This window comes from Pseudomonas sivasensis (genome assembly GCF_013778505.1).
GTDB classification, from domain to species: Bacteria; Pseudomonadota; Gammaproteobacteria; order Pseudomonadales; family Pseudomonadaceae; genus Aquipseudomonas; species Aquipseudomonas sivasensis.
The window spans coordinates 166,666-222,524 of the sequence record NZ_JAAOWU010000009.1 but is presented as its reverse complement, the minus strand read 5'-3'; the positions used below and the strand labels follow the sequence as shown (position 1 = coordinate 222,524).

At 57.1% G+C, this 55,859-nt stretch carries 62 protein-coding genes (1 of these 62 running past the window's edge); 50 read left to right on the top strand and 12 right to left on the bottom strand.

Annotation, left to right across the window (positions count from 1 at the left end):
- The first annotated feature begins 22 nt into the window (after positions 1-22).
- From rplL to bfr, 37 genes are all read left to right on the top strand, one after another.
- Positions 23-388 carry a 50S ribosomal protein L7/L12 gene (gene rplL / locus G9Q84_RS17235; protein WP_003176432.1) on the top strand — a complete coding sequence of 122 codons (366 nt, stop codon included), beginning with the start codon at positions 23-25 and terminating at the stop codon, positions 386-388.
- Positions 389-607: 219 nt separating this feature from the next.
- The gene (rpoB, locus tag G9Q84_RS17230; protein WP_032884533.1) at positions 608-4,681 is read left to right on the top strand and encodes a DNA-directed RNA polymerase subunit beta; all 4,074 of its coding nucleotides are present in this window, start codon (positions 608-610) and stop codon (positions 4,679-4,681) included.
- A gap of 64 nt (positions 4,682-4,745) precedes the next feature.
- Positions 4,746-8,945 carry a DNA-directed RNA polymerase subunit beta' gene (gene rpoC / locus G9Q84_RS17225; RefSeq protein WP_032884534.1) on the top strand — a complete coding sequence of 1,400 codons (4,200 nt, stop codon included), beginning with the start codon at positions 4,746-4,748 and terminating at the stop codon, positions 8,943-8,945.
- 217 nt (positions 8,946-9,162) lie between these two features.
- Positions 9,163-9,534 (top strand): 30S ribosomal protein S12, encoded by a 372-nt coding sequence (rpsL, locus tag G9Q84_RS17220; RefSeq protein ID WP_002555494.1) that lies wholly within the window; start codon positions 9,163-9,165, stop codon positions 9,532-9,534.
- A gap of 118 nt (positions 9,535-9,652) precedes the next feature.
- Positions 9,653-10,123 (top strand): 30S ribosomal protein S7, encoded by a 471-nt coding sequence (rpsG, locus tag G9Q84_RS17215; protein ID WP_002555493.1) that lies wholly within the window; start codon positions 9,653-9,655, stop codon positions 10,121-10,123.
- A 30-nt stretch (positions 10,124-10,153) separates the two neighbouring features.
- On the top strand, positions 10,154-12,259 hold the full coding sequence (gene fusA, locus G9Q84_RS17210; RefSeq protein ID WP_010206921.1) for an elongation factor G: 2,106 nt from the start codon (positions 10,154-10,156) through the stop codon (positions 12,257-12,259).
- A 30-nt stretch (positions 12,260-12,289) separates the two neighbouring features.
- Complete coding sequence (tuf, locus tag G9Q84_RS17205) at positions 12,290-13,483, top strand: elongation factor Tu (protein ID WP_003176426.1); 1,194 nt, start codon at positions 12,290-12,292, stop codon at positions 13,481-13,483.
- A 159-nt stretch (positions 13,484-13,642) separates the two neighbouring features.
- Complete coding sequence (gene rpsJ, locus G9Q84_RS17200) at positions 13,643-13,954, top strand: 30S ribosomal protein S10 (RefSeq protein WP_003186070.1); 312 nt, start codon at positions 13,643-13,645, stop codon at positions 13,952-13,954.
- An 81-nt stretch (positions 13,955-14,035) separates the two neighbouring features.
- Entirely contained in the window at positions 14,036-14,671 is a 636-nt protein-coding gene (rplC, locus tag G9Q84_RS17195) for a 50S ribosomal protein L3 (RefSeq protein WP_003194649.1), read from the top strand.
- A 12-nt stretch (positions 14,672-14,683) separates the two neighbouring features.
- Complete coding sequence (gene rplD / locus G9Q84_RS17190) at positions 14,684-15,286, top strand: 50S ribosomal protein L4 (protein ID WP_017135963.1); 603 nt, start codon at positions 14,684-14,686, stop codon at positions 15,284-15,286.
- A complete protein-coding gene (gene rplW / locus G9Q84_RS17185) occupies positions 15,283-15,582 on the top strand; it encodes a 50S ribosomal protein L23 (protein WP_002555488.1) in 300 nt (99 codons plus the stop codon). Before rplD ends, rplW begins: the two co-directional genes overlap by 4 nt.
- Before the next feature lie 14 nt (positions 15,583-15,596).
- Positions 15,597-16,421, top strand: coding sequence for a 50S ribosomal protein L2 (gene rplB / locus G9Q84_RS17180; protein WP_032884535.1), 825 nt, complete (start codon positions 15,597-15,599; stop codon positions 16,419-16,421).
- 16 nt (positions 16,422-16,437) lie between these two features.
- The gene (gene rpsS, locus G9Q84_RS17175; protein WP_003232420.1) at positions 16,438-16,713 is read left to right on the top strand and encodes a 30S ribosomal protein S19; all 276 of its coding nucleotides are present in this window, start codon (positions 16,438-16,440) and stop codon (positions 16,711-16,713) included.
- Positions 16,714-16,724: 11 nt separating this feature from the next.
- Positions 16,725-17,057 carry a 50S ribosomal protein L22 gene (gene rplV / locus G9Q84_RS17170; RefSeq protein ID WP_003103908.1) on the top strand — a complete coding sequence of 111 codons (333 nt, stop codon included), beginning with the start codon at positions 16,725-16,727 and terminating at the stop codon, positions 17,055-17,057.
- A 13-nt stretch (positions 17,058-17,070) separates the two neighbouring features.
- Positions 17,071-17,757 carry a 30S ribosomal protein S3 gene (gene rpsC, locus G9Q84_RS17165; RefSeq protein ID WP_003176422.1) on the top strand — a complete coding sequence of 229 codons (687 nt, stop codon included), beginning with the start codon at positions 17,071-17,073 and terminating at the stop codon, positions 17,755-17,757.
- A gap of 12 nt (positions 17,758-17,769) precedes the next feature.
- Entirely contained in the window at positions 17,770-18,183 is a 414-nt protein-coding gene (gene rplP / locus G9Q84_RS17160; protein ID WP_003232424.1) for a 50S ribosomal protein L16, read from the top strand.
- On the top strand, positions 18,183-18,374 hold the full coding sequence (rpmC, locus tag G9Q84_RS17155; RefSeq protein WP_002555481.1) for a 50S ribosomal protein L29: 192 nt from the start codon (positions 18,183-18,185) through the stop codon (positions 18,372-18,374). The genes rplP and rpmC overlap by 1 nt, the downstream gene beginning before the upstream one ends.
- Positions 18,375-18,376: 2 nt before the next feature.
- The gene (gene rpsQ, locus G9Q84_RS17150) at positions 18,377-18,643 is read left to right on the top strand and encodes a 30S ribosomal protein S17 (protein ID WP_003176419.1); all 267 of its coding nucleotides are present in this window, start codon (positions 18,377-18,379) and stop codon (positions 18,641-18,643) included.
- A gap of 23 nt (positions 18,644-18,666) precedes the next feature.
- A complete protein-coding gene (gene rplN / locus G9Q84_RS17145) occupies positions 18,667-19,035 on the top strand; it encodes a 50S ribosomal protein L14 (RefSeq protein WP_002555479.1) in 369 nt (122 codons plus the stop codon).
- An 11-nt stretch (positions 19,036-19,046) separates the two neighbouring features.
- On the top strand, positions 19,047-19,361 hold the full coding sequence (gene rplX, locus G9Q84_RS17140) for a 50S ribosomal protein L24 (RefSeq protein WP_003176416.1): 315 nt from the start codon (positions 19,047-19,049) through the stop codon (positions 19,359-19,361).
- 20 nt (positions 19,362-19,381) lie between these two features.
- Complete coding sequence (gene rplE, locus G9Q84_RS17135; RefSeq protein ID WP_003176415.1) at positions 19,382-19,921, top strand: 50S ribosomal protein L5; 540 nt, start codon at positions 19,382-19,384, stop codon at positions 19,919-19,921.
- A 13-nt stretch (positions 19,922-19,934) separates the two neighbouring features.
- Positions 19,935-20,240 (top strand): 30S ribosomal protein S14, encoded by a 306-nt coding sequence (rpsN, locus tag G9Q84_RS17130; RefSeq protein WP_003176414.1) that lies wholly within the window; start codon positions 19,935-19,937, stop codon positions 20,238-20,240.
- A gap of 208 nt (positions 20,241-20,448) precedes the next feature.
- Entirely contained in the window at positions 20,449-20,841 is a 393-nt protein-coding gene (rpsH, locus tag G9Q84_RS17125; RefSeq protein ID WP_010566853.1) for a 30S ribosomal protein S8, read from the top strand.
- Between the two features lie 12 nt (positions 20,842-20,853).
- A complete protein-coding gene (gene rplF / locus G9Q84_RS17120) occupies positions 20,854-21,387 on the top strand; it encodes a 50S ribosomal protein L6 (protein ID WP_003176412.1) in 534 nt (177 codons plus the stop codon).
- 10 nt (positions 21,388-21,397) lie between these two features.
- Positions 21,398-21,748, top strand: coding sequence for a 50S ribosomal protein L18 (rplR, locus tag G9Q84_RS17115; RefSeq protein ID WP_003176410.1), 351 nt, complete (start codon positions 21,398-21,400; stop codon positions 21,746-21,748).
- 3 nt (positions 21,749-21,751) lie between these two features.
- A complete protein-coding gene (gene rpsE / locus G9Q84_RS17110) occupies positions 21,752-22,252 on the top strand; it encodes a 30S ribosomal protein S5 (protein WP_003176409.1) in 501 nt (166 codons plus the stop codon).
- A 2-nt stretch (positions 22,253-22,254) separates the two neighbouring features.
- The gene (rpmD, locus tag G9Q84_RS17105) at positions 22,255-22,431 is read left to right on the top strand and encodes a 50S ribosomal protein L30 (RefSeq protein WP_003176408.1); all 177 of its coding nucleotides are present in this window, start codon (positions 22,255-22,257) and stop codon (positions 22,429-22,431) included.
- 3 nt (positions 22,432-22,434) lie between these two features.
- Positions 22,435-22,872 carry a 50S ribosomal protein L15 gene (gene rplO, locus G9Q84_RS17100; protein ID WP_003176407.1) on the top strand — a complete coding sequence of 146 codons (438 nt, stop codon included), beginning with the start codon at positions 22,435-22,437 and terminating at the stop codon, positions 22,870-22,872.
- Positions 22,873-24,201 carry a preprotein translocase subunit SecY gene (secY, locus tag G9Q84_RS17095; protein WP_017736663.1) on the top strand — a complete coding sequence of 443 codons (1,329 nt, stop codon included), beginning with the start codon at positions 22,873-22,875 and terminating at the stop codon, positions 24,199-24,201.
- A gap of 27 nt (positions 24,202-24,228) precedes the next feature.
- Entirely contained in the window at positions 24,229-24,345 is a 117-nt protein-coding gene (gene rpmJ / locus G9Q84_RS17090) for a 50S ribosomal protein L36 (protein WP_002555468.1), read from the top strand.
- A 129-nt stretch (positions 24,346-24,474) separates the two neighbouring features.
- Positions 24,475-24,831, top strand: a complete 357-nt coding sequence (gene rpsM / locus G9Q84_RS17085; RefSeq protein ID WP_003210063.1) for a 30S ribosomal protein S13 — start codon at positions 24,475-24,477, stop codon at positions 24,829-24,831.
- 30 nt (positions 24,832-24,861) lie between these two features.
- The gene (gene rpsK, locus G9Q84_RS17080) at positions 24,862-25,251 is read left to right on the top strand and encodes a 30S ribosomal protein S11 (protein WP_002555466.1); all 390 of its coding nucleotides are present in this window, start codon (positions 24,862-24,864) and stop codon (positions 25,249-25,251) included.
- Between the two features lie 18 nt (positions 25,252-25,269).
- Positions 25,270-25,890, top strand: coding sequence for a 30S ribosomal protein S4 (gene rpsD / locus G9Q84_RS17075; RefSeq protein ID WP_003176404.1), 621 nt, complete (start codon positions 25,270-25,272; stop codon positions 25,888-25,890).
- 22 nt (positions 25,891-25,912) lie between these two features.
- The gene (locus G9Q84_RS17070; protein ID WP_003176403.1) at positions 25,913-26,914 is read left to right on the top strand and encodes a DNA-directed RNA polymerase subunit alpha; all 1,002 of its coding nucleotides are present in this window, start codon (positions 25,913-25,915) and stop codon (positions 26,912-26,914) included.
- Positions 26,915-26,955: 41 nt separating this feature from the next.
- Complete coding sequence (rplQ, locus tag G9Q84_RS17065) at positions 26,956-27,342, top strand: 50S ribosomal protein L17 (RefSeq protein WP_003176402.1); 387 nt, start codon at positions 26,956-26,958, stop codon at positions 27,340-27,342.
- A 237-nt stretch (positions 27,343-27,579) separates the two neighbouring features.
- Positions 27,580-29,028, top strand: coding sequence for a catalase (locus G9Q84_RS17060; protein WP_181643756.1), 1,449 nt, complete (start codon positions 27,580-27,582; stop codon positions 29,026-29,028).
- 155 nt (positions 29,029-29,183) lie between these two features.
- Positions 29,184-29,648, top strand: a complete 465-nt coding sequence (gene bfr, locus G9Q84_RS17055) for a bacterioferritin (protein ID WP_032884537.1) — start codon at positions 29,184-29,186, stop codon at positions 29,646-29,648.
- Positions 29,649-29,711: 63 nt separating this feature from the next.
- Here bfr and uvrA read toward each other — a convergent pair whose 3' ends face one another.
- Positions 29,712-32,546: an excinuclease ABC subunit UvrA gene (gene uvrA, locus G9Q84_RS17050; protein WP_032884538.1), complete on the bottom strand. Its 2,835-nt coding sequence runs from the start codon at positions 32,544-32,546 to the stop codon at positions 29,712-29,714.
- A gap of 178 nt (positions 32,547-32,724) precedes the next feature.
- On the opposite strand from uvrA, the gene G9Q84_RS17045 reads away from it, so the two are divergent.
- The 4 genes from G9Q84_RS17045 (at position 32,725) to tam (ending at position 36,424) form a co-directional block, all read left to right on the top strand.
- Entirely contained in the window at positions 32,725-34,119 is a 1,395-nt protein-coding gene (locus tag G9Q84_RS17045) for an MFS transporter (protein ID WP_181643755.1), read from the top strand.
- A 9-nt stretch (positions 34,120-34,128) separates the two neighbouring features.
- Positions 34,129-34,644 carry a single-stranded DNA-binding protein gene (locus G9Q84_RS17040; RefSeq protein ID WP_003232445.1) on the top strand — a complete coding sequence of 172 codons (516 nt, stop codon included), beginning with the start codon at positions 34,129-34,131 and terminating at the stop codon, positions 34,642-34,644.
- 122 nt (positions 34,645-34,766) lie between these two features.
- A complete protein-coding gene (locus G9Q84_RS17035) occupies positions 34,767-35,573 on the top strand; it encodes a hypothetical protein (protein ID WP_181643754.1) in 807 nt (268 codons plus the stop codon).
- 89 nt (positions 35,574-35,662) lie between these two features.
- Positions 35,663-36,424 carry a trans-aconitate 2-methyltransferase gene (tam, locus tag G9Q84_RS17030; protein WP_095186178.1) on the top strand — a complete coding sequence of 254 codons (762 nt, stop codon included), beginning with the start codon at positions 35,663-35,665 and terminating at the stop codon, positions 36,422-36,424.
- Positions 36,425-36,444: 20 nt separating this feature from the next.
- Here the strand turns inward: tam and G9Q84_RS17025 are convergent, their stop codons facing one another.
- Positions 36,445-37,008: a cysteine hydrolase family protein gene (locus G9Q84_RS17025; protein ID WP_032884542.1), complete on the bottom strand. Its 564-nt coding sequence runs from the start codon at positions 37,006-37,008 to the stop codon at positions 36,445-36,447.
- Positions 37,009-37,104: 96 nt separating this feature from the next.
- On the opposite strand from G9Q84_RS17025, the gene G9Q84_RS17020 reads away from it, so the two are divergent.
- The 3 genes from G9Q84_RS17020 to G9Q84_RS17010 all read left to right on the top strand — a co-directional run bounded on the left by G9Q84_RS17020 (position 37,105) and on the right by G9Q84_RS17010 (position 40,090).
- Positions 37,105-38,064 (top strand): GlxA family transcriptional regulator, encoded by a 960-nt coding sequence (locus G9Q84_RS17020; RefSeq protein ID WP_095186179.1) that lies wholly within the window; start codon positions 37,105-37,107, stop codon positions 38,062-38,064.
- Between the two features lie 171 nt (positions 38,065-38,235).
- On the top strand, positions 38,236-39,345 hold the full coding sequence (locus G9Q84_RS17015; RefSeq protein ID WP_181643753.1) for a DUF3182 family protein: 1,110 nt from the start codon (positions 38,236-38,238) through the stop codon (positions 39,343-39,345).
- A complete protein-coding gene (locus G9Q84_RS17010) occupies positions 39,335-40,090 on the top strand; it encodes an alpha/beta hydrolase family protein (RefSeq protein WP_181643752.1) in 756 nt (251 codons plus the stop codon). The genes G9Q84_RS17015 and G9Q84_RS17010 overlap by 11 nt, the downstream gene beginning before the upstream one ends.
- A 5-nt stretch (positions 40,091-40,095) precedes the next feature.
- Here G9Q84_RS17010 and G9Q84_RS17005 read toward each other — a convergent pair whose 3' ends face one another.
- Genes G9Q84_RS17005 through G9Q84_RS16995 form a run of 3 tightly spaced genes read right to left on the bottom strand, consistent with a single transcriptional unit; the run spans position 40,096 to position 43,074 of the window.
- Positions 40,096-41,040: a lysylphosphatidylglycerol synthase domain-containing protein gene (locus tag G9Q84_RS17005; protein ID WP_099603296.1), complete on the bottom strand. Its 945-nt coding sequence runs from the start codon at positions 41,038-41,040 to the stop codon at positions 40,096-40,098.
- On the bottom strand, positions 41,030-42,298 hold the full coding sequence (gene clsB / locus G9Q84_RS17000; RefSeq protein ID WP_095186183.1) for a cardiolipin synthase ClsB: 1,269 nt from the start codon (positions 42,296-42,298) through the stop codon (positions 41,030-41,032). The genes G9Q84_RS17005 and clsB overlap by 11 nt, the downstream gene beginning before the upstream one ends.
- Positions 42,295-43,074 carry an endonuclease/exonuclease/phosphatase family protein gene (locus tag G9Q84_RS16995; protein WP_032884548.1) on the bottom strand — a complete coding sequence of 260 codons (780 nt, stop codon included), beginning with the start codon at positions 43,072-43,074 and terminating at the stop codon, positions 42,295-42,297. The genes clsB and G9Q84_RS16995 overlap by 4 nt, the downstream gene beginning before the upstream one ends.
- A gap of 266 nt (positions 43,075-43,340) precedes the next feature.
- Between G9Q84_RS16995 and G9Q84_RS16990 the strand changes: the two genes are divergently transcribed.
- The 5 genes from G9Q84_RS16990 (at position 43,341) to G9Q84_RS16970 (ending at position 50,368) form a co-directional block, all read left to right on the top strand.
- Entirely contained in the window at positions 43,341-44,783 is a 1,443-nt protein-coding gene (locus G9Q84_RS16990) for an OmpA family protein (RefSeq protein WP_032884764.1), read from the top strand.
- An 18-nt stretch (positions 44,784-44,801) separates the two neighbouring features.
- Positions 44,802-46,397, top strand: coding sequence for a hypothetical protein (locus G9Q84_RS16985; protein WP_181643751.1), 1,596 nt, complete (start codon positions 44,802-44,804; stop codon positions 46,395-46,397).
- Positions 46,398-47,228 carry a hypothetical protein gene (locus G9Q84_RS16980; protein WP_122753004.1) on the top strand — a complete coding sequence of 277 codons (831 nt, stop codon included), beginning with the start codon at positions 46,398-46,400 and terminating at the stop codon, positions 47,226-47,228.
- A gap of 58 nt (positions 47,229-47,286) precedes the next feature.
- Entirely contained in the window at positions 47,287-49,371 is a 2,085-nt protein-coding gene (locus G9Q84_RS16975) for a mechanosensitive ion channel family protein (RefSeq protein WP_122756015.1), read from the top strand.
- A 112-nt stretch (positions 49,372-49,483) separates the two neighbouring features.
- Positions 49,484-50,368 (top strand): sugar nucleotide-binding protein, encoded by an 885-nt coding sequence (locus G9Q84_RS16970; RefSeq protein ID WP_032884551.1) that lies wholly within the window; start codon positions 49,484-49,486, stop codon positions 50,366-50,368.
- A gap of 126 nt (positions 50,369-50,494) precedes the next feature.
- Here the strand turns inward: G9Q84_RS16970 and G9Q84_RS16965 are convergent, their stop codons facing one another.
- From G9Q84_RS16965 to G9Q84_RS16945, 5 genes are all read right to left on the bottom strand, one after another.
- Positions 50,495-51,193 (bottom strand): OmpW/AlkL family protein, encoded by a 699-nt coding sequence (locus G9Q84_RS16965; RefSeq protein WP_095186186.1) that lies wholly within the window; start codon positions 51,191-51,193, stop codon positions 50,495-50,497.
- 94 nt (positions 51,194-51,287) lie between these two features.
- On the bottom strand, positions 51,288-51,809 hold the full coding sequence (locus G9Q84_RS16960) for a DUF3299 domain-containing protein (protein ID WP_032884553.1): 522 nt from the start codon (positions 51,807-51,809) through the stop codon (positions 51,288-51,290).
- Positions 51,810-51,820: 11 nt separating this feature from the next.
- Positions 51,821-53,086 carry an ABC transporter permease gene (locus G9Q84_RS16955; protein ID WP_027605183.1) on the bottom strand — a complete coding sequence of 422 codons (1,266 nt, stop codon included), beginning with the start codon at positions 53,084-53,086 and terminating at the stop codon, positions 51,821-51,823.
- Between the two features lies 1 nt (position 53,087).
- Positions 53,088-53,798, bottom strand: coding sequence for an ABC transporter ATP-binding protein (locus G9Q84_RS16950; RefSeq protein ID WP_122681791.1), 711 nt, complete (start codon positions 53,796-53,798; stop codon positions 53,088-53,090).
- 6 nt (positions 53,799-53,804) lie between these two features.
- On the bottom strand, positions 53,805-54,404 hold the full coding sequence (locus G9Q84_RS16945) for a DUF2796 domain-containing protein (RefSeq protein ID WP_122756014.1): 600 nt from the start codon (positions 54,402-54,404) through the stop codon (positions 53,805-53,807).
- 132 nt (positions 54,405-54,536) lie between these two features.
- Here G9Q84_RS16945 and G9Q84_RS16940 point away from each other — a divergent pair, with 132 nt between their 5' ends.
- Positions 54,537-54,881 (top strand): hypothetical protein, encoded by a 345-nt coding sequence (locus G9Q84_RS16940; RefSeq protein ID WP_122681789.1) that lies wholly within the window; start codon positions 54,537-54,539, stop codon positions 54,879-54,881.
- On the opposite strand, the gene trxA is transcribed toward G9Q84_RS16940, so the two are convergent.
- Together trxA and G9Q84_RS16930 are read right to left on the bottom strand one after the other, a co-directional pair.
- The gene (gene trxA, locus G9Q84_RS16935) at positions 54,878-55,750 is read right to left on the bottom strand and encodes a thioredoxin (RefSeq protein ID WP_032884557.1); all 873 of its coding nucleotides are present in this window, start codon (positions 55,748-55,750) and stop codon (positions 54,878-54,880) included. The genes G9Q84_RS16940 and trxA overlap by 4 nt on opposite strands.
- A gap of 32 nt (positions 55,751-55,782) precedes the next feature.
- Positions 55,783-55,859 carry the 3' portion of a class I SAM-dependent methyltransferase gene (locus G9Q84_RS16930; protein WP_181643750.1) on the bottom strand. It continues 586 nt past the right edge of the window, so the window shows 77 of its 663 coding nt (coding positions 587-663); its start codon lies beyond the right edge, outside the window; its stop codon occupies positions 55,783-55,785.

Genomic DNA, 55,859 nt, shown 5'->3' with positions numbered 1-55,859 from the left:
CCCCAATTCAGGAAATACAGCAATGTCTATCTCCCAAGACGATATCCTCAACGCCGTAGCTGAAATGTCGGTTCTGCAGGTTGTTGAGCTGATCAAAGCTTTCGAAGAAAAATTCGGCGTTTCCGCTGCCGCTGCTTCCGCTGGCCCAGCAGTTGCTGCTGTTGCTGCTGAAGAGCAAACCGAATTCAACGTCATGCTGCTGGAAGCTGGCGAGAAGAAAGTAAACGTGATCAAGGCAGTACGTGAACTGACCGGTCTGGGCCTGAAAGAAGCCAAGGCTGTAGTTGACGGCGCTCCTGCCCAGGTTCTGGAAGCAGTGTCGAAAGACGCAGCTGACAAAGCCAAAGCTACTCTGGAAGAAGCAGGCGCTAAAGTCGAGCTGAAGTAAGCATCGACTTTGCGTCTCCAGCCCAAGCGTTAAGCTGAAGGCTGATGGCTGGTGGCTCTTGCCACCGGCCTTTTTCCGTTATTGGCTGTCGACTCGGTCGCCGCCATTAACGCGCTGTAGCCATCCGAAGCGGTGGTGCAAACCATGGGGTTTGCAAGATTTTCTGGCTGCTCCCGTCGGAGGGGCCAAACAAGCAGGTGACCAAGCTGGGGAACGCTGATGGCTTACTCATATACTGAGAAAAAACGTATCCGCAAGGACTTTAGCAAGTTGCCGGACGTCATGGATGTCCCGTACCTTCTGGCTATCCAGCTGGATTCGTATCGTGAATTCTTGCAGGCGGGAGCGACCAAAGATCAGTTCCGCGACGTGGGCCTGCATGCGGCCTTCAAATCCGTTTTCCCGATCATCAGCTACTCCGGCAATGCTGCGCTGGAGTACGTCGGTTATCGCCTGGGCGAACCGGCATTTGATGTCAAAGAATGCGTGTTGCGCGGTGTTACGTACGCCGTACCTTTGCGGGTAAAAGTCCGTCTGATCATTTTCGACAAAGAGTCGTCGAATAAAGCGATCAAGGACATCAAAGAGCAAGAAGTCTACATGGGTGAAATCCCACTGATGACTGAAAACGGTACCTTCGTTATCAACGGTACCGAGCGTGTTATCGTTTCTCAGCTGCATCGTTCACCGGGTGTGTTCTTCGACCACGACCGCGGCAAGACGCACAGCTCCGGCAAACTCCTGTACTCCGCGCGGATCATTCCGTACCGCGGTTCGTGGTTGGACTTCGAGTTCGATCCTAAAGACTGCGTGTTCGTGCGTATCGACCGTCGCCGCAAGCTGCCAGCTTCTGTGCTGCTGCGCGCGCTCGGCTATACCACCGAGCAGGTGCTGGACGCTTTCTACACCACCAACGTATTCAGCCTGAAGGATGAAACCCTCAGCCTGGAGCTCATCGCATCGCGTCTGCGTGGTGAAATTGCTGTCCTGGATATCCAGGATGAGAATGGCAAGGTAATCGTTGAGGCTGGCCGTCGTATTACTGCGCGCCACATCAACCAGATCGAAAAGGCCGGTATCAAGTCGCTGGAAGTGCCTCTGGACTACGTCCTGGGCCGCACTACCGCCAAGGTCATCGTTCACCCGGCTACAGGCGAAATCCTGGCTGAGTGCAATACCGAGCTGAACACTGAGATCCTGGCCAAAATCGCCAAGGCTCAGGTTGTTCGCATCGAGACCCTGTACACCAACGATATCGACTGCGGTCCGTTCGTCTCTGACACGTTGAAGATTGACTCCACCAGCAACCAACTGGAAGCGCTGGTCGAGATCTATCGCATGATGCGTCCTGGCGAGCCACCAACCAAAGACGCTGCTGAGACCCTGTTCAACAACCTGTTCTTCAGCCCTGAGCGTTACGACCTGTCTGCGGTCGGTCGGATGAAGTTCAACCGTCGTATCGGTCGTACCGAGATCGAAGGTTCGGGCGTGTTGTGCAAAGAAGACATCGTTGCGGTACTGAAGACTCTAGTCGACATCCGTAACGGTAAAGGCATCGTCGATGACATCGACCACCTGGGTAACCGTCGTGTTCGCTGCGTAGGCGAAATGGCCGAGAACCAGTTCCGCGTTGGTCTGGTGCGTGTTGAGCGTGCGGTCAAAGAGCGTCTGTCGATGGCTGAAAGCGAAGGCCTGATGCCGCAAGACCTGATCAACGCCAAGCCAGTGGCTGCGGCGGTGAAAGAGTTCTTCGGTTCCAGCCAGCTCTCGCAGTTCATGGACCAGAACAACCCTCTCTCCGAGATCACCCACAAGCGCCGTGTTTCCGCACTGGGCCCGGGCGGTCTGACCCGTGAACGTGCTGGCTTTGAAGTTCGTGACGTACACCCGACGCACTACGGTCGCGTTTGCCCGATCGAAACACCGGAAGGTCCGAACATTGGTCTGATCAACTCCTTGGCGGCCTACGCGCGCACTAACCAATACGGTTTCCTCGAGAGCCCGTACCGTGTGGTGAAAGACGCTCTGGTCACTGACGAGATCGTGTTCCTGTCCGCCATCGAAGAAGCTGATCACGTGATCGCTCAGGCTTCGGCCACGATGAACGACAAGAAAGTCCTGATTGACGAGCTGGTAGCTGTTCGTCACCTGAATGAGTTCACCGTCAAGGCGCCGGAAGACGTCACTTTGATGGACGTTTCGCCGAAGCAGGTAGTTTCGGTTGCAGCGTCGCTGATCCCGTTCCTGGAGCACGATGACGCCAACCGTGCGTTGATGGGTTCCAACATGCAGCGTCAAGCTGTACCGACCCTGCGCGCTGACAAGCCGCTGGTAGGTACCGGCATGGAGCGTAACGTAGCGCGTGACTCCGGCGTTTGCGTCGTGGCTCGTCGTGGCGGCGTGATCGACTCTGTTGATGCCAGCCGTATCGTGGTTCGTGTTGCTGATGATGAAGTTGAAACTGGCGAAGCCGGTGTCGACATCTACAACCTGACCAAATACACCCGCTCGAACCAGAACACCTGCATCAATCAGCGTCCGCTGGTGAGCAAGGGTGATCGCGTCCAGCGTAGCGACATCATGGCCGACGGCCCGTCCACCGACATGGGTGAACTGGCACTGGGTCAGAACATGCGCATCGCGTTCATGGCGTGGAACGGCTTCAACTTCGAAGACTCCATCTGCCTGTCCGAGCGTGTTGTTCAAGAAGACCGCTTCACCACGATCCACATTCAGGAACTGACCTGTGTGGCACGTGACACCAAGCTTGGGCCGGAGGAGATCACTGCGGACATCCCGAACGTGGGTGAAGCTGCACTGAACAAGCTGGACGAAGCCGGTATCGTTTACGTAGGTGCTGAAGTTGGCGCAGGCGACATCCTGGTTGGTAAGGTCACTCCGAAAGGCGAGACCCAACTGACTCCGGAAGAGAAGCTGTTGCGTGCCATCTTCGGTGAAAAAGCCAGCGACGTTAAAGACACCTCCCTGCGTGTACCTACTGGTACCAAGGGTACTGTCATCGACGTACAGGTCTTCACCCGTGATGGCGTTGAGCGTGATGCTCGTGCGCTGTCCATCGAGAAGACTCAGCTCGACGAGATCCGCAAGGACCTGAACGAAGAGTTCCGTATCGTTGAAGGCGCGACCTTCGAACGTCTGCGTTCCGCTTTGGTAGGCCACAAGGCTGAAGGCGGCGCAGGTCTTAAGAAAGGTCAGGACATCACCGACGAAATCCTCGACGGTCTTGAGCACGGCCAGTGGTTCAAACTGCGCATGGCTGAAGATGCTCTGAACGAGCAGCTCGAGAAGGCCCAGGCGTACATCGTTGATCGCCGCCGTCTGCTGGACGACAAGTTCGAAGATAAGAAGCGCAAACTGCAGCAGGGCGATGACCTGGCTCCAGGCGTGCTGAAAATCGTCAAGGTTTACCTGGCAATCCGTCGTCGCATCCAGCCGGGCGACAAGATGGCCGGTCGTCACGGTAACAAAGGTGTGGTCTCCGTGATCATGCCCGTTGAAGACATGCCGCACGATGCCAATGGCACTCCGGTCGACGTGGTCCTCAACCCGCTGGGCGTACCTTCGCGTATGAACGTTGGTCAGATCCTTGAAACCCACCTGGGCCTCGCGGCCAAAGGTCTGGGCGAGAAGATCAACCGTATGATCGAAGAGCAGCGCAAGGTCGCAGACCTGCGTAAGTTCCTGCACGAGATCTACAACGAGATCGGCGGTCGCAACGAAGAGTTGGACACCTTCTCCGACCAGGAAATCCTGGATCTGGCGAAGAACCTGCGCGGTGGCGTTCCGATGGCTACCCCGGTGTTCGACGGTGCCAAGGAAAGCGAAATCAAGGCCATGCTGAAACTGGCAGACCTGCCAGAAAGCGGCCAGATGCAGCTGTTCGACGGCCGTACCGGCAACAAGTTTGAGCGCCCGGTTACTGTTGGCTACATGTACATGCTGAAGCTGAACCACTTGGTAGACGATAAGATGCACGCTCGTTCTACCGGTTCGTACAGCCTGGTTACCCAGCAGCCGCTGGGTGGTAAGGCTCAGTTCGGTGGTCAGCGTTTCGGGGAGATGGAGGTCTGGGCACTGGAAGCATACGGTGCTGCTTACACTCTGCAAGAAATGCTCACAGTGAAGTCGGACGATGTGAACGGTCGGACCAAGATGTACAAAAACATCGTGGACGGCGATCACCGTATGGAGCCGGGCATGCCCGAGTCTTTCAACGTGTTGATCAAAGAAATTCGTTCCCTCGGCATCGATATCGATCTGGAAACCGAATAACACGTGACGCGAATCGAGAGCGGGGCTGTTTAGCCCGCTCTCTGCTCCGCCAGGAGGAAAGGCCTTGAAAGACCTACTGAATTTGCTGAAAAACCAGGGTCAAGTCGAAGAGTTCGACGCCATCCGTATTGGGTTGGCATCGCCTGAGATGATCCGTTCGTGGTCGTTCGGTGAAGTTAAAAAACCGGAAACCATCAACTACCGTACGTTCAAACCTGAACGTGACGGCCTGTTCTGCGCCAAGATCTTTGGCCCGGTAAAGGATTACGAGTGCCTGTGCGGTAAGTACAAGCGCTTGAAACACCGTGGTGTGATCTGCGAGAAGTGTGGCGTTGAAGTTGCACTGGCCAAGGTTCGTCGTGAGCGCATGGCGCACATCGAACTGGCTTCGCCGGTTGCTCACATCTGGTTCCTGAAATCGCTGCCGTCCCGTATCGGTTTGCTGATGGACATGACCCTGCGTGATATCGAGCGCGTTCTCTACTTCGAGAGCTATGTCGTTATCGACCCAGGCATGACCACCCTTGAAAAGGGTCAGTTGCTGAACGACGAGCAGTACTTCGAGGCGCTGGAAGAGTTCGGCGACGATTTCGATGCCCGCATGGGTGCCGAAGCGGTCCGCGAACTGTTGCACGCTATCGACCTGGAACACGAGATTGGCCGTCTGCGTGAAGAAATTCCGCAAACCAACTCCGAAACCAAGATCAAGAAGCTGTCCAAGCGTCTGAAGTTGATGGAAGCCTTCCAGGGTTCCGGCAACTTGCCAGAGTGGATGGTGCTGACCGTTCTGCCGGTTCTGCCGCCAGACCTGCGTCCGCTGGTACCGTTGGACGGCGGTCGTTTTGCGACCTCCGACCTCAACGACCTATACCGTCGCGTGATCAACCGTAACAACCGCTTGAAGCGCCTGCTTGATCTGTCCGCTCCGGACATCATCGTGCGCAACGAAAAGCGTATGTTGCAAGAAGCGGTTGATGCCCTGCTCGACAACGGTCGTCGTGGTCGCGCTATCACGGGTTCCAACAAGCGTCCTCTGAAATCCCTGGCCGACATGATCAAGGGTAAGCAAGGTCGTTTCCGTCAGAACTTGCTCGGTAAGCGTGTTGACTACTCCGGTCGTTCGGTAATTACCGTAGGCCCGACCCTGCGCCTGCACCAGTGCGGTCTGCCTAAGAAGATGGCTCTCGAGCTGTTCAAGCCGTTCATCTTCGGCAAGCTGGAAATGCGCGGTCTCGCGACCACCATCAAAGCGGCCAAGAAAATGGTCGAGCGCGAACTGCCAGAGGTTTGGGACGTTCTTGCTGAAGTGATTCGCGAACACCCGGTCCTCCTCAACCGTGCACCGACCCTTCACCGTCTGGGTATCCAGGCGTTTGAACCGGTACTGATCGAAGGTAAGGCTATTCAGCTGCACCCTCTGGTCTGTGCTGCGTACAACGCCGACTTCGACGGCGACCAAATGGCCGTGCACGTACCGCTGACGCTGGAAGCCCAGCTGGAAGCGCGTGCGTTGATGATGTCGACCAACAACATTCTGTCACCAGCCAACGGTGAGCCAATCATCGTTCCGTCGCAGGACGTTGTATTGGGTCTGTACTACATGACGCGTGAAGCGATCAACGCCAAAGGCGAAGGTCGTGTATTTGCGGACTTGCAGGAAGTTGACCGTGTGTTCCGTGCCGGCGAAGCCGCATTGCACGCCAAGGTCAAGGTGCGGATCCACGAAACCGTCAACGATCGTGATGGCGGAAGCGTGAGCAACGTTCGTATCGTCGACACTACTGTTGGCCGTGCACTGTTGTATCAAGTTGTGCCAAAAGGTCTGTCGTACGATGTCGTCAACCTGCCGATGAAGAAAAAGGCGATCTCCAAATTGATCAACCAGTGCTACCGCGTGGTTGGTTTGAAAGAGACTGTTATCTTCGCTGACCAGTTGATGTACACCGGTTTTGCTTATTCGACCATTTCCGGCGTTTCCATCGGTGTTAACGACTTTGTTATCCCGGATGAAAAAGCCCGCATCATCAGTGCTGCTACTGACGAAGTGAAAGAGATCGAAAGCCAGTACGCCTCGGGCCTGGTAACACAGGGCGAGAAGTACAACAAAGTGATCGACCTTTGGTCCAAGGCGAACGATGAAGTTTCCAAGGCGATGATGGCCAACCTCTCGAAAGAGAAAGTCATCGACCGTCATGGCGTCGAAGTCGACCAGGAGTCCTTCAACTCGATGTACATGATGGCCGACTCGGGCGCACGGGGTTCTGCTGCGCAGATCCGTCAGCTCGCCGGTATGCGTGGCCTGATGGCCAAGCCGGACGGTTCCATCATCGAAACGCCGATTACTGCGAACTTCCGTGAAGGTTTGAGCGTACTTCAGTACTTCATCTCCACTCACGGCGCTCGTAAAGGTCTGGCGGATACCGCGTTGAAAACCGCTAACTCCGGTTACCTGACACGTCGTCTGGTAGACGTTGCACAAGATCTGGTTGTAACCGAGATCGATTGCGGCACCGAGCACGGCCTGCTCATGACTCCGCACATTGAAGGCGGTGACGTTGTAGAGCCGCTGGGTGAGCGCGTATTGGGTCGTGTTATTGCGCGTGACGTGTTCAAGCCAGGTACTGAGGAAATCATCGTTCCTGCCGGCACTCTGGTTGATGAGAAGTGGGTCGAGTTCATCGAACTCAACAGCATCGACGAAGTGATTGTTCGCTCGCCGATTAGCTGCGAAACCCGCTACGGTATTTGCGCCAAGTGCTATGGCCGTGACTTGGCTCGTGGTCACCAGGTGAATATCGGTGAAGCGGTCGGCGTTATCGCTGCCCAATCCATCGGTGAGCCGGGTACCCAGCTGACCATGCGTACGTTCCACATCGGTGGTGCGGCAAGCCGGACCTCCGCAGCTGACAGCGTTCAGGTGAAGAATGGCGGTACTGTCCGTCTGCACAACCTGAAGCACGTTGAGCGAGTGGATGGTTGTCTGGTTGCGGTATCCCGTTCCGGTGAGCTGGCAATCGCTGACGACTACGGTCGTGAGCGTGAGCGTTACAAGCTGCCGTATGGTGCTGTGATTTCGGTTAAAGAAGGTGACAAGGTCGACGCTGGCGCAATCGTGGCCAAGTGGGATCCGCACACTCACCCAATCGTTACCGAAATGAAAGGTACCGTGACCTACGTGGGCATGGAAGAAGGCATCACGATCAAGCGTCAGACTGACGAATTGACCGGTATGACCAACATTGAAGTACTCGACGCGAAAGATCGTCCAGCTGCCGGTAAAGACATCCGTCCTGCCGTTAAGATGGTCGATGACAACGGCAAGGATTTGTTGCTGCCAGGCACTGACGTAATCGCTCAGTACTTCCTGCCAGCTAACGCCCTGGTCGGTGTAGCGGATGGTGCGAAGATTGCGATCGGTGATGTTATCGCTCGTATCCCGCAAGAAACTTCGAAGACCCGTGACATCACCGGTGGTCTGCCGCGTGTTGCCGACTTGTTCGAAGCTCGTCGTCCGAAAGAAGCATCGATTCTGGCTGAAGTCAGCGGGACCATCGCGTTCGGTAAAGAGACTAAAGGCAAGCGCCGTCTGGTTATTACCCCGAACGACGGTAGCGATCCGTACGAAGAGCTGATTCCGAAGTGGCGTCACCTGAACGTCTTCGAAGGCGAACAGGTAAACCGCGGCGAAGTTATCTCCGACGGCCCGAGCGATCCACACGACATCCTGCGTCTGCTGGGTGTGAGTGCGCTGGCCAAGTACATCGTTAACGAGATTCAGGATGTTTATCGTCTGCAAGGCGTGAAGATCAACGATAAGCACATTGAGACCATCCTGCGTCAGATGCTGCGTAAAGTTGAAATCGCTGAATCCGGCGATTCCAGTTTCATCAAGGGCGACCAGATGGAACTGACTCACGTACTGGTAGAGAACGAGCGTCTGGCTGGCGACGAGAAATTCGTATCCAAGTTCACTCGTGTTCTGCTGGGTATCACCAAGGCGTCGTTGTCTACTGAGTCGTTCATCTCGGCGGCCTCCTTCCAGGAGACCACTCGCGTACTGACCGAAGCAGCGGTAACCGGTAAGCGCGATTACTTGCGCGGCCTGAAAGAAAACGTGGTCGTGGGTCGTCTGATCCCGGCTGGTACCGGTTTGGCTTACCACAGCGAGCGTAAGCGCCGCCGTGATGCTGACAAGCCGCTGCGCGTAAGCGCCAGTGAAGTGGAAGCTGCACTGACCGAAGCGCTGAACTCAAGCGGTAACTGAGTTCTGCAATAAATAAGTCTGGGCCCTGGCAGTCCCATTCGTCGGATCGAGGCAATTTTGCCCCGGTTCGACGAGAGGGGAGGTCGGGGCCTTGCCTTGACTGGGGGCAAGATCCTCTTTAGACTCTTGTACCCCTAAATTTGGCGGGAACTCGTTCCTGCCATTTTTGCTTTTCTTGCAAGACAATAGCGTCGCAAGACAACAGTGGAGCTAGTAGATGGCAACTATCAACCAGCTGGTACGTCAGCCGCGTAAGCGTATCGTCGAGAAATCCGACGTGCCTGCGCTGCAGAACTGCCCGCAACGTCGTGGCGTATGCACTCGCGTGTATACCACTACGCCGAAAAAACCTAACTCGGCACTGCGTAAAGTGTGCCGTGTGCGTCTGACCAACGGTTTCGAGGTTTCCTCGTACATCGGCGGTGAAGGCCACAACCTGCAAGAGCACAGCGTGGTGCTGATTCGTGGCGGTCGTGTAAAAGACTTGCCAGGTGTTCGTTATCACACCGTACGCGGCTCCTTGGATACTTCCGGCGTTAAAGGTCGTAACCAGGGTCGTTCGAAGTACGGTACCAAGAAGCCTAAGTAGTAGCGGCTTTTTGTAAAACTGAACCATCTTATTTTCTGAGTCGATAAGAGTAAGGTCGGAGGCGTCCCGAAAGGGCACTGATTCCGAGCGAACCTGAAGACCGTTTGAGGGCTTATCCATGCCAAGAAGACGCGTAGCAGCCAAGCGCGAAGTGCTTGACGATCCAAAATACGGAAGCCAAATTCTGGCCAAGTTCATGAACCACGTGATGGAAAGCGGCAAGAAAGCCGTTGCCGAGCGTATCGTTTATGGCGCGCTGGAAAAGGTTAAAGAACGCAAGAACAGCGACCCCCTGGAAATCTTCGAGAAAGCTCTCGACGCCATCGCTCCGCTGGTCGAAGTGAAGTCGCGCCGTGTAGGCGGCGCTACTTATCAGGTTCCGGTTGAAGTTCGTCCGTCCCGTCGTAACGCCCTGGCAATGCGCTGGTTGGTAGACTTCGCCCGTAAGCGTGGCGAGAAGTCTATGGCTCTGCGTTTGGCTGGCGAACTGTTGGACGCTGCTGAAGGTAAAGGTGCTGCTGTTAAGAAGCGTGAAGACGTGCACCGTATGGCTGAAGCTAACAAAGCTTTCTCGCACTACCGCTTCTAATCTTAGCTTCACTAATTTTGCGAGGGCTTTATGGCTCGTACTACTCCGATTAGCCGCTACCGTAACATCGGTATCGTTGCTCACGTGGATGCTGGTAAAACCACCACCACCGAGCGCGTACTGTTTTACACCGGCAAAAGTCACAAAATGGGCGAGGTGCATGATGGCGCCGCGACCACAGACTGGATGGTTCAGGAGCAGGAGCGTGGTATTACCATTACTTCTGCTGCTATTACCGCCTTCTGGAAAGGTTCTGAGAAGCAGTACAAAGACGAGCATCGCTTCAACGTAATCGATACCCCGGGCCACGTAGACTTCACCATTGAAGTTGAACGTTCCCTGCGCGTACTCGATGGTGCTGTCGTTGTGTTCTGTGGTACTTCGGGTGTTGAGCCTCAGTCGGAAACCGTATGGCGTCAAGCCAACAAATACGGCGTTCCACGTCTTGTTTACGTAAACAAGATGGACCGTGCTGGTGCCAACTTCCTGCGCGTGATCGGTCAGATCAAGCAGCGTCTGGGTCACACTCCGGTGCCAATCCAGCTGGCTATCGGTTCCGAGGACAACTTCCAGGGTCAGATCGATCTGATCAACATGGAAGCGGTCTACTGGAATGATTCCGACAAAGGTATGGTTCCTGTTCGTAAGCCTATCCCTGCTGAACTGCAGGAGCTGGCTGACGAGTGGCGCAACAACATGGTTGAGGCTGCTGCCGAAGCCAGCGAAGAGCTGATGAACAAGTACCTCGAAGGTGAAGAACTCACCAACGTGGAAATCAAGGCCGCTCTGCGTCAGCGTACTATCGCTGGTGAGATCGTCTTGGCTGTTTGCGGTTCCTCGTTCAAGAACAAGGGTGTTCCCCTGGTTCTCGATGCTGTGATCGACTACCTGCCTGCTCCAACCGACATTCCTGCTATCAAGGGTACCAACCCTGATAACGAGGAAGAGGAAATGGAGCGTCATGCAGACGACAGCGAGCCGTTCTCGGCCCTGGCGTTCAAGATCGCTACCGACCCATTCGTGGGTACCTTGACTTTCGTCCGCGTTTACTCGGGCGTGTTGGCATCCGGCGACGGTGTGATCAACTCGGTTAAAGGTAAGAAAGAGCGCGTGGGTCGTATGGTGCAAATGCACGCAAACGCCCGTGAAGAGATCAAGGAAGTGCGCGCTGGTGACATCGCGGCCCTGATCGGCATGAAGGATGTCACCACTGGTGAGACTTTGTGCGACGCTGCTAAGCCAATCATCCTGGTTCGCATGGATTTCCCGGAGCCGGTTATTTCGGTTGCCGTAGAGCCTAAGACCAAGGATGACCAGGAAAAAATGGGTATCGCTTTGGGCAAGCTTGCTCAGGAAGATCCATCTTTCCGCGTTAAGACTGATGAAGAGACTGGTCAAACGATCATCTCTGGCATGGGCGAGCTGCACCTGGACATCCTGGTTGACCGGATGCGCCGTGAGTTTAACGTCGAAGCCAACATCGGTAAGCCTCAGGTTTCCTATCGTGAGCGCATCACGAAAAACTGTGAAATCGAAGGCAAGTTCGTTCGTCAGTCCGGCGGTCGTGGTCAGTTCGGTCACTGCTGGATCCGTTTTGCTCCTGCTGACGAAGGTCAGGAAGGTCTGCAATTCGTGAACGAAGTAGTGGGTGGTGTTGTTCCTAAGGAATACATCCCTGCTATCCAGAAGGGTATCGAAGAGCAGATGAAGAACGGTGTTGTTGCCGGCTATCCGCTGATCGGCCTGAAAGCAACCGTTTTTGACGGTTCTTACCACGACGTCGACTCCAACGAGATGGCGTTTAAGGTGGCTGCTTCCATGGCAACCAAGCAACTGGCCCAAAAGGGCGGTGGTGAGTTGCTTGAGCCAATCATGGCGGTAGAAGTTGTTACACCTGAAGACTATATGGGTGATGTCATGGGCGACCTTAACCGTCGTCGCGGCATGATCTTGGGTATGGAAGACACGGTTTCCGGCAAAGTGATTCGCGCCGAGGTTCCGTTGGGTGAGATGTTCGGTTATGCGACCGACGTTCGCTCCATGTCCCAGGGTCGCGCAAGCTACTCTATGGAATTCAAAAAATACAACACAGCTCCGGCGCACATCGCTGAAACTGTATCCAAAAAACAAGGCTGATTCAGTCCTTTAGGCAAGGAGTTAATTGTCGTGGCTAAAGAAAAATTTGATCGTTCCCTACCGCACGTCAACGTTGGCACCATCGGTCACGTTGACCACGGTAAAACCACTCTGACTGCTGCTCTGACTCGCGTTTGCTCCGAAGTGTTCGGTTCCGCAATCGTTGATTTCGATAAAATCGACAGCGCACCAGAAGAAAAAGCTCGTGGTATCACCATCAACACCGCGCACGTTGAATACAACTCGCTGATCCGTCACTACGCTCACGTTGACTGCCCAGGTCACGCTGACTATGTGAAGAACATGATCACCGGTGCTGCTCAGATGGACGGTGCAATCCTGGTTTGCTCGGCCGCTGATGGTCCGATGCCGCAAACTCGTGAGCACATCCTGCTGTCCCGTCAGGTTGGCGTTCCGTACATCGTGGTTTACCTGAACAAGGCTGACCTGGTAGACGACGCTGAGCTGCTGGAACTGGTTGAGATGGAAGTGCGCGATCTGCTGAGCACTTACGACTTCCCAGGTGACGACACTCCGATCATCATCGGTTCTGCTCGTATGGCTCTGGAAGGCAAAGACGACAACGAAATGGGCACCACGTCCGTTCGTAAACTGGTTGAGACTCTGGACAGCTACATCCCAGATCCAGTTCGTGTTATCGACAAGCCGTTCCTGATGCCAATCGAAGACGTATTCTCGATCTCCGGTCGTGGTACTGTTGTGACTGGTCGTATCGAGCGCGGTATCGTTAAGGTTCAAGATCCACTGGAAATCGTTGGTCTGCGTGACACTACCGTCACCACCTGCACCGGTGTTGAAATGTTCCGTAAGCTGCTCGACGAAGGTCGTGCGGGCGAGAACTGCGGCGTTCTGCTGCGTGGTACCAAGCGTGACGACGTTGAGCGTGGCCAGGTTCTGGTTAAGCCGGGTTCGGTTAAGCCGCACACCAAGTTCGAAGCTGAAGTGTACGTGCTGAGCAAAGAAGAAGGCGGTCGTCACACTCCGTTCTTCAAAGGCTACCGTCCACAGTTCTACTTCCGTACTACCGACGTTACTGGTAACTGCGAACTGCCGGAAGGCGTAGAAATGGTAATGCCAGGCGACAACATCAAAATGGTTGTCACCCTGATCAAAACCATCGCTATGGAAGACGGTCTGCGCTTCGCAATCCGTGAAGGCGGCCGTACCGTTGGTGCTGGTGTTGTAGCTAAAATCATCGAGTAATTATCTCTTCTGAGATAGCTCTGATGTTTTGAGGAGGCCCCCGCTTAGCGGGGGCCTTTTTTATTGGGTTGACACCCATCTGGGCCGTCTATAGAATTGCGCCTCCTTTTAACGGGCGTATTGCGCTCGGTGGGAATAGCAGCCGGAGTCTGAAATCCAATGCAAAATCAGCAAATCCGTATCAGGTTGAAGGCTTTTGACCATCGCCTGATCGACCAATCCACCCAGGAAATCGTGGAAACCGCGAAACGTACTGGTGCTCAAGTGCGTGGTCCAATTCCACTGCCTACCCGTAAAGAGCGGTTCACCGTTCTGGTCTCCCCGCACGTCAACAAAGACGCGCGTGACCAGTACGAGATCCGTACTCATAAGCGCGTACTGGACATCGTCCAGCCAACGGATAAAACCGTTGATGCACTTATGAAGCTTGATCTGGCGGCCGGTGTGGAAGTTCAGATCAGCCTCGGCTAAGACTTGGGTCTTAGTCGTGTAACGCTCTGAAATGGGCGGCCATAGCGGGTGAAAGCCCCGTACACTCATGAGGTTTACAACATGACTATTGGTGTAGTCGGTCGTAAATGCGGTATGACCCGTATTTTCACCGAAGAAGGTGTCTCCATTCCGGTTACGGTCATTGAGATCGAACCGAATCGCGTCACCCAGTTCAAAACTGAAGAGACCGATGGCTATCGTGCAGTGCAAGTCACTGTCGGCGAGCGTCGTGCTTCGCGCGTGACTGCTGCTCAAGCAGGTCACTTCGCTAAAGCAAACGTTGCAGCTGGTCGCACTGTTATGGAGTTCCGTCTTGAAGATGGCGACTACCAGGCTGGCGATCTGATCAACGCTGAAATCTTTGCCGCTGGTCAACTGGTTGATGTAACCGGTCAGTCCAAAGGTAAAGGCTTCCAGGGTACGATCAAGCGTTGGAATTTCCGTGGTCAAGATAACACTCACGGTAACTCCGTCTCCCACCGCGTCCCGGGCTCTATTGGCCAGTGCCAGACTCCTGGTCGTGTATTCAAGGGCAAAAAAATGTCCGGTCATATGGGCGCTGAGCGCGTGACCGTGCAGTCCCTCGAAGTAGTGCGCGTCGACGCTGAACGCAATCTGTTGTTGGTCAAGGGTGCTGTTCCTGGCGCTACTGGCGGCAACCTGGTTGTACGTCCAGCGGCCAAGGCTCGCGGTTAAGGGGAAGCTGACATGCAATTAAATGTAAATGACGCTCAAGCGATCGAAGTTTCCGAACTGACATTTGGCGGCGAATTCAACGAGACGCTCGTTCACCAAGCAGTCGTGGCCTACATGGCCGGCGGCCGTCAAGGTAGCAAGCAGCAAAAGACCCGTTCCGACGTTCGTGGTGGCGGTAAGCGCCCATGGCGTCAGAAAGGCACTGGCCGTGCTCGTGCCGGTACTATCCGTAGCCCAATCTGGCGTGGCGGCGGTACCACTTTCGCAGCTCGTCCACAGGATCACACTCAGAAGCTCAACAAGAAGATGTACCGCGCAGCTCTGCGCTCCATCCTTGCTGAACTCGTGCGTACTGATCGTCTGGTCGTGGTTCAGGACTTCGCTGTTGAAAGTCCAAAAACCAAAGATCTGCTGGGCAAACTGAACAACATGAGCCTGACCGATGTTTTGATCGTGTCTGAAGCTGTTGATCAGAACCTGTACCTGGCTGCTCGCAACCTGCCACACGTTGATGTACGTGACGTGCAAGGTTCCGATCCAGTTAGTCTGATCGCATACGACAAGGTGTTGATCACCGTGTCGGCCGTGAAGAAATTCGAGGAGCTGCTGGGATGAACCAGGAACGCGTATTTAAAGTTCTGCTTGGCCCGCACGTTTCCGAAAAGGCTACGGTTCTGGCTGACAAGAAAGGCCAGTTCGTTTTCAAGGTTGCAACTGACGCAACCAAGCTGGAAATCAAGAAGGCCGTCGAAAGCCTGTTCAGCGTGAAAGTAGAGCGTGTTACTACCCTGAATGTTCTGGGTAAGAGCAAGCGCACTGCTCGCGGTCTGGGCAAGCGTAATGACTGGAAGAAGGCAGTTATCTCCCTTCAGCCAGGCCAAGATCTCGATTTCAGCAGCAGTGCTGAGTAAGGAAGGGGTGCATCATGGCAATCGTTAAATGCAAACCGACTTCCCCTGGCCGCCGTTTTGTGGTCAAGGTGGTCAACCAGGAGCTGCATAAGGGCGCTCCTCACGCACCGCTGCTCGAGAAAAAATCGAAGACTGGTGGTCGTAACAACAATGGTCGTATTACCACTCGTCACATCGGTGGTGGCCATAAGCAGCATTATCGTTTGGTCGACTTCCGTCGCAACGACAAAGATGGCATCACTGCCACTGTTGAGCGTATCGAATACGATCCAAACCGTACTGCTCACATCGCTCTGCTGCTGTACGCAGATGGCGAGCGTCGCTACATCATCGCACCTAAAGGTGTGAGTGCTGGCGACCAGCTGATCGCAGGTGCCTTGGCGCCGATCAAGCCGGGCAACGCTCTGCAGCTGCGTAACATTCCAGTTGGTAGCACCGTACACGGCATCGAATTGAAGCCAGGTAAAGGCGCGCAAATCGCTCGTTCCGCTGGTGCTTCGGCTCAGCTGATCGCTCGTGAAGGTGTCTACGTGACCCTGCGTCTGCGTTCTGGTGAGATGCGTAAAGTTCTGGCTGAATGCCGCGCGACCCTAGGTGAAGTCTCGAACTCCGAGCACAGCCTGCGTTCGCTGGGTAAAGCTGGTGCCAAGCGCTGGCGTGGCGTTCGCCCAACCGTTCGTGGTGTTGCCATGAACCCGGTTGACCACCCACACGGTGGTGGTGAAGGTCGTACCTCTGGTGGTCGTCATCCGGTATCGCCATGGGGCTTCCCGACTAAGGGCGCGAAGACTCGTGGTAATAAGCGTACCGACAAAATGATCGTCCGTCGTCGCAAGTAAATAGAGGGATACGACAGTGCCACGTTCTCTGAAAAAAGGTCCTTTTATTGATCTTCACCTACTGAAGAAGATCGAAGTGGCGGCGGAAAAGAACGATCGCAAACCGGTGAAAACCTGGTCGCGTCGTTCGATGATCCTGCCACAAATGGTCGGTCTGACCATCGCTGTACACAACGGTCGCTTGCACGTCCCAGTTCTCGTGAACGAAGACATGGTCGGCCACAAACTAGGCGAGTTTGCCGGTACCCGCACTTATCGTGGGCACGTGGCAGACAAGAAAGCCAAGCGTTAAGGGGTTAGGAAATGGAAGTAGCCGCTAAGTTGTCGGGCGCTCGAATCTCCGCCCAGAAAGCCCGCTTGGTCGCCGACCAGATCCGCGGGAAGAAGGTGGGCGAAGCGCTCAACCTGTTGGCTTTCAGCAGTAAGAAAGCCGCCGAGATCATGAAGAAAGTGCTGGAGTCGGCCGTAGCCAACGCCGAGCATAACGAAGGCGCAGACGTTGATGACCTGAAGGTCAGCACCGTTTTCGTCAACGAAGGGCGTTCGCTGAAGCGCATCATGCCACGTGCCAAAGGCCGTGCTGATCGCATCGTCAAGCGGTCTTGCCATATCACTGTCAAGGTTGCTGACAAGTAACGGAGTCGAAGAGATGGGTCAGAAAGTACATCCCATTGGCATTCGCCTGGGAATCGTCAAGGAGCACACCTCCGTCTGGTACGCAGACGGTCGGACTTATGCGGACTATTTGTTCGCTGATCTGAAGGTGCGTGAGTATCTCCAAGACAAACTAAAAAGCGCGTCCGTAAGCCGTATCGATATCCATCGTCCGGCACAAACTGCACGTATCACCATCCACACCGCTCGTCCAGGTATCGTTATCGGGAAGAAAGGTGAAGATGTTGAGAAACTGCGTCAGGACCTGACCAAGCAAATGGGTGTGCCTGTGCACATCAATATCGAAGAGATCCGTAAGCCGGAGCTCGACGGTATGCTGGTTGCGCAGAGCGTAGCTCAGCAGCTGGAGCGTCGCGTAATGTTCCGTCGCGCTATGAAACGCGCCGTACAGAACGCCATGCGCATTGGTGCCAAAGGCATCAAAATCCAAGTGAGCGGTCGTCTCGGCGGTGCTGAAATCGCACGTACTGAATGGTATCGCGAAGGTCGTGTGCCACTGCACACCCTGCGTGCCGACATCGACTATGCCAACTACGAAGCTCACACCACTTATGGTGTGATCGGTGTAAAGGTTTGGATCTTCAAAGGCGAAGTAATTGGTGGTCGCCAAGAAGAACTGAAACCACAAGCACCAGCGCCTCGTAAAAAAGCTGCTAAGTAAGGGGTACGCCAAATGTTGCAACCAAAGCGTACGAAGTTCCGCAAGCAGATGACAGGCCACAACCGTGGTCTGGCTCAGCGCGGTAGCAAAGTCAGCTTCGGCGAGTTCGCGCTGAAGTCTGTAGCTCGTGGTCGTCTCACCGCTCGTCAGATCGAGTCAGCGCGTCGTGCACTGACCCGTCACGTTAAACGTGGCGGCAAGATCTGGATCCGTGTATTCCCGGACAAGCCGATCTCCAAAAAGCCCCTCGAAGTTCGGATGGGTAAAGGTAAGGGTAACGTGGAATACTGGGTAGCCCAGATTCAGCCAGGCAAAGTCCTGTATGAAATCGAGGGTGTAACTGAAGAGCTGGCGCGTGAGGCTTTTGCCCTGGCTGCTGCAAAGCTGCCGCTCGCCACCGCCTTTGTTAAACGGACGGTGATGTGATGAAAGCGAATGAACTTCGTGAAAAATCCGCACAGCAGCTGAACGAGCAACTGCTCGGCCTGCTGCGCGACCAGTTCAATCTGCGTATGCAGAAAGCAACTGGCCAGTTGGGGCAGTCTCATCTGCTCTCGCAAGTTAAGCGTGACATTGCTCGCGTGAAGACTGTGCTCAACCAGCAGGCAGGTAAGTGATCATGGCTGAAGCCGAAAAGACTGTCCGTACGCTGACTGGCCGTGTTGTCAGCGACAAGATGGACAAAACCATCACCGTTTTGATCGAGCGTCGCGTTAAGCACCCGATCTACGGTAAATATGTTAAGCGTTCGACTAAGCTGCACGCGCACGACGAAACCAATCAGTGCCACATCGGCGACAAGGTCACTATTCGTGAAACTCGTCCGCTGGCCAAGACCAAGTCTTGGGCGCTGGTTGATGTTCTCGAACGCGCTGTGGAAGTCTAAGGACTAGGGGTCGGAGAAATTATATGATTCAGACTCAATCCATGCTCGATGTGGCCGATAACAGCGGCGCTCGCCGTGTTATGTGCATCAAGGTGCTGGGTGGCTCCCATCGTCGTTACGCTGGTATCGGTGACATCATCAAAGTTACCGTGAAGGAAGCAATTCCTCGCGGTAAGGTGAAAAAAGGCCAAGTGATGACTGCTGTTGTAGTCCGCACTCGTCACGGTGTACGCCGTGCAGACGGCTCTATTATCCGCTTTGATGGCAACGCTGCTGTTCTTCTGAACAACAAGCAAGAGCCGATCGGCACCCGTATCTTTGGGCCAGTGACGCGTGAACTTCGTACTGAGAAGTTCATGAAGATCGTCTCGCTCGCCCCAGAAGTGCTGTAAGGAGATCCGACATGCAAAAGATTCGTCGTGACGACGAGATCATCGTGATCGCCGGCAAAGACAAAGGTAAGCGCGGTAAGGTTCTTAAGGTTCTCGCTAATAACCGTCTGGTTATTGGTGGTCTGAACCTGGTTAAGCGCCATACCAAGCCTAACCCTATGTCGGGCGTGCAGGGCGGTATCGTCGAAAAAGAAGCTCCTCTGGACGCTTCTAACGTCGCCATTTTCAACGGCGAAACCAACAAGGCTGACCGCGTTGGTTTTAAAGTAGAAGATGGCAAGAAAATTCGTGTCTTCAAGTCGACCCAAAAAGCGGTTGATGCTTGAACACTGCTAGGTAGAAGACCATGGCACGACTAAAAGAGATTTACTGGAAAGAAATCGCACCGAAGCTTAAGGAAGAACTTAAGCTCTCGAACGTGATGGAAGTTCCACGCGTTACCAAAATCACCCTGAACATGGGTTTGGGCGAAGCGGTCGGTGACAAAAAAGTCATCGAGCACGCTGTTGCTGACCTGGAAAAGATCACCGGTCAAAAAGTCGTTGTGACTTACGCTCGGAAATCCATCGCTGGCTTTAAAGTCCGTGAAGGTTGGCCGATCGGCGTCAAAGTGACTCTGCGCCGTGAGCGTATGTACGAATTCCTGGATCGTCTGCTGTCGATCTCCCTGCCTCGGGTTCGCGACTTCCGCGGCCTGAATGCCAAGTCCTTCGATGGTCGTGGTAACTACAGCATGGGCGTGAAAGAGCAGATCATCTTCCCGGAAATCGACTACGACAAGATCGATGCTCTCCGCGGTCTGGACATCACCCTGACCACCACTGCCAAGAACGATGATGAAGGTCGCGCTCTGTTGCGTGCTTTCAAATTCCCGTTCCGCAACTGATTGGAGTAGGACCATGGCCAAGATGAGCATGAAAAACCGCGAGCTGAAGCGTCAGCTCACGGTTGCCAAGTACGCCAAGAAGCGTGCAGCACTGAAAGCAATCATCGTTGATCTGAACGCAAGTCCAGAAGCGCGTTGGGAAGCTACAGTTGCTTTGCAGAAGCAGCCACGTGACGCAAGCGCTTCGCGCATGCGTAACCGCTGCCGCCTGACCGGTCGTCCACACGGCGTTTACCGCAAGTTCGGCCTCGGCCGTAACAAACTGCGTGAAGCGGCAATGCGTGGTGACGTACCAGGTCTGGTTAAAGCTAGCTGGTAAGTACTTTCAGCGTCTAGGGGGTCTGCATCGCAAGATACTGACCGCCGGTGACCTTGAATCTGGAACAAGCCCCTTTTGGGGCTTGTTTCATTTCCGGAGTGTGTCTAAAATACGCGGCTCGCCTGAGCCCGTGTTTTTTACGCTCGGAGATTCTCGGCGACATATGTAGCCGCAAGGCTAATTTTTTTGTATTAGGAGCGTCTAGCCCATGAGTATGCAGGACCCGTTAGCGGACATGCTAACTCGTATCCGTAATGCCCAGATGGCTGAAAAGTCCGTCGTAAGCATGCCATCTTCCAAGTTGAAGGTAGCTGTTGCCAAAGTCCTGAAAGACGAAGGCTACATTGCGGGTTATCAGATCAGCAGCGAAACCAAGCCACTGCTGTCCATCGAGCTGAAGTACTTCGAAGGCCGTTCGGTCATCGAGGAAGTGAAGCGTGTTAGCCGTCCAGGCCTGCGTCAGTACAAGTCCGCTGAAGATCTGCCGAAAGTTCGTGGCGGTCTTGGCGTGTCTATCGTCTCCACCAACAAAGGTGTGATGACGGATCGTGCTGCGCGCGCTGCCGGTGTCGGCGGCGAAGTTCTTTGCACTGTGTTCTAAGGGGGGATAAGCATGTCTCGCGTCGCTAAGAACCCCGTTAAGCTGCCAGCCGGTGTCGAAGTCAAATTCGCAGGCCAACAGCTTTCGGTGAAGGGTGCCAAGGGCACTCTTGAACTGAACATCCATTCGTCCGTTGAGATCGTTGAAGAAGCTGGTGAGCTGCGTTTCGCTGCTCGCAATGGCGATCAACAAACTCGCGCAATGGCCGGTACCACGCGTGCGTTGGTAAACAACATGGTCCAAGGCGTAAGCCAAGGCTTCGAGCGCAAGCTCCAGCTGGTCGGTGTTGGTTACAAAGCGCAAGCAAAAGGCACGGTTTTGAACCTTGCCCTTGGCTTCTCGCACCCAGTGGATTACGAACTGCCGGAAGGCATCACCGCTGAGACCCCTAGCCAAACCGATATCCTGATCAAGGGTATTGATAAGCAGCTGGTAGGTCAGGTGGCCGCTGAGATCCGCGACTTCCGTCCACCAGAGCCTTACAAAGGCAAAGGTGTGCGCTACGCGGACGAAGTCGTCCGTCGTAAAGAAGCCAAGAAGAAGTAGGGCATAGCAAATGACCGACAAAAAAGTTACTCGACTGCGTCGCGCTCGCAAAGCACGCCTGAAAATGCACGAACTCGAAGTCGTGCGTCTCTGCGTGTACCGCTCGTCGCAGCACATCTACGCCCAGGTCATCTCGGCCGACGGCAACCAAGTCCTGGCAAGCGCCTCGACTTTGGATAAAGAACTGCGTGATGGTGCTACTGGCAACATCGACGCGGCCACTAAGGTTGGCCAGCTGGTCGCTACGCGTGCTAAGGCCGCGGGCGTCTCGCAAGTGGCTTTCGACCGCTCTGGCTTCAAGTACCACGGCCGCGTGAAAGCGCTGGCTGATGCTGCTCGTGAAGCTGGGCTGGAGTTCTAAGTTATGTCAAATAACGACCAAAAGCGCGACGAAGGCTACATTGAGAAGCTGGTTCAAGTTAACCGCGTAGCTAAAACCGTTAAAGGCGGCCGTATCTTCACTTTCACTGCGTTGACCGTGGTAGGTGATGGTAAAGGGCGCGTTGGCTTCGGCCGTGGCAAGTCACGTGAAGTGCCTGCTGCGATCCAGAAGGCAATGGAAGCTGCTCGTCGCAACATGATCCAAGTTGATTTGAACGGTACCACTCTGCAGTACGCAATGAAGTCCGCCCATGGCGCTTCGAAGGTGTACATGCAGCCTGCCTCTGAAGGTACCGGTATCATCGCTGGCGGCGCTATGCGTGCTGTCCTCGAAGTTGCTGGTGTTCAGAACGTTCTGGCCAAGTGCTACGGCTCGACTAACCCTGTAAACGTGGTTCACGCCACTTTCAAAGGTTTGAAAGCCATGCAATCTCCTGAGTCCATCGCTGCTAAGCGTGGTCTGACTGTCAAGGAGATCTTCTGATCATGGCTACCGTTAAAGTAACGCTGATCAAAAGCATGACCGGCCGCATTCCTAACCACAAACTGTGTGTTAAAGGTTTGGGTCTGCGTCGCATCGGTCACACTGTAGAAGTCCAGGATACTCCCGAGAATCGCGGGATGATCAATAAGGCTTACTACATGCTGCGTGTAGAGGGTTAATCGATGAAACTCAATGATCTGAGTCCAGCGCCGGGCTCCCGTCGCGAAAAGCATCGTCCGGGCCGTGGTATCGGTAGCGGTTTGGGTAAGACTGGTGGCCGTGGTCACAAAGGTCAAACCTCCCGCTCCGGTGGCACCATTGCTCCAGGCTTTGAAGGCGGTCAACAGCCGCTGCATCGTCGCCTGCCTAAGTTCGGTTTCGTATCCCTGAAAGCTATGGATCGCGCAGAAGTGCGTCTGTCCGAGCTGGCTAAAGTGGAAGGCGACATCGTTACTGTGCAGACCCTGAAAGATGCCAACGTGATCAACGTCAACGTACAGCGTGTGAAAATCATGCTGTCCGGTGAAGTGACTCGCGCTGTCACTATCGGCAAGGGAATCGGCGCCACCAAAGGTGCGCGTTCGGCTATCGAAGCAGCTGGCGGCAAGTTCGAGGAATAAATGGCTAAGCAAGGTGCTCTCTCAGCGCTCGGCAAAGGCGGTATGTCTGAACTTTGGGCTCGTCTGCGTTTTCTGTTCCTGGCGATTATCGTCTACCGAATAGGCGCACACATCCCGGTTCCAGGTATCAACCCGGACCGACTCGCAGACCTGTTTCGACAGAATGAGGGGACCATTCTTAGCTTGTTCAATATGTTTTCCGGCGGCGCGCTGGAGCGGATGAGCATCTTTGCACTGGGGATCATGCCGTATATCTCGGCATCGATCATCATGCAGTTGATGACCGCCGTCAGCCCGCAGCTGGAGCAGTTGAAGAAGGAAGGTGAAGCTGGCCGTCGCAAGATTAGCCAGTACACCCGCTACGGCACTGTTGCCCTCGCTCTGGTTCAGGCTATCGGCATGTCCGTTGGCCTGGCTGGGCAGGGCGTTGCGTTCACTGGTGACTTTGGCTTCCATTTCGTCGCGGTATCCACATTTGTGGCTGGTGCGATGTTCATGATGTGGCTGGGTGAGCAGATTACTGAGCGCGGTGTTGGTAACGGTATCTCGATGTTGATTTTCGCAGGTATCGTCGCCGGTCTTCCGAGAGCGATTGGGCAGTCTTTCGAGTCTGCACGTCAGGGTGATATCAATATCTTCGCCCTAGTTGCTATCGGTTTGCTGGCAGTAGCGATTATCGGTTTTGTGGTGTTCATTGAGCGTGGCCAGCGTCGTATTGCTGTTCACTACGCCAAGCGTCAGCAGGGCCGTAAGGTCTTTGCTGCGCAGACTAGCCACTTGCCGCTGAAAGTGAATATGGCCGGTGTTATTCCGGCAATTTTCGCGAGCAGCATTTTGCTGTTTCCGGCTTCGTTGGGTACCTGGTTTGGCCAGTCTGAAAATATGGGCTGGCTGCAGGACCTCTCTCAGTCGATCGCTCCTGGTCAGCCGTTGAATATTCTGCTGTTTAGTGCAGGGATTATTTTCTTCTGCTTCTTCTATACGGCGTTGATGTTCAATCCGAAAGACGTAGCGGAAAACCTGAAGAAGTCCGGTGCCTTTATTCCGGGTATCCGTCCAGGTGAGCAGTCTGCGCGCTACATTGATGGCGTTCTGACTCGTTTGACCCTGTTCGGTGCTCTATATATGACGGCCGTCTGCCTGTTGCCCCAGTTCCTTGTGGTTGCAGCAAACGTTCCGTTCTACCTTGGCGGGACCTCGTTGCTGATCGTGGTCGTGGTTGTGATGGACTTCATGTCCCAAGTACAATCGCACCTCGTTTCGCACCAGTACGAATCCCTGATGAAGAAAGCCAACCTGAAGGGTTACGGCAGCGGCATGTTGCGCTGAGTACCCATAAGGTTCGAGGAGTTGGTGATGAAAGTTCGTGCATCGGTGAAAAAGCTGTGCCGTAACTGCAAGATTATTCGCCGCGAAGGTGTTGTTCGAGTAATTTGCAGCGCGGAACCGCGTCACAAACAGCGCCAAGGCTGAGTGTGATCCGCTTGAAGCCCGGCAGCTAGTGCGCTGCCGGGTTGATTATTTGTTATTACAGCGATATTATCTCGCGCCCTATTTCTTGGCTTCCGGGGCGTAGGTAGCTGTCAATTGGAGTCCCACTGAATGGCCCGTATTGCAGGCGTTAACATTCCAGATAACAAGCACACTGTTATCTCGCTGACCTACATCTATGGTGTTGGTCGCACTACTGCGCAGAAAATTTGCGCAGACACTGGGGTAAACCCAGCCGCTAAGATCAAGGATCTGAGCGACGAGCAGATTGAGCTGTTGCGTGGCGAAGTGGCGAAGTTCACCACTGAAGGTGACCTGCGTCGCGAAATCAACATGAAAATCAAGCGTTTGATGGACCTCGGTTGCTACCGTGGTCTGCGTCATCGTCGTGGTCTTCCAGTACGCGGTCAGCGTACCAAGACTAACGCGCGTACCCGTAAAGGTCCGCGTAAGCCGATCCGCAAGTAATCGCCCACGCGAATCGACAGGAAATTAATCATGGCAAAACCTGCTGCTCGTCCTCGTAAAAAAGTTAAAAAGACAGTGGTTGATGGCATCGCCCACATCCATGCATCTTTTAACAACACAATCGTGACCATCACCGACCGTCAAGGTAACGCGCTTTCTTGGGCTACCTCCGGTGGTTCGGGTTTCCGCGGTTCCCGCAAGTCCACCCCGTTTGCTGCTCAAGTAGCTGCTGAACGTGCTGGTCAAGCTGCGCTGGAATATGGCCTGAAAAACCTCGACGTTAACGTCAAAGGTCCAGGTCCAGGTCGTGAGTCTGCTGTCCGTGCTTTGAACGGCTGTGGCTATAAGATCGCCAGCATCACCGACGTGACGCCAATCCCGCACAACGGGTGCCGTCCGCCGAAGAAGCGCCGCGTGTAATCCAGGAGATTGTAAAGAATGGCTCGTTACATTGGTCCAAAATGCAAACTCGCTCGTCGCGAAGGCACCGATCTCTTCCTGAAGAGCGGCGTGCGCGCGATCGAATCGAAGTGCAACATTGAAGCAGCACCTGGTATCCACGGCCAACGCCGCGGTCGCCAGTCCGATTACGGCACCCAACTGCGTGAAAAGCAGAAGGTTCGTCGTATCTACGGCGTTCTCGAGCGTCAGTTCAGCGGCTACTACAAAGAAGCTGCTGGCAAGAAAGGTGCAACTGGTGAAAACCTGCTGCAACTGCTCGAATGCCGTCTGGACAACGTTGTATACCGTATGGGCTTTGGTTCGACTCGTGCCGAATCCCGTCAGCTGGTATCGCACAAGTCGATCAGCGTTAACGGTCAGACCGTAAACGTTCCGTCTTATCAGGTTCGTGCTGGTGACGTGGTCGCAGTTCGCGAGAAAGCAAAAAACCAACTTCGCATTGTCCAAGCTCTCGATCTGTGTGCCCAACGTGGCCGCGTAGAATGGGTAGAAGTAGACACTGAGAAGAAGTCGGGCGTTTTCAAGAACGTTCCTGCTCGCAGTGATCTGTCCGCCGACATCAACGAAAGCCTGATTGTCGAGCTCTACTCCAAGTAAGGGCTAGAAAATAGGTGCATCCATGCAGATTTCGGTAAATGAGTTCCTGACACCCCGCCACATTGATGTGCAGGTTGTCAGTCCAACCCGCGCCAAGATCACACTCGAGCCTCTCGAGCGTGGTTTTGGCCACACCCTGGGCAACGCGCTGCGCCGCATCCTGTTGTCCTCAATGCCCGGCTGTGCAGTAGTCGAGGCCGAGATTGACGGTGTGCTCCACGAGTACAGCGCCATCGAAGGTGTACAGGAAGACGTAATTGAAATCCTGTTGAACCTTAAAGGTCTGGCTATCAAGCTGCACGGCCGTGACGAAGTTACGCTGACCTTGTCGAAGAAGGGTTCGGGGGTGGTTACCGCTGCCGATATTCAGCTGGATCATGATGTCGAGATCGTTAATCCCGATCACGTAATCGCTAACCTGGCGTCTAACGGCGCCCTGAACATGAAGCTCACTGTAGCTCGTGGTCGTGGTTATGAACCGGCCGACTCGCGTCAGAGCGATGAAGACGAAAGCCGCAGCATTGGTCGCTTGCAGCTCGACTCTTCGTTCAGCCCGGTTCGCCGTATCGCATACGTGGTGGAAAACGCCCGTGTCGAACAGCGTACTAACCTGGACAAGCTGGTTATTGATCTGGAAACCAACGGTACTCTGGATCCTGAAGAGGCTATCCGCCGCGCTGCAACCATTCTGCAACAGCAGTTGGCTGCGTTCGTCGACCTCAAAGGTGACAGCGAACCAGTGGTAATCGAGCAGGAAGACGAGATCGATCCGATCCTGCTTCGCCCGGTTGACGATCTGGAACTGACTGTACGTTCGGCTAACTGCCTTAAGGCGGAAAACATTTACTACATCGGCGACCTGATTCAGCGTACCGAAGTAGAACTGTTGAAGACTCCGAACCTGGGCAAGAAATCCTTGACTGAAATCAAGGACGTTCTGGCCTCCCGCGGTCTGTCCCTCGGCATGCGCCTCGACAACTGGCCGCCTGCAAGTCTTAAGAAGGACGACAAGGCGACTGCCTGATCGTCGTAATCACCGAACGTGAGTTTGGTAAGGAATGAACCATGCGTCATCGTAAAAGTGGTCGTCACCTGAGCCGTACCAGCTCGCACCGCAAGGCCATGTTTCAAAACATGGCGGTGTCGCTGTTCGAGCACGAGCTGATCAAAACTACACTGCCGAAAGCTAAAGAACTGCGTCGCGTTGCTGAGCCGCTGATTACTTTGGCTAAGACAGACAGCCTGGCTAACCGCCGTCTGGCTTTCGACCGTACTCGTTCGAAAGCTATCGTTGGTAAGCTCTTCAACGACCTGGGCAAGCGTTACGCTACCCGTGAGGGTGGCTACCTGCGCATCCTCAAGTGCGGTTTCCGCGCTGGTGACAACGCGCCTATGGCGTACGTTGAGTTGGTTGATCGTGCTACTGCCGGCGAAGCTGTAAGCGCCGAGTAAGACGACAAGCTGTAACAAAGAACCGGGCCTAGTGCCCGGTTTTTTGTGCGCGTAACAAAAGCGCGATTTGTACAAGTTTTCGGGGTAGGGGCTTGGCACTATGCTGTTGAGGTTGTTGGTAGTAATTTTCTATTGATGCGTGAAATTTAATGAATTTGTACGTGTCATGTTGCTGATCAATAATCCTCCCAAGCCGATTAGCCGGCAGTTCTAAGTCCGACCTGAGGAAAATTGAGCATGAGCCAGAATAAAATCCTTACTACCGCCAGCGGTGCTCCCGTTGCAGATAACCAGAATTCCCGTTCTGCTGGCCCGCGTGGCCCGCTGTTGCTCGACGATTTCCATCTGATCGAGAAGCTCGCTCACTTCAACCGTGAAAACATTCCTGAGCGCCGCGTACACGCCAAAGGGTCGGGTGCCTACGGAACGTTTACAGTCACCCAAGACATCACTCAGTACACAAGCGCCAAGCTGTTTGAATCTGTGGGTAAGCAGACCCCGACCTTCCTGCGCTTCTCAACTGTGGGAGGTGAGCGTGGTTCTGCTGATACTGAGCGCGACCCACGTGGTTTTGCCTTGAAGTTCTACACTGAGGAAGGCAACTGGGACATCGTGGGGAACAACACTCCGGTGTTCTTCATTCGCGATCCGCTGAAATTCCCTGACTTCATTCACACTCAGAAGCGTCTGCCGCAAAGCAATCTCAAAAGCGCACAGATGATGTGGGACTTTTGGTCGCACTCCCCTGAGGCGCTGCACCAAGTGACCATCTTGTTTTCGGACCGTGGCATTCCAGACGGCTACCGTCACATGCACGGCTTTGGCAGCCACACTTACAGCCTGATCAATGCTAATGGTGAGCGTCACTGGGTGAAATGGCACTACAAAACCAAGCAGGGGATCAAGAATCTGGCTCCAGCCGATGCTGCACGCTTGGCCGGTACCGACCCCGATTACGCCCAGCGTGATCTCTTCGGTGCGATCGAGCGCGGTGATTTCCCGAAATGGCGCGTCTGCATCCAGATCATGACTGAAGCCCAGGCTAACGCTCACTACGAGAACCCTTTCGACGTGACCAAAACCTGGTCGCAGAAGGAATTTCCGTTGATCGAAGTTGGTGAGCTTGAGCTCAATCGCAACCCGCAAAACTACTTTGCTGAAGTTGAGCAGGCAGCATTCGGCCCGAGCAATATGGTCCCAGGTGTTGGCCTGTCCCCAGACCGCATGCTGCAAGGTCGGGTTTTTGCCTACGCTGATGCCCACCGCTACCGTGTTGGCACCAATCACCAGCAGTTGCCGGTAAATGCGCCGCGCAACCCGGTAAATAGCTACCAGCGTGACGGGTCGATGGCTTTCGGCAACAATGGTGGTGGCGCCCCTAACTACGAGCCAAACAGCTACGCCGATGCACCTAAGCAAGCTCCGCAGTACGCCGAGCCAGCCTTGGCCCTGAGCGGTGCCGCTGATCGTTACGATCATCGGGAAGACACTGACTACTACAGCCACGCCGGGGCGCTGTTCCGCCTGATGAACGATGATCAGAAAGCCCTGCTCACCAATAACATCGCGGGTGCAATGGCTGGGGTTTCCAATGATGTGGTTCAGCGTCAATTGGCGCACTTCTACAAAGCGGACCCTGCATATGGAGAAGCAATCGCAAAGGCATTGGGTGTATCGCTTAACTGACTCTAAACGATAAGCAGAACCGCCCTCATTTGGGCGGTTTTTGCGTTATTTCCGCTACTTTTCTCCGGAAATCTTCACTTTTATGCCGTTAGTCCCGTGACCTCCGAGTCATCATGGTTCAAACTACAGACTTTCAAGCAGGGAGATGTAGGGCGATGCAAGGTCACCCCGACGTAATCGATTACCTCAACACGTTGCTGACGGGCGAACTGGCAGCTCGTGACCAATATTTCATCCACTCGCGTATGTACGAAGACTGGGGTTTTACCGAACTCTATGAGCGTATCAACCACGAGATGGAAGAAGAGGCACAGCACGCTGACGCGCTGATGCGTCGTATCCTGATGCTCGAAGGCACGCCGCGCATGCGTCCCGATGATCTGGACGTGGGCACCAGCGTACCTGACATGCTCGCAGCCGATCTTCGCCTTGAGTACAAGGTGCGTGCTGCGCTCTGCAAGGGCATCGAGCTCTGCGAGCAGCACAGCGACTTCGTCACGCGGGAAATCCTGCGTGTGCAGTTAAACGACACCGAAGAAGATCACACCTACTGGCTGGAAAAGCAGTTGGGCCTGATCAAGTTGGTAGGGCTGGAGAATTATCTGCAATCGCAGTTCTGATTTCCGGCTACTAAAAAGCCCCTGTCACCGCAAAGTGACAGGGGCTTTTTTATGGGGCATACATCAGGCTCGATCACGCTCCAACAGCGGCTTCAAGTAGTAACCGGTGTGAGACTGCGGCATTTCGGAGACTTGCTCCGGTGTACCTACCGCGATGATCTGGCCACCCTTGGAACCGCCTTCCGGCCCTAGGTCCACCAACCAGTCAGCAGTCTTGATCACATCAAGGTTGTGCTCAATCACGACCACAGTGTTGCCGTGGTCGCGCAATCGGTGAAGCACGTCCAGCAGTTGCTGGATATCTGCGAAGTGAAGGCCCGTGGTCGGCTCATCGAGGATATACAGAGTCTTGCCCGTATCGCGCTTGGACAGCTCGCGAGACAGCTTCACCCGCTGCGCCTCACCCCCGGACAGCGTGGTCGCCGACTGTCCCAGCTTGATATACGACAGGCCTACATCCATCAGTGTTTGCAGCTTGCGCGCCAATGCTGGAACTGCGTCGAAGAACACGCGAGCTTCCTCGATGGTCATCTCCAGGGTTTCGTGGATGTTCTTGCCCTTGTACTTGATCTCTAAGGTTTCGCGGTTATAGCGCTTGCTCTTGCATACGTCGCACGGCACATAAATATCCGGCAGGAAGTGCATCTCCACCTTAATCAGACCATCGCCTTGGCACGCCTCACAGCGCCCGCCCTTGACGTTGAACGAGAACCGGCCAGGACCATATCCACGCGAGCGTGACTCCGGAACACCGGCGAACAGCTCGCGAATCGGTGTAAACAGCCCAGTGTAGGTCGCTGGGTTAGAACGCGGCGTGCGGCCAATCGGGCTTTGGTCGATGTCGACGACCTTGTCTAAATGCTCCAGGCCTTTGATGCTGTCATGTGCCGCCGCTTCCAGGGTAGTTGCACCGTTCAGGGCGGTTGCGCTCAGTGGGAACAGGGTGTTGTTGATCAGTGTCGACTTGCCCGATCCGGAAACACCGGTCACGCAGGTCAGCAAGCCCAGAGGAATTTCAAGATCGACATTACGCAGGTTGTTCCCGCGTGCGCCTTTGAGGTGTAGCGCCATCTTCTTGTTGCGCGGCGTGCGTTTAGCCGGTACTTCAATCTTCACGCGGCCAGACAAGTACTTGCCGGTCAACGAGTCCGGGTGAGCCATGACTTCGGCCGGCGTACCCTCGGCAACAATATGCCCACCATGTACGCCGGCACCTGGGCCAATATCGACCACATAATCCGCCAGGCGAATCGCGTCTTCGTCGTGCTCGACTACGATTACCGTGTTGCCGATATCCCGCAGGTGTTTCAGCGTACCCAGCAGTCGGTCGTTATCCCGTTGGTGCAAACCAATGGACGGCTCATCAAGGATGTACAAAACGCCTACCAGCCCGGCACCAATCTGGCTGGCCAGGCGAATACGCTGCGCCTCACCGCCGGACAGTGTATCGGCACTGCGATCCAGCGAAAGATAATCCAGGCCCACGTTAACCAGGAACTGCAACCGCTCACGGATTTCCTTGAGGATTTTGTCGGCAATCTCCCCACGGCGTCCTGTCAGCTTGAGGACACCGAAGTATTCACAGGCATCGCCAATCGGCAGATTGGTCACTGCCGGCAGCGTCTTCTCACCCACCCATACATGCCGCGCCTCACGACGCAGGCGAGTGCCACGGCAATCCGGGCAAGGTTGAGTGCTGAGGAATTTCGCCAACTCTTCGCGCACGCTCGCCGATTCGGTCTCGCGGTAGCGCCGCTCCAAGTTCGGCACGATGCCTTCGAACGGGTGGGAGCGCTTGACGATGTCGCCACGGTCGTTCAGGTATTTAAAGTCGACGTTCTGCGAGCCACTGCCATTAAGGATGACCTTCTGCTGATCTGCCGGCAGTTGGTTGAATGGCACTTCAAGGCTGAATTTATAGTGAGACGCCAGTGAACCCAGCATCTGGAAGTAGTAGACATTACGCCTGTCCCAGCCGCGTATTGCCCCCTCCGCCAACGTCAGCTCGCCGTTGACCAGGCGTTTGATGTCGAAGAATTGCTTTACCCCAAGACCATCGCAGGTCGGGCAAGCGCCGGCCGGGTTGTTGAAGGAAAAAAGCTTGGGTTCCAGCTCGCTGATGGCGTGGCCACAGATCGGGCAGGCAAAGCGTGCGGAGAAGATGATCTCTTCACCCGGCTCGTCATCCATCGGCGCCACCAGGGCAATACCGTCCGCCAGTTTCAGCGCGGTTTCGAATGACTCGGCCAGACGCTGCTGCAGGTCGGCGCGCACTTTGAAACGGTCGACCACTACATCTATCGAATGCTTCTTCTGCTTGTCGAGCTTTGGCGCTTCATCCAGCTCATACAGCTTGCCGTTGATGCGCGCGCGTACAAAACCCTGGGCACGCAGCTCTTCGAAAACAGAAAGGTGCTCGCCCTTACGCTCGCGAATCACCGGGGCCAGCAGCATCAGCTTGGCGCCTTCCGGCTGGGCCAGTACCAAGTCGACCATCTGGCTGACGGTCTGGGCTTCCAGCGGAATGTCGTGGTCCGGGCAGCGGGGAATACCTACCCGCGCGTACAGCAGGCGCAGGTAGTCGTAGATTTCGGTGATGGTGCCCACGGTGGAGCGTGGGTTGTGGGAGGTCGACTTCTGTTCGATGGAAATCGCCGGCGACAGACCTTCGATGGTGTCGACGTCAGGCTTTTCCATCATCGACAGGAACTGCCGGGCATAGGCCGACAGCGATTCCACATAGCGGCGCTGACCTTCGGCATACAGCGTGTCGAACGCCAGGGACGATTTGCCCGAGCCGGACAAGCCGGTGATGACAATCAGTTTGTCCCGGGGCAGGGTCAGGTCGATGTTCTTCAGGTTGTGGGTTCTAGCCCCACGAATCAGGATCTTGTCCAAGATGGCCTCGCACGGCGGGCGTAAATAATGCCGGAGTATACGGCTAAAGACTGGATGAATATACACTGTCAAAGTGCCGGGTGCAGCCTTACATGAAAGCTGCGCGGCAAAGCGCCGCATATACCCTCTCAATCGATGGGACTGGTAGAATCGCCGCCGGTTCACACGAGGTTTTTCCATGCACGATCCCCACAGCGAACGCATGAGTAGCGGCGAGACCCGAGCAGCAAGCGGTCTGGCCCTGGTGTTCGCGTTCCGTATGCTTGGCATGTTCATGGTGTTGCCGGTACTGGCGACCTATGGAATGGATCTGGCAGGCGCGACCCCCGCACTGATCGGCCTGGCGATTGGCGCCTATGGCCTGACCCAGGCGATTTTTCAGATCCCCTTTGGGATCATTTCCGACCGCATTGGCCGGCGTCCGGTGATTTACCTCGGGCTGATCGTCTTCGCCCTCGGCAGTGTGCTCGCGGCGCAGTCCGATTCCATCTGGGGTGTGATCGCCGGGCGTATCCTGCAAGGTGCTGGGGCGATTTCCGCTGCGGTGATGGCGCTCCTCTCTGACCTGACCCGCGAACAACACCGCACCAAGGCCATGGCCATGATCGGCATGACCATTGGCCTGTCGTTTGCGGTGGCCATGGTGGTCGGCCCCTTGCTGACTCGTGCTTTTGGCCTGCACGGCTTATTCCTGGCCACCGGCGGCATGGCGTTGTTCGGGATCGTGATCGTTGCCTTTATGGTGCCGCGCTCCACCGGCACGTTGCAGCACCGGGAGTCGGGTGTCGCACACAAGGCGTTGTTGCCGACGCTCAAGCACCCAGACCTGCTGCGCCTGGATTTAGGTATCTTCGTATTACACGCAATGCTGATGTGCAGCTTCGTCGCCTTGCCCCTGGCCCTGGTGGAAAAAGCCGGGCTGCCCAAGGAGCAGCACTGGTGGGTCTACCTCACTGCTCTGCTGATTTCGTTCTTCGCCATGATTCCGTTCATCATCTACGGCGAGAAGAAACGCAAAATGAAACGAGTTCTCCTGGGCGCCGTAGCGACATTGATGCTCACTGAACTATTCTTCTGGCAGTTCGGCGACAGCCTTCGGGCGCTTGTGATCGGGACGGTGGTGTTTTTTACCGCGTTCAACCTGCTGGAGGCTTCATTGCCTTCGCTGATCAGTAAAGTTTCACCGGCGGGTGGCAAAGGCACGGCCATGGGGGTGTATTCCACCAGCCAGTTCCTTGGCTCGGCGTTGGGCGGCATCATGGGCGGCTGGATGTTCCAGCATGGCGGTTTGTCGGTTGTGTTCCTCGGATGCGCCGGGCTTGCTGCACTTTGGCTGGTCTTTGCTGTTACCATGCGCGAACCTCCCTACGTCACAAGTCTGCGTTTGCCGCTATCGCCTGAGGCGATCCGTGAAAGCGGTCTGGTAGAGCGCCTGAAGGCAGTCGTAGGGGTAACAGATGCAGTCGTGGTCGCTGAAGAGGCGGCCATTTACATCAAATTGGACACCGAATTATTGGATCGCGCGACGCTTGAGCAACTGGTCAATCCAGTGCCGACAGCGCGCCCAGCTTAGGAGAACGTTATGGCCCGTGGGGTTAACAAAGTCATATTGGTCGGTACATGCGGCCAGGATCCCGAAGTTCGCTACTTGCCTAACGGTAACGCCGTGACCAACCTGAGTCTGGCGACCAGCGAACAGTGGACCGACAAGCAAACCGGCCAGAAGGTCGAGAAAACCGAGTGGCACCGTGTGTCGATGTTTGGCAAGGTTGCAGAGATCGCCGGCGAATACCTGCGCAAAGGTTCGCAGGTCTACATCGAAGGCAAACTGCAGACCCGCGAGTGGGAAAAAGACGGCATCAAGCGTTACACCACTGAAATCGTGGTCGACATGCAAGGCACCATGCAACTGCTGGGCGGTCGTCCACAAGGCGATCAACAGGGCCAGGGCGGCATGTCCAACTCGGCACCGCGTCCACAGCAGTCGCGTCCACAGCCAAGCCAGCAGCCACAGCGTGAGTCGCGTCCGGCGCCACAACAGGCCGCTCCGCAACCGGCTCCGGATTTCGATAGCTTTGATGACGATATTCCTTTCTAGGATATCGCTCGGAGCAATCCGTTAAGCTTTCCCGAAAAGCCCCATGAGCCCTGCTCTTGGGGCTTTTTTGTTTGTAGGTTCGCATTGAGAACCGCCGACCCACACAGTCATGGATGAACATCGTGTCGAACACACTGCTGCGCTACGTATTGGCCGTCGTTTTGGCGGCCGGCTGCACCGCGTTACACGCTGAGCCAAAGGCTTCTAAAAACCTGATTGTCGGCCTCTGGGCCATGCAGGCATTGAACGAAGGTCAAACGACCGTGGCTGAGTTCAGGTCCGATGGCCAATTGTTGATGCACGCTTTCGACTGCGTGAAATCAACTCGGGAACCGACGAACGTGGTCGCTTATTCCGTGGCTGACAATGGGGACTTAATCAACATGATATTACCGACCAAAACCATTGAGCTGAAGGTGCTGACCTTTTCTCCCGAGGCCATGCAGTTCACTTCCCGAACGGATGGCATGGAAATCAGGTACGACCTTGAAAAAGTCGACAGCATCGATTCTGTGTGCGAACGCTACCCTCAGCTCAAGGCCGAGCAGGCCCGGAGTACGCCCTACACCGACAGTGATTTCGTCGCTGCCCCAGCCATTCCCGACCATCCGGGTATGGACCGCTACGTCGGCAAATGGAGCTCCAGTAATTTTGTGATGTATGAAATTACCCGAGATGTGAACGGGGTTTTTTACCTGAGTACGCCCAGTGACAAAAACTGGCATTACCTCTACAACGACGTCCACTGGATAGGCAATGCACTGCATTTCCAACGGTATACCTACTCGGACCATGAACAGGCGTTTCGTCTCCCAAAGCACAAATTACTCACCCCTACCAGTCTTGAACCCATGCTTGACGGCCGGATGCGCGAAGACTTCATCCTCAATGGCGATCCGTACATGAGTTTTCTGAAGCGGATGAAATGACGGCATAGAAGATCTCCGGCCCTGGCATTTGTCCTCATGGGTCACACGATTTAGGCTGTAGCCCCTTCCAAAGAACAAGGAAAGCCGCGATGACCTGGTCTGCCAAGCAGTACACGATGTTCGAGCAACAACGCACCCGTCCGGTCCGTGACTTGGTTGCAGCCATTCCAAATAGTGACGTGAAAACCGCCGTTGACCTGGGGTGCGGCCCTGGCAACTCCACTGAAGTGCTGGCCGAGCGCTTCCCTCAAGCACATGTCATCGGCATGGACAGCTCCGACGATATGTTGATCGACGCCCGCAAACGCCTGCCGGAATTGAGCTTTGAACTGGCCGATATCGGCGCCTGGAGTCCCGCGCAAAAATTCGACGTGATCCTGGCCAACGCTTCGCTGCAATGGGTGCCCAACCACAGCACGCTTTACCCTCATCTGGTCAACCAACTGACGCCCGGCGGCACGCTGGCAGTGCAAACCCCGGACAACCTCGATGAGCCTGCACACCGGCTTGCGCGTGAAGTCGCGGCTGAGGGCCCGTGGTCTGCAAAGCTTGGTACGGTCAAACACAATGAGCGGTACGCGGCGAGCTACTACTACGAGTTGCTGAGCAAGCACTGCGCTGCCGTTGACGTATGGCGCACGACCTACCTGCACCCGTTGGCGGATCACGGGGCTGTGGTGGAGTGGTTCAAGGGCACGGGATTACGTCCATTCCTTGCGCCTTTGACCGATGGTGAAAAAGCCGCCTTTCTACAGGAATATCAGGCGCGGATTGCCCAGGCGTATCCAGCCCTGGCCGATGGCACCGTGTTACTGCCGTTCCCGCGCCTCTTTATTATCGCGACCCGCTAAAACACCCAGGCAAGCAGCGTTTACGCCGCCGCTGCTTGCGCCTTCAAATACTCCTCCGCCGACACCACGCCCGCATACCCAAACGCCAACGAGGCCATGTACGCGCCATGCACCTGCGCGGCCGGAATCACCTGCCCGTTGAACTCCTGATCGCGGGTGGCGCAGGCATCATGAATCACCGTGACCTTGTAGCCCAGATCCGCTGCGGCCCGCACCACGGCATCGACGCACATATGGCTCATGCTGCCGACCACCACCAGTTCGGTGATGCTGCGTTGTTCCAGCAAGGCGCGCAGATTGGTTTCACGAAACGAGTTCACGAAATGTTTAAGCACCACAGGCTCATTGCTTTCGTTCAGTACCTTTGGATGCAACTGCGCGCCTTGTGACCCAGGCGTGAAGAACGGTGCATCTTCGGACGTGAATTCATGGCGCACATGAATCACCGCATCACCTGCCTGGCGGAACGCCTTGAGCACCTGCGCAGCCTTGTCCGCCGCAGCTTCCACACCATCAAGCGGCCACTTGCCCTGGGGGAAGTAGTCGTTCTGGATATCGATTAGGATGAGCGCTTGCTTGGCCATGGGTATTGCCTCGTGATGGGTTGATGGGCCCAGTATCTTAGCTGGCGCCGGCGCCGGGGATTGGCTGCACCGACAATAACAGGGGGAAAACTGACAATGGCTGTTGTTGAGCTGGGCGTGTTGATCTACGAAGGGGCGCAATTGGCCGCCGTGCATGGCCTGACCGACCTGTTCGGCGTGGCCAACCGGATTGCGGCCGAGCATCAGTCTGCACAACTGCCGCTGCTGCGTATCAGTCATTGGCAGGTAAGTGCCGATGGCTCGCCGAAAAGGGTATTCGACAGCCACCCAGGCCCCGACCAGCCGATGATGGCCGTGCTGGTGCCCCCGTCGATTGGTGAGTTCACCGAAGAACAAGCGCCGCCTGCGCTGCTGGAGTGGCTTCGTCAGCAGCACGCGACGGGGACCGTACTCGGTGGCGTCTGTATCGGCTCGATCATGCTGGCGCGCAGTGGCTTGCTGGATGGGCGCAGCGCTACTACCCATTGGTCTTCCGCCAAGTCTTTTGCCGCACGTTACCCCTCCGTGCGCCTGGAGGCGGACAAACCTATTGTCGATGACGGCGACCTGATTACTACGGCCGGGCTGATGGCGTGGTCCGAACTGGGCCTGCGTCTGGTTGACCGTCTCATGGGGCCGAGCATCGCTGCCGACACCGCGCGGTTCTTGGTCATCGAACACAGCGACAGCGCCAGCCAGTGCGGCAGTAACTTTGCGCCGATCCTCGGTCATGGCGACGCGGCCATTCTCAAGGTCCAACATTGGTTGCAAGCCAGCGGGGCGGTAGATGTGTCCGTCGCGACCATGGCGCAAGAGGCGGGGTTGGAAGAACGTACTTTCCTGCGGCGCTTTCGCGGCGCCACTGGCTTGAAACCCACCGAATACTGCCAGCACCTGCGTGTGGGCAAGGCGCGGCAGATGTTGGAGTTCACCAACGGCACCATCGACCATATCGCCTGGACCGTGGGCTATCAGGATCCCAGCGCCTTTCGCGCCATTTTCAAGAAAATCACAGGTCTGGCGCCCAGTGATTATCGCAGCCGTTTTGGCGTGTGAATCGTGCAGAACGCCGCGCACTTGACGCCTCGTCGTGCAGAATAAAACAGGCCAAATGCCATCGGTTTTTCAGTAACTGATTGATTTCAAACCGGTCCCGCCCCTCCGTGTTTTGGCCTGATCCCTGCAGCCTTCTTGATACACACATGGCCGGACGGCCAAGGGGGACGCATGACCCCGACACAACGCAAAAAATGGGTGGTCGCTTACTCCACACGAGAGGGCGCACCTCAGCATGAAGTGGACACAAACCTCGCCCTGGCCCGCTGGCTGGCGCAAATTCTGGGGCTTAAATTCGGCGGCAGCTACGATCCGCAAAAACATGCTGGCCGTGAGCTGTATTTACTGCCCACGCAAACCCTTGTGGGCCCGGCGCAGGCCCGCGCCCTTAACGTCAAAGGCCCCGAAGATCTGTGGGGCGGCTATGTCGATCACGACTTCATCTGCACCAAAGCCATCAGTCATGGCTTGCTAAGCCCTGAGGCCAAGGCGCCAGAGGGATGGTCGCCGTTGTTCTGCGAGCGGGTAAAAAAAGTCGTGTTGGAAGGCCTCAGTGTATTCGCGCTCAAGGACGCACTGCCCGCTGCCACCCATTTGCTCAACGACGGGCCCATTCGCCTGAAACCAGTGCACGCCTGCGCTGGACGCGGCCAGGAAGTTATCCACAGCCTCGATGCCTTCAAAGACGTGCTGGCGCGGCCTGAGGCTATGCAGTTGTTCGACGAAGGCGTGGTGTTGGAGCAGGACCTGCATGATGTGGTCACCCATAGCGTGGGCCAGAGTTTTATCGGCGATCACGTGTTCAGCTATTGCGGCGAGCAATACCTGACCGAAGATGGGGAGGGCGAAGGTGTCTATGGGGGATCCGAGCTGCTGGTCGTACCCGGTTATTACGAAGACTTGCTTAAGCTCGATCTGCCCGAGGACGTACGCCTGGCCATCGAGCAAGCGCAGGTCTTCGACACGGCAGCTGATGAAGCCTACCCCGGCTTCTATGCCTCACGGCGCAACTACGACATCGTTCAAGGCTTGGATAGCCACGGCCAGCGTCGCAGTGGCGTGCTCGAACAATCCTGGCGCATGGGCGGCGCCAGCAGCGCGGAAGTCGCGGCGCTGCAGAGCTTCATCAACCACCCGGGCCTTAAAGCCATTCATGTGTCCTCGGTAGAAACCTACGTGGACCAAGCGCTGCCGGCGGATGCCATTGAGGTGTACCGCGGCCCCGCGGAAAACAGCGACTTTCTTCTCAAGTACGTGACGGTTAAATCTTATGACGGCTAGAAGTGAAACCATTTCCATCGATATCGACGACGAACAAATGAGCGGCACTTTTCTGAGCCCTAAATCCAAAGTGCCGGGCGTGTTGTTTGTGCACGGCTGGGGCGGTAGCCAAGAGCGGGATCTGGAGCGGGCCAAAGGCATCGCCGGCCTGGGGTGTGTGTGCCTGACCTTCGACCTGCGCGGCCATGCTGGCAACGGTATTCCATTGAACCGCGTCACCCGCGAAGACAACCTGCGCGACCTGCTGGCGGCGTACGACCGGCTGCTCGCCCATCCTGCCATCGACACCTCGGCGGTGGCGGTCGTGGGCACCAGTTATGGCGGCTACCTGGCTGCAATCCTCACCTCGCTGCGCCCGGTACGCTGGCTGGCGCTGCGTGTGCCGGCGTTGTACCGCGATCAGGAATGGCTCAAGCCCAAGCGCGATCTGGATAAGGTCGATTTGATGGATTACCGCAGCACCTTGGTGCATGCCGAGACCAACCGCGCCTTACATGCTTGTGCGGCGTTTACCGGTGATGTGCTGATTGTCGAATCGGAAACCGATGACCATGTGCCCCACGCCACCATCATGAGTTACCGCGCCGCGTGCCAGCAGACCCATTCCCTGACTCACCGCATCATCGATGGCGCTGACCACTCCCTCAGCGATCCGGTGTCCCAACAGGCCTACACCTCGATCCTGGTGGACTGGATCACCGAGATGGTGGTCGGCGAGCGGTTGAGCATCCTCCAATCCCAGTAGTTCGTTCAGGCGGGTGTTTTCTTCACCCGCAACGCCTTGGCCTTGGCTTCCACGCCCAAGTACATCACCAGTGCAATCAGCAGTGGGCAGATGAAGTAGATCGCCCGATACGCAATCAACCCCGCCAGCAAACTGCCCCGCGACGCCTCATGCTGTAACAGCCCGATAAACACCGCTTCCAGCACCCCAAGCCCGGCTGGGATATGGGTGACTACGCCGGCAATCGCGCTGATCAACAGCACACCCAGTACCAGCGGATAGTCCAACTTGGCGGGCAGCAGGGTAAAAATCACCGCCGCCATCAGCGACCAGTTCAACGCGCCCAACGCCAGTTGCAAGCAGGCCATGCGCAGCGATGGGAGGTTGATCTCGATGCCTCGGATCGACCACGCGCGTTTTTTCGAAAATTGGCAGGCCGCCAGGTAGCCCAGGCTGGCCAACACCAGCAATACACCCACCCCTTGCAGCGCGCCGCTGCTCAGCTTCCAGCCCGGCGGCATGGTCACCAGCCCGCTGCTGAAAACCGCGCCCGCCAGCGCCATGTAGCCAAACCAATTGGTGGCCAGGCTCAGGCCCAGAATCTTGGCGATATTGCCGGTGCTCACGCCCAACCTTGAATACAGCCGATAGCGCATGGCGATGCCGCCGACCCACGCGCTGAGGTTGAGGTTGAACGCGTAGCTGATGATGCCCACCGGCAGAATCTGCTTCCAGCGCAATGGCTGGCGGATGTAGGTGCGGCCGATCAGGTCGAAGCAGGCGTAGACGATAAAGCTGCACAGGGTCAACGCGCCTGCTATCAGCAAGGTACGCAGTTTGAAATCACCCAGCGTCTGGACCACCTCGCTCCAGTCGATCCTGCGGGCGAGCAGGGTGAACAGCACGATCAGCAGCAGGAAGAAGGCGATGGTCAGGGGCTTCTTCCAACGCTTGAAACGCTCAGCTTTCATGGCGCTGTTCCTCATGCACGAAGGGTTTCAAGCGCGGTTTGTGCGCAGGCAGCCAACCGGTCAGCGCGGGGAAATGGCGCATCACATGGAACACCAGGAAGCCGACGGTCAATCGCCACAACCACAGGCGTGGCTTGCGGTTTTCCGGCATGGTCTGGCAGTGATTTTTACTGAGCACTTCGAGGCGCTCGTACAGTTGCTGATTAAACGCGCGGTCGCGAATCAACACGTTGGCTTCCAGGTTCAGTGCCAGGCTCAAGGGGTCCAAGTTGCTCGAACCTACAGTGCTCCACTCGTCATCCACCAATGCGACTTTGCCGTGCAGCGGGCGCTGGCAGTATTCGTGAATCACTACACCGTCTTTGAGCAGGTAGTCGTAGAGCATGCGTGCTGCCAGTTTGGCCAGCAGCACGTCGGGTTGGCCCTGCATGATCAACTGCACATGCACACCGCGGCGCGCGGCGTTGCGGATTTCCCGCAGCAGGCGGTAGCCGGGGAAGAAATACGCGTTGGCGATCACCGCTCGGTGTTGGGCCTTGCTCAGGGCATGGATATACGCTTCTTCGATATCGTCGCGGTGTTGCAGGTTGTCACGGTAAATCAACCGTACCAGGCCGTCGCCGTGCTCGCTCGACCACGCTGAAGGCCGCTGCTGGCGCCGTCGCCACCCGCGCCGCGTGCGCACCTGGCGACCGCTTTGTGCCAAGGCAAAGTGATGCAAGTCTGCCACCGCCGGGCCAATTACCTGCACCGCGTAATCCTGTTTGGCCTCGGGGCCGAAATCCCCCAAGTGATCAGCAGAGAAGTTGATCCCGCCGATAAACCCCACGGTGGCGTCCACCACCACAATCTTGCGGTGCAGGCGGCGGAACCAGTTTGTGCGAATCCCCAGCGTCTTGGACGCCGGATCGAACATCTGCACCGTCACGCCGGCTTCGGCCAGCTCACCGAGAAACCCCGCGCTCAGCTCGCCGCAGCCAAAGCCATCCAGGCTGACCACGACCTTGACCCCACGCTGCGCCGCCTCGATCAGGATACGTTGCAGCTCATGGCCAACCTTGTCTTCGAAAAGGATAAAGGTCTCCAGCAGGATCTCGCGCCGGGCTTGGCGCAGCGCCTCGAATACCTTGGGAAAGTACGCTTCGCCGTTCTCCAGCAACTCGACCTGATTACCGCTTTGCCAGCCGTAATCCAGGTCGCGTGCCTTGGTTTCGTCCGGCGGCTGGTCGGTAGAGATGTGCTCGACCGCAATGTTCATAGCTCAATCTCCACCGACAGCGGCACATGGTCTGAAAGATGGGACCACGGCCGTGTGGTCAGCACCTGTGGGTTGTGAACCTTCACGTTGCGCACATAAATGCGGTCCAGCGGCAGCAACGGCAGGCGTGCCGGGAAGGTGCGCGCCGGTTTGCCAAGGGTGTGCACGAACACCTCGGTGAGGCCGCTTTGGCTCAAATCGGCCCGCTGGCGCCAGTCGTTGAAATCGCCGGCGACCACCAACGGCGCATCGGCGGGAATCTCGCGGATGCGCTGCTCCAGCAAACGCAATTGCTGCTGGCGATGCACCTCGCGCAAGCCCAGGTGGATACAGATTGCGTGCACTTCCTGCCCGCTGCCCGGCAAGCGCAACACGCAATGCAGCAGGCCACGGTTTTCATGGCCGCTTTGGGAGATGTCGAGGTTGTCGTAGCTCACGATCTGGAATTTCGACAGCAGCGCATTGCCGTGGTCGCCATGGGGATAAACCGCGTTACGCCCGTAAGCGAACTGCGGCCAGATACTGTCGGCCAGAAACTCGTACTGCGGCATGTTCGGCCAGTCGCTGTAGCGCTGCGGATGGCGCTCGTGGGTGCCATGGATTTCCTGCAGGAACACCATGTCTGCGCCCACGCTGCGCACCGCTTCTCGCAGCTCGGGCAGGATGAAGCGTCGGTTCAGGGCGGTGAAGCCCTTGTGGATATTGACCGTCAGCACTGTAAAGCGCGTGATGGCGACGCTGGGGGTAACGGGCACCCAGTCGGGGATCGCAGTCATGTGTATTCCTGTGAAGAGTGGGGCTTGGCTTCATGTAATGGCTGACTGCTGGCGGCTGGAGAAAGTTTCGAGCGTCCTACGGACGGTTCTGAAGGACGCATGGAGTTACAAATGCTGTTGAATTGCCATCACTGACGTGATCCAATCCCGCGCTATTTACCCCATTCAACGATTGTGCAGGGCCTGTTCATGGATGATGCAGTTGGCGCGTATTCGGCGTTGGCAGTGGGTCGGCGGCTCTTTTCATGAAGGCCGGAACCCATCAAGTGAATACCTCCTTTACCCGAAAAATCAGCCTGCTTGCTGGCGCCGTGGCGCTCAGCGGCTGCGCGACGCTTAACGACGCCGGCAAAAACTACGGCACGGCCATCGGTTGCGCCGGTGGTGCATTGCTCGGTGCAGGCCTGACGTATGCGATCACGGGCGATGCCAAAAAGGCGATCGTCGGCGGTGGTGTGGGCGCGGCGGCCGGTTGTGTGGCGGGTAACTTGTGGCAGAACCGTTTGCAGGAACTGGAGCGGATCGCCAAGGAAGAGAACCTGAATATCCAGGTGCAAACCCTGCAAAGCCAGGAGGTCGCCAGCGGAAACGCCCGCGCGCCGGCACCGACTGAAGCGGGCATCGTTGCCCAAGTGCAGGATGAAGGCATGTTCGCCACCGGCAGCGCGCAGTTGAGCGCCAATGGTCAGCGCCAGGTCCGCAAGTTGGCCGCCGCGTTCGCGCCTAAGCAGGGCCAGAACAGCCAGGCGGCGATTCTGGTCGTCGGCCACACCGACGCTACCGGCAGCGCCGCCACAAACCAGCGGTTGTCCGAGCAACGTGCCCGCGCCGTGGCGTCGATCCTGGCCGAGCAAGGCATCGCCCCGCAGCGTATGTTTTTCCAGGGGGCGGGGGCTTCGCGGCCAATCGCCGACAACAGCGATGTGCAGCAACGCGGCAAGAACCGTCGGGTTGAGATCGTTGAAGTGACTGACCGCAACATGCTGGTCAAACGGGTCAACGCCGAACAGAACAACTCCAAATACCTGGCGCACGGTACCTCGACCGAGCCTGCGCGCACCGTCGCCCGCGCGCCGAAAAACAAGCCTGCTGCCACCACCAAACCGGCTGCCGAGAGCAAGCCCGCCGATGCCGGTACCGCCCTGGTCGACTTTGGCGGCCAGCCGGCCAGCGACACGCGTTGGACTCTGGCCCAAGGCATCGCGCCGAAAAAGGCCGGGTTCGCTCTGGTCAGCAGCGCGCAAGCCAACGATCTGCCCAACAGCAGTTGCGAAGCCGACCGCCCGCGAGAAACCGGCAAGGTGTTCAACCTCGCCAGCGGCAAGGCGCTCGACACCCAAGTCACCACCGAGTACCTGCCGGGCTACAACAACCGCGTGTGGGCGAATGTGGTCAATGGCCACCTGGTGACGCTGTCACCGGTTTCGATCCTGCGTGACGGCGCCAGCGTCGACCGCCAACCCTTCATCGAAGTGGTCCAGGGCTACAAGGACGGCAACCGCAAGTCGATCAAAAGCAAAGCCGTGGCCAACACCTACGAAGGTGAGGACCTGGTGCTCTATCGCGTTTTCATCCAAGACCCCAAGGCACCGGTGTCGTGTATCGACGTGGTGTTCAGCAAGAAAAACTCCGAAGCCACGGACGGTGCGTTGTTCTACCCGCGCAGCCGTGAAGCTTTCACTACCCGTTTCGTGCCGATTCGCGCGTAAGACTCAAGGACATACACCATGGAAGACTTCAGCTTTAATGCGCTGACGGCCCTGCTCTGGGCAAACAAGCTAATCACCGGCCTGGTGATTTCCACGCTGCTGGCGGCGATCCTGATTCAAGCGTATTGGGAAAAAGTGGGTTATTTCGTCATGCGTGTTTGGCACGGCGTGCCCGTGATCGGCAAGGTGGCGCGCCTGTCCAAGCAGAGCCTGATGCTCGACGCTTATGGCTGGCCGAAATCCGAGAGCGAGCTGTGCGACGCGTACTACTCGCGCTATGAAAAAATCGGCGCGGAAGACGTCGACTTCTTTAATAAAAGCGAATCCTACCTGCGCACCATCGGCGAGCGTGGCCGCCGGGAGCGACCGTTCTGGGTGTTTGCCCTGATTTTTATGCTGATCATGTTCGAGGCCGTGGGTTTCGCCTACGTACTGGTGCCATTCATCAACCAGAACCTGTCGGCCAATGACCAAAGCTGGATGGGCTGGTTGTTCGCCTTCCTGCTGGCGGTCGCCTCGGCGATCCTGGCCGAAGTCACCGGCCGTGCCGCGCACAAGAACGCGCTGATCAGCAAGGCTCGCCACTGGTGGGAAAACGACAGCGACAGCGACCGCCCGAATCAGCTCAAGGAGTTGCCGGGCATCGGGATCAAAGACACCGAAAGCGATAAAGACGGCAAGGACTACAACCGCATCCTGGCGCGCATTAACACCAACCACACCGTGACACCAAGCCGTGGCTGGATGATCACCACCGGTATCTGGATCGCGATTATCGCTATTGCGGCGTTCGGTATCCGCACCATGCAGCTCAAAAGCATCGAGACCGAAATGGTCGGCAGCCCGCATGCCTTTGCCCAGCAGAATTACGACTCGGCCAGCCCGTTCGAACTGCCGGCCGATTCGGCGGCGATCAACGATCAGGCAGACAAGCAAACCCTGACCGACAAGATGGACGCGATCCGCAAAGCCTCGCTGATCACCTTCATCGTGCTGTCGGTGATCTACATCGCGATTCAGATCACCAGTATCTGGCTGGCGTCGATCTTCGGTTTTGCCGGGGTTGAGTCCAAGACTGCCTGGGAGCACACCCACAAGTTCTCCAGCGGCGAAGCCCTGGAAAACTGGATGCAGAGCCAGCGCGTGGAAATTGCCTCCCATGCCGATCACAAATTGAGCAAATTGCAGCTTAAGCTCGCCGGGCGCACCACCACCAACGCCCAGCAGCAGGCGGCGTTGACCACTGCACACAATCGCAGTTTCGAGACCTTCGTGGCGCGCAAACAGGCGTTGCCAGGGAATCCGCAACCGGCGGCCAAACCCGTCAATGTTCCGGTTGCTCCTGCCGCTCCTGCCGCACCGGCGGTAGCGGAAGTCGCAGCACCAGCACCAGCACCAGCACCAGCACCAGCACCAGCACCAGCCCCGGTGCAGGCGCCAGTGGCGGTGGCTGCCTCGGAAGGTCTCGACGCCCTGCGCGGCAAAGACCTGACGGCCTACACCGAAGAGCAATTGGCAACGATCAGCCGTGCCAAAGGCCACGCCCTGGAAGATGTGCTGGCGCTGCGTGCCGAACAGCAGTTGGTTAAAGACTTTGACGCAACAGGTGCCTGAATGATGATCCCGCGCTTTTTCTGTGCCCTGTTGCTGGCGCCCTTGATGGCGGTGGCCGGTGAGCGCAACGACATTCCGGATTGCTATCCGTACGCCAAGGTCGCTGAGTTTCGGCCCGTGTCTGCGGGGCGCGAGTTGACGGTGATCATTGATCAAACGATCCCGATGCCTGAGGTCATTCAGAAGGCCACTTGGGCCCAGGTGCAGCGCTTTGTTCAGCCGGGCGATAAGGTCCGACTGTACAGCTTCTCGGCGTTTCTGCCGGGGCAGTTCATGCAATTGCGCTTTGCCGGTGAACTCAACCAGGGCATCGACGAGAAAGTCCGTGAGCGCGTGGGCATGCAATCGCTGCGCACCTTTGATACGTGCCTGGCCGAGCAGCGCAGCTTTTTCAACAAGACCTTTGGCAAGGTGTTTGTGACCACGCTGCGTGAAGCGTCCGAAGAGATTGCGCGCAGTGAGATCTTCCAGTCGTTGCGTGATATCGGCAAAGACCTGGGCCAGCAACCGGCTCAGGAACGTGTGGTGTTGTTGATTTCCGACATGCTGGAAAACAGCGACTTCGGCAGCTTCTACGCCAACAATCGGATTCGTGACCTGCAACCCGACGCCGAGCTGAAGCGGGTGGCCGACAAAGGCCTGTTCGCCGATCTCCAGGGCGCGCGCGTCTATGTGGCCGGTGCGGCGTTGGTGACTAAGGACGTCAAGCAGGCTTATCGCTCCGGCAAGACCATCCAAGCGTTGGAAGGCTTCTGGAAAGGCTATTTCGCCGGCTCTAACGCGCAGTTGGTAGCGTTTGGCGCGCCAAGCCTGAATGTCGACCTGAAGTGAACCATCCCTGCTGAAACCCGTCAGTTCCTTACAGACCCTTCTGAAGGAACTCGGTGTTTTGCTGAATCTCAAGACTGCATTACTGCTCGGTGCGCTGCTGTTTTGCGGCAGTGGCGCACTGCACGCCGCGGCGGTTGCGCCCGAACCCGAGACGCCGGCCAAGCCAGAGTTGCTGGTGGAAGGCGGACTGCTCGGTGCCATCAGTTCCAGCATCGACGACGTGCAGGACAAGCTCGATCTCAATCAGAGCCTGATCGACGCCTGGCGCCTGCGTGCGGACAGGGCGGCGGATGAAGTAGGGCGGTTGGTCGACCAAACGTCAGAACGTTCGCCGTGGAGTGTGGCCGGGAATTTTCTGCTGCTGTCAGGTGTGTGGGTCGGCGCATTTACCGTGCTGACGTTGTTGGGGCGTTTTATTGTGCAGCGCTTGGGCCGACGGTCATTCGTCGCACAGCGCAAACGCCTGCATGCGGTGCTCGGGTATGTGGTGCCCTACACGATCCCGGCGCTGATTTGCCTGCCGCTGACCCTTTATGTCAGTCACTTCCTGCCCACTTCGGTGGGGCGCGCGTTGGCACTGTGTTTTGCCTATGCCACCAGCAGCGGGATCTTTTCCACCTCGATGCTGTTGTGCGTGATTGTCATGTTCAATTTCGGCCACAAGCGGCCGGCGGTGCAGATTATTCGCGATTACTGCCCCAAGCCGCTGTTCCTGATTGGCTTCCTCGCCGCCCTCAGCGATGCCTTGACCAGCCCGCAAATCGCCCGCCAGCTTGGCGGCAATATCACCAGCAGTATTGCGGTATTTACCGGCCTGTTCGCGGCGGTGATTTTCGGCGTGCTGGTGGTGCGCTTGCGTCGGCCGGTCGCCCATCTGATCCGCAATCGGCCACTGGCCCAGCGCCTTAAACATCCGGCGTTGCAGCAATCTTTGCGGGTGTTTTCCGGCCTTTGGTACTGGCCGATTCTATTGATGGTGCTGGTCTCGGCAATCAACCTCATCGGCGCCGGTGACGATAACCAGAAAGCCCTGCGTTGCGCGCTGTTCACCACGATTCTGCTGATTGGCACCGTGTTCTTGAGCACCGTGTTGCAACACCTGTTCAAGTCCCGCAGCCAGGTAGCGATCCAGCGCAGCAGCGCCTATAAAGATCGCTTCTTGAGCCTGTTGCACGCGATCCTGCGCATTGTCATGGCGATCGCCTTTATCGAAATCCTTGGGCGGATCTGGGGCGTGTCCCTGTTCGAGTTTGCCCAGCGCAACTCGGTAGGGCGGGCAATCAGCGACTCTTTGAGCAGCATCGGCCTGATCCTGCTGATGACATGGTTGTTCTGGGTGGTGCTCGACACGGCGATCCAGGAAGCGCTGAAACCGCCGGTAAACAAACGCTCCAGTCGCCAGCCGAGCACGCGGGTGAAAACCATACTGCCGCTGTTGCGTAATGCGGTGAAGATCATCCTGGTGGTCATCTGCGCGATCACCACCATGGCCAACCTTGGCATCAATGTCGCGCCGCTGCTGGCGGGTGCTGGTGTGGTCGGCCTGGCCATTGGTTTTGGTTCTCAGCAACTGGTGCAGGATGTGATCACCGGGCTGTTCATCATCATTGAAGACACGCTGTCCATCGGCGACTGGGTGGTGCTCGACTCCGGCCACGCCGGCACCGTCGAGGGCCTGACTATCCGCACCCTGCGTCTGCGTGACGGCAAGGGCTTTGTGCATTCGGTGCCGTTCGGGCAGATCAAGGCGGTCACCAACCAGTCGCGGCAATTTGCCTATGCGTTCTTCTCGGTGCAGTTCACCTACGACACCGATGTGGACAAGGCCGTGGAGTTGATTCGTGAAGCCGGTCAGTCGATCCGCGACGATGTCTTCCTCAAGTACAACCTGCAAGGGCCGCTGGAAGTGTTTGGTGTCGACAAGATGGACCTCAATGGTGTGGTGCTCACAGCGCAGTTCCGCACGGTATCGGGTGGGCAATATGCTGTAAGTCGCGCGTTTAACCAGCGTCTGAAAAAGCTTGTGGATAACTGCCCCGAGGTGCACTTCGCGCAAACTTATCCACAGCAGGTCATGGTTCCCCAGCGTGCGGCGTTGGAGCATGAGCCCGCAGAGCCAGGCGTCAAGACACTTAATCCGTGACGGTTGCGCTACAAACCCGCAAAATGCAACGATTCTGGCAAATGCCAGCGGCAAGGCCCACGGGCCTGCCGACCATAGCCAACGTTCCAAACAGACCGGGCCTGCTCAATCTATGCGAATGCGCCTTATGTTATTGGGCGGCGGGAATGCCCTCGGGCAGGCGCTGATTCGCCTCGGTGCAGAGGAAGACATCGGTTTCCTCGCACCCAAACCGCCCCAAGACGGCTGGGATGCCGCGAGCCTTACCCAATTGCTCGACGACACCCGTCCCGATGCCTTGATCAATCTCGCCTACTACTTCGACTGGTTCCAGGCCGAAGCCGTCAGCGAAACCCGTTTGGCTTCGCAGGAGTTCGCTATCGAGCGCCTGGCCGAACTGTGCCAACACCACAACATCACCTTGCTGCAACCGTCCAGCTACCGCGTATTCGATGGCTCTCGTGCCACCGCCTATAGCGAAAAGGACGAGCCGGTGCCCCTGGGCCTGCGTGGCCAGGCGTTGTGGCGTATCGAACAGAGTGTGCGCGCCACGTGCCCGCAGCATGTGTTGCTGCGCTTTGGCTGGCTGCTGGATGACAGTGTGGATGGCACCCTCGGGCGCTTCCTGGCCCGGGCCGAGAAACCGGATGAATTGCTGATGGCGGATGACCGCCGTGGCAACCCGACGCCGGTGGATGATGCGGCGCGGGTGATCATTTCGGTGCTCAAGCAACTCGATTGCGCGGCGCCGCTGTGGGGCACTTACCATTACGCCGGCCAGGAGGCGACTACGCCGCTGGCGCTGGGTCAGGCGATCCTAACCGAAGCGCGCACTTTCCATCCGTTGGCCATCGAATCGCCCACCGCCCAAGCCCACGCGGCCCGGCCGGATGCGACGGACGAGCCGCAGCACGCGGTGTTGGCCTGCAAGAAAATCCTGCATACCTTTGGCATCAAGCCACGGGCCTGGCGGGCGGGGCTTCCGGCGCTATTGGATCGGTTTTACCGCCACAGCTGAACCCAACGCACAACAAAATGTGGGAGGGGGCTTGCTCCCGATAGCGGTGTATCAGTCACTGGTTTGTTGACTGATCCACCGTCATCGGGAGCAAGCCCCCTCCCACAGTTGTTTATGCAGTTTTGCTTAGAACTTGTAGCCGATACCCACCATGTAAACCATTGGGTCCACGTCCACATTGACCTTGGCACGGGTGCCCGGCGCCACGGCGTTGTTTTCCACGGTAGCCTTGGTGCTGATGTCGATGTAACGCGCCTGGGCGTTGATCATCCACTTGTCGTTGATCATGTAGTCCGCGCCGATCTGCGCAGCCCAACCCCATGAGTTCTCGGCTTTGAAGTTGCTGAAGCCTGCGCCCTGGGCACGGCTGCCGACGTGTTCGTCGTAGATCCAGGTGTAGTTGATACCGGCGCCTACGTACGGTTGGAACGGGGATTTGTTGTCCAGCGGGTAGTACACGACGCTCAGGGTTGGCGGCAGGTGTTTCAGCGTACCCAGCTTGCCGTTGGCGCCGCCGAGGGCGGTGCCCTTGATCTTCACGTCATGCTCGAACGGCGTGGCGGCCAGCAGTTCGATACCCACGTGGTTGGTCAGCATGTAGGCGAAGTTGAGGCCCAGTTGGGTGTCGCTGCTCATGGTCGCCTTGCCGCCCAGGTTGGTACCGGCCAGCGGGCCCTGGTCAACCTTGACGGTGCTGCTGTCGGCCTTCGGGTTCACGGTGATAGCACCGGCGCGAACCAGAATGTCGCCCGCTTCGTGAGCATGGGCAATGGGGGCGACGAGGGCGAGCGCGAAGAGGGACGCGCCGAGCAGAGACTTGTTCATGGGAGCTCCAAAGGACGTTTAAAAGTTGTACGTCCAATGGTAAAGATCGTTCCGTTCGGTCTGTTGATTCAGCTCAATGAAAGGACGATCAGCGTTATTCCTGCAGTTCGTACATGTAAATCTTCTCGGCATCCATCTGGTAACCGGCGTCCGCCAGTTCGCTGGTAGACGGCTTGACCTGCATCGCGCCTTCGATCCAATACGGCTGGTACAGCTCATCGAGCTTCACGCCGACTTCACTTTTCACATGCACGATCTGGTTCGACGGCGGCGGCGGTACGTGGATGCACGCGCCGAAATACGGCACCAGCAGGAACTCGGTGGTACGGCCTTCTTCGCTGACTTCCAGCGGCACGATATAACCCGGCAGGCGGATGTGCTGGCCATTGAGGCTCTGCACCACCGGCGCGTTGGGCAGGTCCTGCTTGGCCGCCGGCGCGGCTTCGACGGACAAGGCGTCGGCCATGTTCGACAGGTCGTGCAGCGGTTTCATATTGGGGACTTCTGGCGGCGCGTCCGGTGGGATCATCTCCTGCCAGGACAAATCCTTGGGCTGCTCATCGGCCCAGGCGGGTACCGCCACCAGCAACAACAGTGCAAACAGGGCACGACGCATCGAGTCCTTCCTCATAAACGTATGGACAGGCCATCGGCCAAGGATTGTCGGTAGGCGCGCCAGGCCGGCACGCTGCCCATCAACAGCGCAGCAGCCAGGATACCGGCGAGCAAGGTCCATTCATATTCGCTCGGCCAGGACATCGGCAGGTCCAGCCCGTAATTGGCTTGCAAATACCCACGCGACGCGGCAATGCACACATACAGCAAGCCCACGCCTGCGATCACGCCGGACAGGGCCAGGGCGAACGCTTCGAAGATCAGCAACGTTGCGATATGCCAAGGCCGTGCCCCCACCGAACGCAGGATCGCCATTTCGCGGCGGCGTTCGTTGAGGCTGGTAAGGATGGCGGTGAGCATGCCGATCAAGCCGGTCAGCACCACAAACAGCGAGATCACGAACAGCGCTTTTTCGGCGGTGCCCATCATGCTCCACAGCTCTTGCAGCGCCACGCCGGGCAGGATCGCCAGCATCGGCTCGCCACGGAATTCATTGATCTCGCGCTGCAGGGCGAAGGTGGAAATCTTGTTGTTCAGGCCGAGCATGAAGGCGGTAATGGCCTGCGGGGTCAGGTCCATATTGCGAGCCTGATCGGCGCTGATGCGGCCTTTGCCCTGGGCCGGCACACCGTTGTGCCAGTCAATATGGATAGCTTCCATGCCGCCCAGGCTGATGTGCAACGTGCGATCCACCGGCGTGCCGGTGCGCTTGAGGATACCGACCACGGTGAACGGCTTGTCATCGTGCTTGACCAGGCTGACCACCGCCACGCCGTGGGCCAGTACCAGCTTGTCGCCGAGCTTGTAGTGCAGGGCATCAGCGACCTCGGCACCGAGCACCACTTCGAACGGGTCGGTGGCAAAGGCACGGCCGCTGGCCAGTTCGAGGTTTTGCTTGCGGCCGTACTGGTAATGCTCGAAGTACGACTCGTTGGTACCCATCACCCGGTAGCCGCGATGGGAGTCGCCGAGGGAAATCGGGATCGCCCATTTCACCTGGGGGCTGGCGGCGAAGTGCTCGTAGCTGTCCCAGCGGATGTTGTTGGTGGCGTTGCCGATGCGAAATACCGAATACAGCAGCAGGTTGACCGAACCGGAGCGGGCGCCGACGATCAGGTCGGTGCCGCTGATGGTACTGGCGAAACTGTTGCGCGCCTCAACGCGAACCCGTTCCACTGCGAGCAACAAGCAGACTGAAAGCGCGATGGCAAACGCGGTGAGGATCGCGGTAAAGCGACGGTTAGCCAGGCTGGCCATGGCTAGACGAAACAAATACATCTCAAACCTCTGCGGGCGTGGCGGCGCGATTGAGTTCGGCCAGCGACAGGTTGCGGTCGAACAGCGGCGCCAGGCTCTGATCATGGCTGACAAACAACAGACTGGCGCCGGCGTCGCGGCATTCAGCGAACAGCAACTGAAGGAAAGCTTCGCGGGCGTCGTAGTCCAGGGCTGAGGTGGGTTCGTCGGCGATCACCAATTCCGGTTGGCCGATCAGCGCGCGTGCGGCAGCCACCCGTTGTTGCTGGCCGATGGACAGCGAATCGGCGCGGCGCTCCAGCAGGTCTTTATCCTTCAAGCCCAAATGCGCGAGCAATGTAGCTGCGGCCTGGTCGACACTGCCGTGGCGCTGCTTTGCCCGCTGCGCACGCAGTTTGGAAAAGTGGCAAGGCAACTCAACGTTTTCGCGCACCGACAGGAACGGCAGCAGGTTGAACTGCTGGAAGACGTAGCCCGTATGGTCGACGCGGAAACGATCACGGGCGCCGGCCGAGAGTTCGGTCAGCTCCTGGCCGAGCAAGCGAATGCTACCTCGGCTGGGTTTCTGCACGCCGCCCAACAGACCAAGCAGCGTAGTTTTTCCGCTGCCGCTCGGGCCCTTGAGAAACAGGGTTTCACCCGCTTCCAGGCGGAAGGCGGGGATGTCCAGCAACTGTGGGTGACCGGGCCAGTTGAAGCCCAGGTCAGACAGTTCGATCAGTGCTTGGGTCATGTGAACTCAGAACTTCAGGGTGGCTGCTGTGGCGGTGGCATCAACACCTTGCTGGCCGCTCGGGCCGATCAGTTGTACCTGAATTTTCTGAGTGGCGGGGAAGGTCTTGAATACCTGGGTCAGGTCCAGATTGCTCAACGCAGTCGGCGTGGCGCAGGTGAATTGGTAGTGGGCGTGGATTTCGCTGTGGTCGTGATGATGTTCGTGGGCGCCGTCTTTGGCGTCGTGATCGTGGTCATCGTCGTGGTCGGCTTCCGGCTTGTCACCGAACAGCGGGCTGTTGAGCTCCTGGGAGCTGATCACGCAACCGGCGACCTTGGGCAGGTTGAACAGGGTCGATGGGTTTTCCAGCTGTTTGCGTGCAGCGGCGACTTTGGCCTTATCGGCAGCCGTGGTGGCGACGTGCTCGAAACCCACCAGATTCATTGCCGGGCTGTCCAGCTCAAGCTCCAGGGTCTGGCCGTCGAGTACGGCGTTGAGACGCCCGACGCCGTGCTCGTGCGCGCCGAGGCTGCCGTGTTCGTGGTCGTGATCATGGTCCTCAGCCGCATGGGCAATGGCCAGTGGCAGCAGGGCAAACGGCAAAGCGAGCAGCAGACGGCGCATGAGAGGGCTCCAGAACATGAAAGTTATGTTATGTGATCTTATAACAATAAGGCCGAGAGTTTGACCGTCTGCTTGGCGTTGCGCAAGCCGCATGGGAGCATGCCCGTCAGAAAAACTGCAGGAGTCAGGACGATGTTGCGAATTCGTGGAACCATCGGCGACCTGCCGGTGGACTTAACCCTGGAACTGGACGACGGCGATTGGGCAAAGTTGGGCGCGCAATTGCAGGCGACGCCGGCAGCCAGCGCCGCCGCGCCGGTAGCGCCGGTCAAACACAATGATGACCTGTGGCAGAACGCCCAGGACTTGTTGCGCAACGCCGGACAACTCAGCGGCCTGGAGTTGCTTGATCGATTGGAAGGTTTGGCGGGGGATGCTGCGGCGGGCAAGCGACTGTTGGTGCGCCTGCGCCACAGCGCTAAGGTCAAGGTGAGCAGCGGCGGGGATACGCCGCTGTACAGTTGGATCGGTGATTAGTACAGCGCGGCAAACAACTTGCGGCGGTACACGGTGACCAGCGGGTGGTCATTGCCCAGCAGTTCGAACACTTGCAACAGGGTCTTGTGCGGCAGGCCTTCGCTGTAGCCGCGGTTGCGGATAAACAACTTGAGGAGGCCTTCCAGCGCGGCGTCGTACTGCTGACGCGCCAGTTGCTGGATGCTCAACTGATACGCAGCTTCATCGTCCTGCGGGTTTTGCGCCAGACGGCTTTTCAAGTCGGCGGCGTCCGGCAGGTCGGCGGCTTGGCGCAGGAAAGTGATTTGCGCCTTGGCCCCGGCGAGCGCGGCTTTGTGGTCGTCGCTTTTCACTGCGTCGAGCACGGTTTGGGCTTCACCCAGCTCACCGCGTTCGGCCAGGCAGCGTGCGTACAGAATCAGCGCGGCGGCGTTGGTGTTGTCCTCGCCCAGCAGCGCGACGAGTACGGCTTCGGCGTCGCTGATGCGCCCTTCGGCAAACAACGTTTGTGCCTGTACCAATGGATCCGCCGCCTTCGGCGCGGGCATCTGCACATGCGGCGCCAACAGCGCTCGCACAGCCGACTCCGGCTGGGCTCCGGCGAACCCGTCTACCGGCTGGCCATCCTTGAACAGCACCACCGTCGGCAGGCTTTGAATACCAAAGCGCGCAACGATGTCTTGCTCGGCTTCGCAATCGACCTTCGCCAACAGCAACTCGCCCTGATAACTCTCGGCAATCTGCGCCAACATCGGCATCAAGGCCTTGCAGGGCGCGCACCACTCGGCCCAGAAATCCACCAATACGGGTTTTTCGAAGGAGTTCTGAATCACGGCCTGGTCGAAGTTGGCGGCGGTGACGTCGAAGATGTACGGCGTGGGCTCACTCATGGGGCGTCTCGAATAAAGCGGGAATGGGGCAACTATAAGGGCTGGCGCCGCGAATGGTACAGGCTCACCTTGCGAAACTCCCAAGGCTCGGCCAAGTCCGGCAACGTCA

Coding starts and splice junctions, on each gene's coding strand:
- fusA (WP_010206921.1), top strand. CDS start 10,154: ATGGCTCGTACTACTCCGATTAGCCGCTACCGTAACATCGGTATCGTT.
- rplN (WP_002555479.1), top strand. CDS start 18,667: ATGATTCAGACTCAATCCATGCTCGATGTGGCCGATAACAGCGGCGCT.
- clsB (WP_095186183.1), bottom strand. CDS start 42,298: ATGAACATTGCGGTCGAGCACATCTCTACCGACCAGCCGCCGGACGAA.
- rpsH (WP_010566853.1), top strand. CDS start 20,449: ATGAGTATGCAGGACCCGTTAGCGGACATGCTAACTCGTATCCGTAAT.
- G9Q84_RS16985 (WP_181643751.1), top strand. CDS start 44,802: ATGGAAGACTTCAGCTTTAATGCGCTGACGGCCCTGCTCTGGGCAAAC.
- rpsD (WP_003176404.1), top strand. CDS start 25,270: ATGGCTCGTTACATTGGTCCAAAATGCAAACTCGCTCGTCGCGAAGGC.
- rpmD (WP_003176408.1), top strand. CDS start 22,255: ATGGCTACCGTTAAAGTAACGCTGATCAAAAGCATGACCGGCCGCATT.
- rplV (WP_003103908.1), top strand. CDS start 16,725: ATGGAAGTAGCCGCTAAGTTGTCGGGCGCTCGAATCTCCGCCCAGAAA.
- rpsL (WP_002555494.1), top strand. CDS start 9,163: ATGGCAACTATCAACCAGCTGGTACGTCAGCCGCGTAAGCGTATCGTC.
- tam (WP_095186178.1), top strand. CDS start 35,663: ATGACCTGGTCTGCCAAGCAGTACACGATGTTCGAGCAACAACGCACC.
- rpoB (WP_032884533.1), top strand. CDS start 608: ATGGCTTACTCATATACTGAGAAAAAACGTATCCGCAAGGACTTTAGC.
- G9Q84_RS16970 (WP_032884551.1), top strand. CDS start 49,484: ATGCGAATGCGCCTTATGTTATTGGGCGGCGGGAATGCCCTCGGGCAG.
- G9Q84_RS16995 (WP_032884548.1), bottom strand. CDS start 43,074: ATGACTGCGATCCCCGACTGGGTGCCCGTTACCCCCAGCGTCGCCATC.
- secY (WP_017736663.1), top strand. CDS start 22,873: ATGGCTAAGCAAGGTGCTCTCTCAGCGCTCGGCAAAGGCGGTATGTCT.
- G9Q84_RS17020 (WP_095186179.1), top strand. CDS start 37,105: ATGGCTGTTGTTGAGCTGGGCGTGTTGATCTACGAAGGGGCGCAATTG.
- G9Q84_RS16945 (WP_122756014.1), bottom strand. CDS start 54,404: ATGCGCCGTCTGCTGCTCGCTTTGCCGTTTGCCCTGCTGCCACTGGCC.
- rplE (WP_003176415.1), top strand. CDS start 19,382: ATGGCACGACTAAAAGAGATTTACTGGAAAGAAATCGCACCGAAGCTT.
- G9Q84_RS17005 (WP_099603296.1), bottom strand. CDS start 41,040: ATGAAAGCTGAGCGTTTCAAGCGTTGGAAGAAGCCCCTGACCATCGCC.
- rplW (WP_002555488.1), top strand. CDS start 15,283: ATGAACCAGGAACGCGTATTTAAAGTTCTGCTTGGCCCGCACGTTTCC.
- G9Q84_RS17040 (WP_003232445.1), top strand. CDS start 34,129: ATGGCCCGTGGGGTTAACAAAGTCATATTGGTCGGTACATGCGGCCAG.
- rpmC (WP_002555481.1), top strand. CDS start 18,183: ATGAAAGCGAATGAACTTCGTGAAAAATCCGCACAGCAGCTGAACGAG.
- rplQ (WP_003176402.1), top strand. CDS start 26,956: ATGCGTCATCGTAAAAGTGGTCGTCACCTGAGCCGTACCAGCTCGCAC.
- rpsK (WP_002555466.1), top strand. CDS start 24,862: ATGGCAAAACCTGCTGCTCGTCCTCGTAAAAAAGTTAAAAAGACAGTG.
- rpsC (WP_003176422.1), top strand. CDS start 17,071: ATGGGTCAGAAAGTACATCCCATTGGCATTCGCCTGGGAATCGTCAAG.
- G9Q84_RS17070 (WP_003176403.1), top strand. CDS start 25,913: ATGCAGATTTCGGTAAATGAGTTCCTGACACCCCGCCACATTGATGTG.
- G9Q84_RS17025 (WP_032884542.1), bottom strand. CDS start 37,008: ATGGCCAAGCAAGCGCTCATCCTAATCGATATCCAGAACGACTACTTC.
- G9Q84_RS16965 (WP_095186186.1), bottom strand. CDS start 51,193: ATGAACAAGTCTCTGCTCGGCGCGTCCCTCTTCGCGCTCGCCCTCGTC.
- G9Q84_RS16955 (WP_027605183.1), bottom strand. CDS start 53,086: ATGTATTTGTTTCGTCTAGCCATGGCCAGCCTGGCTAACCGTCGCTTT.
- rplF (WP_003176412.1), top strand. CDS start 20,854: ATGTCTCGCGTCGCTAAGAACCCCGTTAAGCTGCCAGCCGGTGTCGAA.
- G9Q84_RS16960 (WP_032884553.1), bottom strand. CDS start 51,809: ATGCGTCGTGCCCTGTTTGCACTGTTGTTGCTGGTGGCGGTACCCGCC.
- rplP (WP_003232424.1), top strand. CDS start 17,770: ATGTTGCAACCAAAGCGTACGAAGTTCCGCAAGCAGATGACAGGCCAC.
- G9Q84_RS16980 (WP_122753004.1), top strand. CDS start 46,398: ATGATGATCCCGCGCTTTTTCTGTGCCCTGTTGCTGGCGCCCTTGATG.
- rplD (WP_017135963.1), top strand. CDS start 14,684: ATGCAATTAAATGTAAATGACGCTCAAGCGATCGAAGTTTCCGAACTG.
- rpsE (WP_003176409.1), top strand. CDS start 21,752: ATGTCAAATAACGACCAAAAGCGCGACGAAGGCTACATTGAGAAGCTG.
- rplB (WP_032884535.1), top strand. CDS start 15,597: ATGGCAATCGTTAAATGCAAACCGACTTCCCCTGGCCGCCGTTTTGTG.
- rplO (WP_003176407.1), top strand. CDS start 22,435: ATGAAACTCAATGATCTGAGTCCAGCGCCGGGCTCCCGTCGCGAAAAG.
- G9Q84_RS16950 (WP_122681791.1), bottom strand. CDS start 53,798: ATGACCCAAGCACTGATCGAACTGTCTGACCTGGGCTTCAACTGGCCC.
- rpsJ (WP_003186070.1), top strand. CDS start 13,643: ATGCAAAATCAGCAAATCCGTATCAGGTTGAAGGCTTTTGACCATCGC.
- G9Q84_RS17045 (WP_181643755.1), top strand. CDS start 32,725: ATGCACGATCCCCACAGCGAACGCATGAGTAGCGGCGAGACCCGAGCA.
- bfr (WP_032884537.1), top strand. CDS start 29,184: ATGCAAGGTCACCCCGACGTAATCGATTACCTCAACACGTTGCTGACG.
- G9Q84_RS16940 (WP_122681789.1), top strand. CDS start 54,537: ATGTTGCGAATTCGTGGAACCATCGGCGACCTGCCGGTGGACTTAACC.
- rpsM (WP_003210063.1), top strand. CDS start 24,475: ATGGCCCGTATTGCAGGCGTTAACATTCCAGATAACAAGCACACTGTT.
- rplR (WP_003176410.1), top strand. CDS start 21,398: ATGACCGACAAAAAAGTTACTCGACTGCGTCGCGCTCGCAAAGCACGC.
- G9Q84_RS17060 (WP_181643756.1), top strand. CDS start 27,580: ATGAGCCAGAATAAAATCCTTACTACCGCCAGCGGTGCTCCCGTTGCA.
- rplC (WP_003194649.1), top strand. CDS start 14,036: ATGACTATTGGTGTAGTCGGTCGTAAATGCGGTATGACCCGTATTTTC.
- G9Q84_RS17015 (WP_181643753.1), top strand. CDS start 38,236: ATGACCCCGACACAACGCAAAAAATGGGTGGTCGCTTACTCCACACGA.
- rpsN (WP_003176414.1), top strand. CDS start 19,935: ATGGCCAAGATGAGCATGAAAAACCGCGAGCTGAAGCGTCAGCTCACG.
- rpsG (WP_002555493.1), top strand. CDS start 9,653: ATGCCAAGAAGACGCGTAGCAGCCAAGCGCGAAGTGCTTGACGATCCA.
- rplL (WP_003176432.1), top strand. CDS start 23: ATGTCTATCTCCCAAGACGATATCCTCAACGCCGTAGCTGAAATGTCG.
- rplX (WP_003176416.1), top strand. CDS start 19,047: ATGCAAAAGATTCGTCGTGACGACGAGATCATCGTGATCGCCGGCAAA.
- trxA (WP_032884557.1), bottom strand. CDS start 55,750: ATGAGTGAGCCCACGCCGTACATCTTCGACGTCACCGCCGCCAACTTC.
- rpsQ (WP_003176419.1), top strand. CDS start 18,377: ATGGCTGAAGCCGAAAAGACTGTCCGTACGCTGACTGGCCGTGTTGTC.
- rpmJ (WP_002555468.1), top strand. CDS start 24,229: ATGAAAGTTCGTGCATCGGTGAAAAAGCTGTGCCGTAACTGCAAGATT.
- G9Q84_RS17010 (WP_181643752.1), top strand. CDS start 39,335: ATGACGGCTAGAAGTGAAACCATTTCCATCGATATCGACGACGAACAA.